Origin of the sequence: Bradyrhizobium sp. 142, from assembly GCF_023074015.1 — a bacterium.
Classification (GTDB): Bacteria; Pseudomonadota; Alphaproteobacteria; order Rhizobiales; family Xanthobacteraceae; genus Bradyrhizobium.
The window spans coordinates 57672-107914 of the sequence record NZ_JADPKQ010000399.1 but is presented as its reverse complement, the minus strand read 5'-3'; the positions used below and the strand labels follow the sequence as shown (position 1 = coordinate 107914).

Annotated in this window: 47 protein-coding genes and 2 pseudogenes (1 of these 49 only partly in view); 12 read left to right on the top strand and 37 right to left on the bottom strand. The window is 63.3% G+C overall.

The features are described 5' to 3' along the window. Together IVA82_RS37260 and IVA82_RS37255 are read right to left on the bottom strand one after the other, a co-directional pair. Positions 1 to 204, bottom strand: a pseudogene (locus IVA82_RS37260) (hypothetical protein); the annotation flags it as partial. A 96-nt stretch (positions 205 to 300) separates the two neighbouring features. Next, the gene (locus tag IVA82_RS37255; RefSeq protein WP_247388358.1) at positions 301 to 2622 is read right to left on the bottom strand and encodes a molybdopterin guanine dinucleotide-containing S/N-oxide reductase; all 2322 of its coding nucleotides are present in this window, start codon (positions 2620 to 2622) and stop codon (positions 301 to 303) included. Positions 2623 to 2928: 306 nt separating this feature from the next. Here IVA82_RS37255 and IVA82_RS37250 point away from each other — a divergent pair, with 306 nt between their 5' ends. From IVA82_RS37250 to IVA82_RS37235, 4 genes are all read left to right on the top strand, one after another. Then, positions 2929 to 3339 (top strand): hypothetical protein, encoded by a 411-nt coding sequence (locus tag IVA82_RS37250; protein ID WP_247388357.1) that lies wholly within the window; start codon positions 2929 to 2931, stop codon positions 3337 to 3339. Between the two features lie 198 nt (positions 3340 to 3537). Next, positions 3538 to 4512 carry an ABC transporter substrate-binding protein gene (locus tag IVA82_RS37245; protein ID WP_247388356.1) on the top strand — a complete coding sequence of 325 codons (975 nt, stop codon included), beginning with the start codon at positions 3538 to 3540 and terminating at the stop codon, positions 4510 to 4512. 7 nt (positions 4513 to 4519) lie between these two features. Then, positions 4520 to 5341 (top strand): ATP-binding cassette domain-containing protein, encoded by an 822-nt coding sequence (locus IVA82_RS37240; RefSeq protein ID WP_247388355.1) that lies wholly within the window; start codon positions 4520 to 4522, stop codon positions 5339 to 5341. Then, positions 5338 to 6093 carry an ABC transporter permease gene (locus IVA82_RS37235; RefSeq protein WP_247388354.1) on the top strand — a complete coding sequence of 252 codons (756 nt, stop codon included), beginning with the start codon at positions 5338 to 5340 and terminating at the stop codon, positions 6091 to 6093. The genes IVA82_RS37240 and IVA82_RS37235 overlap by 4 nt, the downstream gene beginning before the upstream one ends. Here the strand turns inward: IVA82_RS37235 and IVA82_RS37230 are convergent. The 13 genes from IVA82_RS37230 to IVA82_RS37175 form a co-directional block, all read right to left on the bottom strand. Beyond that, on the bottom strand, positions 6030 to 7484 hold the full coding sequence (locus IVA82_RS37230) for an amidase (RefSeq protein ID WP_247388353.1): 1455 nt from the start codon (positions 7482 to 7484) through the stop codon (positions 6030 to 6032). The genes IVA82_RS37235 and IVA82_RS37230 overlap by 64 nt on opposite strands. Positions 7485 to 7488: 4 nt before the next feature. Then, positions 7489 to 8010, bottom strand: a complete 522-nt coding sequence (locus IVA82_RS37225) for a hypothetical protein (RefSeq protein WP_247388352.1) — start codon at positions 8008 to 8010, stop codon at positions 7489 to 7491. Between the two features lie 12 nt (positions 8011 to 8022). Further along, a complete protein-coding gene (locus IVA82_RS37220; protein ID WP_247388351.1) occupies positions 8023 to 9231 on the bottom strand; it encodes an NAD(P)/FAD-dependent oxidoreductase in 1209 nt (402 codons plus the stop codon). Next, positions 9231 to 10346: a ring-opening amidohydrolase gene (locus IVA82_RS37215; RefSeq protein ID WP_247388350.1), complete on the bottom strand. Its 1116-nt coding sequence runs from the start codon at positions 10344 to 10346 to the stop codon at positions 9231 to 9233. The genes IVA82_RS37220 and IVA82_RS37215 overlap by 1 nt, the downstream gene beginning before the upstream one ends. Continuing rightward, entirely contained in the window at positions 10343 to 12688 is a 2346-nt protein-coding gene (locus IVA82_RS37210; protein ID WP_247388349.1) for a xanthine dehydrogenase family protein molybdopterin-binding subunit, read from the bottom strand. Before IVA82_RS37210 ends, IVA82_RS37215 begins: the two co-directional genes overlap by 4 nt. Beyond that, the gene (locus tag IVA82_RS37205) at positions 12685 to 13173 is read right to left on the bottom strand and encodes a (2Fe-2S)-binding protein (RefSeq protein ID WP_247388348.1); all 489 of its coding nucleotides are present in this window, start codon (positions 13171 to 13173) and stop codon (positions 12685 to 12687) included. The genes IVA82_RS37210 and IVA82_RS37205 overlap by 4 nt, the downstream gene beginning before the upstream one ends. Further along, positions 13163 to 14041 (bottom strand): xanthine dehydrogenase family protein subunit M, encoded by an 879-nt coding sequence (locus IVA82_RS37200; RefSeq protein WP_247388347.1) that lies wholly within the window; start codon positions 14039 to 14041, stop codon positions 13163 to 13165. Before IVA82_RS37200 ends, IVA82_RS37205 begins: the two co-directional genes overlap by 11 nt. Positions 14042 to 14114: 73 nt before the next feature. Continuing rightward, complete coding sequence (locus IVA82_RS48670) at positions 14115 to 14246, bottom strand: hypothetical protein (RefSeq protein WP_256469780.1); 132 nt, start codon at positions 14244 to 14246, stop codon at positions 14115 to 14117. Beyond that, on the bottom strand, positions 14243 to 14452 hold the full coding sequence (locus IVA82_RS37195) for a hypothetical protein (RefSeq protein WP_247388346.1): 210 nt from the start codon (positions 14450 to 14452) through the stop codon (positions 14243 to 14245). The genes IVA82_RS48670 and IVA82_RS37195 overlap by 4 nt, the downstream gene beginning before the upstream one ends. Positions 14453 to 14478: 26 nt before the next feature. Further along, the gene (locus tag IVA82_RS37190) at positions 14479 to 15327 is read right to left on the bottom strand and encodes a cyclase family protein (RefSeq protein ID WP_247388345.1); all 849 of its coding nucleotides are present in this window, start codon (positions 15325 to 15327) and stop codon (positions 14479 to 14481) included. 41 nt (positions 15328 to 15368) lie between these two features. Beyond that, positions 15369 to 15953 carry an SRPBCC family protein gene (locus IVA82_RS37185; RefSeq protein ID WP_247388344.1) on the bottom strand — a complete coding sequence of 195 codons (585 nt, stop codon included), beginning with the start codon at positions 15951 to 15953 and terminating at the stop codon, positions 15369 to 15371. A gap of 22 nt (positions 15954 to 15975) precedes the next feature. Then, positions 15976 to 16380: a cupin domain-containing protein gene (locus tag IVA82_RS37180; protein WP_247388343.1), complete on the bottom strand. Its 405-nt coding sequence runs from the start codon at positions 16378 to 16380 to the stop codon at positions 15976 to 15978. A gap of 6 nt (positions 16381 to 16386) precedes the next feature. Then, a complete protein-coding gene (locus tag IVA82_RS37175) occupies positions 16387 to 16761 on the bottom strand; it encodes a hypothetical protein (protein ID WP_247388342.1) in 375 nt (124 codons plus the stop codon). A 135-nt stretch (positions 16762 to 16896) separates the two neighbouring features. Here IVA82_RS37175 and IVA82_RS37170 point away from each other — a divergent pair, with 135 nt between their 5' ends. Continuing rightward, positions 16897 to 17520 carry a cupin domain-containing protein gene (locus IVA82_RS37170; protein WP_247388341.1) on the top strand — a complete coding sequence of 208 codons (624 nt, stop codon included), beginning with the start codon at positions 16897 to 16899 and terminating at the stop codon, positions 17518 to 17520. Positions 17521 to 17524: 4 nt separating this feature from the next. Here IVA82_RS37170 and IVA82_RS37165 read toward each other — a convergent pair whose 3' ends face one another. The 4 genes from IVA82_RS37165 to IVA82_RS37150 all read right to left on the bottom strand — a co-directional run bounded on the left by IVA82_RS37165 (position 17525) and on the right by IVA82_RS37150 (position 22011). Then, entirely contained in the window at positions 17525 to 19804 is a 2280-nt protein-coding gene (locus IVA82_RS37165) for a xanthine dehydrogenase family protein molybdopterin-binding subunit (protein ID WP_247388340.1), read from the bottom strand. Next, the gene (locus IVA82_RS37160) at positions 19801 to 20289 is read right to left on the bottom strand and encodes a (2Fe-2S)-binding protein (RefSeq protein WP_247388339.1); all 489 of its coding nucleotides are present in this window, start codon (positions 20287 to 20289) and stop codon (positions 19801 to 19803) included. The genes IVA82_RS37165 and IVA82_RS37160 overlap by 4 nt, the downstream gene beginning before the upstream one ends. A 12-nt stretch (positions 20290 to 20301) precedes the next feature. Then, positions 20302 to 21156, bottom strand: a complete 855-nt coding sequence (locus IVA82_RS37155) for a xanthine dehydrogenase family protein subunit M (RefSeq protein ID WP_247388338.1) — start codon at positions 21154 to 21156, stop codon at positions 20302 to 20304. Positions 21157 to 21333: 177 nt separating this feature from the next. Beyond that, a complete protein-coding gene (locus tag IVA82_RS37150; RefSeq protein WP_247388337.1) occupies positions 21334 to 22011 on the bottom strand; it encodes an isochorismatase family cysteine hydrolase in 678 nt (225 codons plus the stop codon). Between the two features lie 365 nt (positions 22012 to 22376). Here IVA82_RS37150 and IVA82_RS37145 point away from each other — a divergent pair, with 365 nt between their 5' ends. Genes IVA82_RS37145 through IVA82_RS37130 form a run of 4 tightly spaced genes read left to right on the top strand, consistent with a single transcriptional unit; the run spans position 22377 to position 27030 of the window. After that, the gene (locus IVA82_RS37145; RefSeq protein ID WP_247388336.1) at positions 22377 to 23459 is read left to right on the top strand and encodes a BMP family ABC transporter substrate-binding protein; all 1083 of its coding nucleotides are present in this window, start codon (positions 22377 to 22379) and stop codon (positions 23457 to 23459) included. Between the two features lie 17 nt (positions 23460 to 23476). Then, positions 23477 to 24979: an ABC transporter ATP-binding protein gene (locus IVA82_RS37140; protein ID WP_247493794.1), complete on the top strand. Its 1503-nt coding sequence runs from the start codon at positions 23477 to 23479 to the stop codon at positions 24977 to 24979. 22 nt (positions 24980 to 25001) lie between these two features. Further along, a complete protein-coding gene (locus IVA82_RS37135; RefSeq protein ID WP_247388334.1) occupies positions 25002 to 26078 on the top strand; it encodes an ABC transporter permease in 1077 nt (358 codons plus the stop codon). A 10-nt stretch (positions 26079 to 26088) separates the two neighbouring features. Continuing rightward, on the top strand, positions 26089 to 27030 hold the full coding sequence (locus IVA82_RS37130; RefSeq protein WP_247388333.1) for an ABC transporter permease: 942 nt from the start codon (positions 26089 to 26091) through the stop codon (positions 27028 to 27030). Positions 27031 to 27077: 47 nt separating this feature from the next. On the opposite strand, the gene cutA is transcribed toward IVA82_RS37130, so the two are convergent. From cutA to IVA82_RS37050, 16 genes and pseudogenes are all read right to left on the bottom strand, one after another. Next, positions 27078 to 29471: an aerobic carbon-monoxide dehydrogenase large subunit gene (gene cutA, locus IVA82_RS37125; RefSeq protein WP_247388332.1), complete on the bottom strand. Its 2394-nt coding sequence runs from the start codon at positions 29469 to 29471 to the stop codon at positions 27078 to 27080. Positions 29472 to 29530: 59 nt separating this feature from the next. Further along, positions 29531 to 30055 (bottom strand): (2Fe-2S)-binding protein, encoded by a 525-nt coding sequence (locus IVA82_RS37120; RefSeq protein WP_247388362.1) that lies wholly within the window; start codon positions 30053 to 30055, stop codon positions 29531 to 29533. A 5-nt stretch (positions 30056 to 30060) separates the two neighbouring features. Next, complete coding sequence (locus IVA82_RS37115; protein ID WP_247388331.1) at positions 30061 to 30933, bottom strand: xanthine dehydrogenase family protein subunit M; 873 nt, start codon at positions 30931 to 30933, stop codon at positions 30061 to 30063. 9 nt (positions 30934 to 30942) lie between these two features. Then, the gene (locus tag IVA82_RS37110) at positions 30943 to 31704 is read right to left on the bottom strand and encodes an alpha/beta fold hydrolase (protein WP_247388330.1); all 762 of its coding nucleotides are present in this window, start codon (positions 31702 to 31704) and stop codon (positions 30943 to 30945) included. 5 nt (positions 31705 to 31709) lie between these two features. Beyond that, entirely contained in the window at positions 31710 to 32681 is a 972-nt protein-coding gene (locus IVA82_RS37105; protein ID WP_247388329.1) for a 2-oxoglutarate and iron-dependent oxygenase domain-containing protein, read from the bottom strand. A gap of 147 nt (positions 32682 to 32828) precedes the next feature. Then, entirely contained in the window at positions 32829 to 34067 is a 1239-nt protein-coding gene (locus IVA82_RS37100; RefSeq protein WP_247388328.1) for an amidohydrolase family protein, read from the bottom strand. A 132-nt stretch (positions 34068 to 34199) separates the two neighbouring features. Beyond that, positions 34200 to 35240, bottom strand: a complete 1041-nt coding sequence (locus tag IVA82_RS37095; protein ID WP_247388327.1) for an aromatic ring-hydroxylating dioxygenase subunit alpha — start codon at positions 35238 to 35240, stop codon at positions 34200 to 34202. Positions 35241 to 35257: 17 nt separating this feature from the next. After that, positions 35258 to 36619, bottom strand: a complete 1362-nt coding sequence (locus IVA82_RS37090; protein WP_247388326.1) for an amidohydrolase family protein — start codon at positions 36617 to 36619, stop codon at positions 35258 to 35260. Continuing rightward, positions 36616 to 37344 carry an ABC transporter permease gene (locus IVA82_RS37085; protein WP_247388361.1) on the bottom strand — a complete coding sequence of 243 codons (729 nt, stop codon included), beginning with the start codon at positions 37342 to 37344 and terminating at the stop codon, positions 36616 to 36618. Before IVA82_RS37085 ends, IVA82_RS37090 begins: the two co-directional genes overlap by 4 nt. Positions 37345 to 37412: 68 nt before the next feature. Continuing rightward, entirely contained in the window at positions 37413 to 38267 is an 855-nt protein-coding gene (locus IVA82_RS37080) for an ABC transporter ATP-binding protein (RefSeq protein ID WP_247388325.1), read from the bottom strand. A 10-nt stretch (positions 38268 to 38277) separates the two neighbouring features. Next, positions 38278 to 39273, bottom strand: coding sequence for an ABC transporter substrate-binding protein (locus IVA82_RS37075; RefSeq protein WP_247388324.1), 996 nt, complete (start codon positions 39271 to 39273; stop codon positions 38278 to 38280). 432 nt (positions 39274 to 39705) lie between these two features. Continuing rightward, the gene (locus IVA82_RS37070; RefSeq protein WP_247388363.1) at positions 39706 to 39867 is read right to left on the bottom strand and encodes a hypothetical protein; all 162 of its coding nucleotides are present in this window, start codon (positions 39865 to 39867) and stop codon (positions 39706 to 39708) included. Positions 39868 to 39986: 119 nt separating this feature from the next. Then, positions 39987 to 40289, bottom strand: a pseudogene (locus IVA82_RS37065) (NAD(P)H-dependent oxidoreductase); the annotation flags it as partial. Between the two features lie 3 nt (positions 40290 to 40292). Beyond that, positions 40293 to 41648: an FAD-binding oxidoreductase gene (locus IVA82_RS37060; RefSeq protein WP_247388323.1), complete on the bottom strand. Its 1356-nt coding sequence runs from the start codon at positions 41646 to 41648 to the stop codon at positions 40293 to 40295. Continuing rightward, positions 41645 to 42367: a cysteine hydrolase gene (locus tag IVA82_RS37055; RefSeq protein ID WP_247493793.1), complete on the bottom strand. Its 723-nt coding sequence runs from the start codon at positions 42365 to 42367 to the stop codon at positions 41645 to 41647. Before IVA82_RS37055 ends, IVA82_RS37060 begins: the two co-directional genes overlap by 4 nt. Before the next feature lie 102 nt (positions 42368 to 42469). Further along, entirely contained in the window at positions 42470 to 42799 is a 330-nt protein-coding gene (locus tag IVA82_RS37050; RefSeq protein ID WP_247388321.1) for a cupin domain-containing protein, read from the bottom strand. Between IVA82_RS37050 and IVA82_RS37045 the strand changes: the two genes are divergently transcribed. The 3 genes from IVA82_RS37045 to IVA82_RS37035 all read left to right on the top strand — a co-directional run bounded on the left by IVA82_RS37045 (position 42701) and on the right by IVA82_RS37035 (position 46673). Further along, positions 42701 to 43936, top strand: coding sequence for a LysR family transcriptional regulator (locus IVA82_RS37045; RefSeq protein ID WP_247388320.1), 1236 nt, complete (start codon positions 42701 to 42703; stop codon positions 43934 to 43936). The two genes, IVA82_RS37050 and IVA82_RS37045, sit on opposite strands and share 99 nt — an antisense overlap. Before the next feature lie 175 nt (positions 43937 to 44111). Then, positions 44112 to 44942, top strand: a complete 831-nt coding sequence (locus IVA82_RS37040) for a creatininase family protein (protein WP_247388319.1) — start codon at positions 44112 to 44114, stop codon at positions 44940 to 44942. 108 nt (positions 44943 to 45050) lie between these two features. Continuing rightward, on the top strand, positions 45051 to 46673 hold the full coding sequence (locus tag IVA82_RS37035) for a CocE/NonD family hydrolase (RefSeq protein ID WP_247388318.1): 1623 nt from the start codon (positions 45051 to 45053) through the stop codon (positions 46671 to 46673). A gap of 615 nt (positions 46674 to 47288) precedes the next feature. Here the strand turns inward: IVA82_RS37035 and phaC are convergent. Beyond that, positions 47289 to 48962: a class I poly(R)-hydroxyalkanoic acid synthase gene (gene phaC / locus IVA82_RS37030; RefSeq protein ID WP_247388360.1), complete on the bottom strand. Its 1674-nt coding sequence runs from the start codon at positions 48960 to 48962 to the stop codon at positions 47289 to 47291. A gap of 151 nt (positions 48963 to 49113) precedes the next feature. Beyond that, positions 49114 to 50243, bottom strand: the 3' portion of a protein-coding gene (locus IVA82_RS37025) for a sigma-54 dependent transcriptional regulator (RefSeq protein ID WP_247388317.1). 244 nt of this gene lie beyond the right edge of the window; only the last 1130 of its 1374 coding nucleotides appear in the window; the start codon falls outside the window, past its right edge — the gene reads right to left on this strand; its stop codon occupies positions 49114 to 49116.

Below are 50243 nucleotides of genomic sequence, written 5' to 3'. Positions count from 1 at the left end.
GCCCTCCTGCGCGGCCTTCCCTCGAGCCCGCAAAAGCACGCCAGATAGCGCCGCCATGTCCCCGCCATCGATCCGGTAACGACGCATCTTCTCGGCGCCAGGCATCATTATCCCCAGCTGCCACTTCGCTTTGCTCAGTTCGAAAGCCAAGTAAATCGTGGCATACTCGCTTCCGGCGGGTGCGTCAGTGTGATCAGTACGCATCGTTGATCCTCCAGGGTGAGTTGGTGGTCACAAACTCAATTTACCCCTGACCACCTGCCACCCCATAGGATCTACGGCTACGTCCTGGACTGCCCCCTACACCGCATCAAACGCGCGTATCGGCGGCAGATTGCCAGTGAACTTCTCCACCTCCACCGTCGTCAGCTGCCCCGTGCATCCCTGTGCGAAGGATGAGGTGCCGACGTCGCGGGTGAGGACGTTCGGATTGCCGTGAACGCAAAGCGGCGCTTCGTCCTCGGGGTCCATCGGATCGTACCAGGCGCCGGTCGGCAGCTGGACGACGCCGGGCACGATGCCGTCGGTGACGTGGACGGCGGCGAGGCAGGCGCCGCGGTCGTTGAACAGGCGGATGATGTCGCCGTCGGCGATGCCGCGCGCGTTCGCATCGCGCGGGTTCATGCGTGCGACCTCGCGGCCGCGATGTTTTGCGGCGAGCGAATGTCCGCCGAAATCGAGCTGGCTATGCAGGCGCGTCACCGGCTGGTTGGCGACGAGGAAGCAGGGCGCCTCTGGCTTGGGCATATCGGTCTTGTCGAGCCAGACCGGATGGCCCGGACAGTCCGCATCGCCATGGCCTGCGATCTTCGCTGAGAAGATTTCGATGCGTCCGCTCGGCGTCGGCAGGGCATGCGCGACCGGATCCTCGCGGAAGCGGCGCAGCCTGCCGCCGTCATCGGGCTGTTGCGGCACGACCAGGCTGCCGCGCTGCCAGAACTCCTCGAAGCTCGGGGCCTCCAGGCCGCGCGCCTTGAGCGAGGCGCGGGTCGGCTCGTACAGATGCTCCAGCCACTGCCGTGACGTGCGCCCTTCGGTGAAAGGCTCGCGGGCGCCGAGACGGTCGGCGAGATCGGCGAAGATATCGTAGTCGTCGCGCGCCAGACCAAACGGCTCGGCGATGCGGTGCATGGCGACCATCAGGGGATCGTTGGTGGAATAGCCGATGTCCTCGCGCTCGAGCGTCATGGTCGCGGGCAAGACGATGTCGGCGTGGCGAGCCGTGGCGGTCCAGGCGAGCTCATGCACGACCAGGGTATCGACTTTCGCAAACGCCTTGCGCAGGCGGTTGATGTCCTGATGGTGATGGAAGGGATTGCCGCCGGCCCAGTAGACCAGCCGGATGTCTGGATAGGTGCGTGTCTCGCCATTGTAGCGATAGGTGGTTCCCGGATTGAGCAGCATGTCGGCGATGCGCGCCACCGGAATGAAATCAGCAACACCATTGCGGCCCTGCCCGAGCGTCGGCCCCGGCACGTCGTTGACGCGGCGGCCGTAGTAGCCGATGGCGCCGAGCGAATAGGCGTAGCCGCCGCCGGGCAGACCGATCTGGCCGAGCGCTGCCGCCAGCACCATGCCCATCCACACCGGCTGCTCGCCGTGTTCGGCGCGCTGCAGCGAATGGGAGACGGTGATGAGTGCGCGCTTTCCGGCAAGCCGGCGCGCGAGCTTGCGGATCGCACCCGCGTCGACGCCGCAGATCGCGGCGGCCCATTCGGCGTGCTTGGGTTGGCCATCGCTCTCGCCGGTGAGATAGCGCAGGAACACCGGCCAGCCCTCGGTGTAGCGATCGAGGAAGGCCTGATCATGCAGGTTTTCTGCCACCAGCGTGTGGACGATGCCGAGCATCAGCGCGGTGTCGGTGCCGGGCACGCAAGTCAGCCATTCGGCGCCGGCTTCCACGGGAAGATCGTCACGCAGCGGGCTGACCAGGACGAACTCGCAGCCGCGGCGGCGCGCCACATCCATGGCGCCGCGCTCGACATGCTTGCTGATCGAGCCGCCGGCCACCATGGAGTTCTTCAGCGCCATGCCGCCGAACGCCAGCACGATGCCGGTCTCGGATGCGATCTGCTCCCAGGTGACGTTGCGCTTGGTGATGTCCTCATAGCCCGCCAGGATCTGCGGCAGCAGCACCGAGGACGCGCCAGAGGAATAGGAATTGACCGAACGGACATAGCCGCCCATCGCAATATTTAGGAAGCGATGGACCTGGCTCTGGGCGTGATGGAGGCGGCCTGCGCTCGACCAGCCATAGGAACCGCCGAACACGGCACCGGGGCCGCGCGTGTCGCGGATGCGCGACAGCTCGTCTCCCAAGAGGTCGAGCGCCTTCTCCCAGCTGACGGAGACGAATTCATCGCGGCCGCGGCGATCGTCGGGACCGGGACCGTGCTCGAGCCAGCCGCGGCGGATCGCCGGCTGGCCGATGCGCGCCTGGTGGCGCAACGCGCCGGGAAAATTGTCGATGATGCCGTTCCGATCTGGACCCCCGGCATACGCCCTGACCTCCAGCCCGGCCTCACTGTTCCGCGCCGAAAACACGCCCCAATGCGAGGTGTGCGGCTTAAAACCGTCCGACAGGTCGAGGCCGGGGTCGGGGAAGCCAATCGTGTCGTCCATCGTCTCGTCCTCATTCCAACCCAAGGGGGAAGGCAGGAATGCCGTTCCCGTCGCAGTTCCGATGGCACTATACCGATCCAACCTGCCCATGTCCTCGGGATCAGGGTTGACGAAACCGACCGGGCGTGCCGAGCGAACGATTTCCATCAAGTCAGGGGCGCGGGTGAGCGAGGTATGCGCGCGAGCCGTCATCATATGAAGGGCTTGGAGATGGAGGCTTGTCCTAATCGTCCCGCCCGGCGACGAGGTAGGAACCAGCGGAACGCTTGCGACTTAGCGAGTTGGAGAGTTCGGAGCACGATCAAGATGGGCAATAGCGGCGTTGGCATGCTTCTCGGTGACACCTCGGCTACGATGGTGTGGATGTTGTTTCTTGGCGCCTTTGTGCTGGGAGGGGCGATCCTGTACGGCGTGATCAGGTCGGGCCATCTACGCCGAAGCGAGCGAGCTCAACTCGATCGGAATACGCAAGCGGCGCAGGATCTCGACGATCCGCAGCGGCGGACAGCTGCCGATCCGCAAGTTGCGCGGGGGAGCAGGGCTCCCGCGAACAGTGCCGTCGCCTGGTCGGCCGGCGCGGCGCTCGTGATTGCAGTTATTCTTGTGATTGCTGTCTACAACGGGCGCGACGTAGGTCAGCAAACCACGACGTCCTCCCCGAACAATGCTTCAAACGTGACTACGGGTTCGGCTGCGCCAGGCAGCCCCGGCAAATAAGCGGGTCCGGGCGTGTCAGCCAGTGCTCCTGGTAGAACGAACCCCTTCTTGCTTCCTGCACGCTTGTCGCTGCATCCGTGATGGGAAGACGCGAGGTCGTGCCGTCACCGGTCTCGCGCTTGATATCGTGCACAGTGCAGCCGGCGGAACGCGGCACGTTTCTTGCTCTTTCTAGCGGAACTTCGGGGGATTTTCCGCATGAAATTGGTCAGCAAAATCACAGCGATCGTCGTCCTGCTTGCAGGCCTTACGGCGCTATCCGCGCCGTCCCGGGCCCAGGACAAGGTGTCCGTCGGCGTATTTCCCGTCAGTTCGTCGCTCCCCTATTTCGTGGCGCTGGAGCGGGGCTTCTTCAAGGAGCAGAACATCGAGCCCGAGATGACCAAGCTGATGGGCGGACCGCCCAACGTCGCCGCCATGATGACCAACCAGATCGAAGTGTCCGCGGTGCTGGTGATGCTCGAAGGGCTCAATGCCGACGTCAAGAAACCGGGCGTCGCAATGTACATCAGCCTCAACAGTCAGACCAAGATCTGGAAGATGGAGCAGTTCGTCGTCCGCAACGGCTTTCCGGCGAACTCCATCGCCGAGCTGAAGGGCGCCAAGCTGATGTCGGCGCCGGGCCCGGCCAATCTCAATACTGCGAAAGCCATATTGGCCAGGAATGGCCTCAAGGAAGGTGACTATACCATCGATCAGCTCGATATGGGCCAGCACGTCAACGCGATGACGGCGGGTACCTTCGACGGCGGCTACACGCTGGAGCCCAATGCCTCGATGATGATCAAGGCCGGCATCGCGCGGTCGATCGAGGCCGGCGTGATCTCGAAATACATTCTCGGCAGTGAAACCGCGGATGCCTATGCCGCCGGCTGTGCGATGACCACCGATTTCATCCAGAAGCGGCCCGACGTGGCCAAGCGCTTTGCCGCAGCCTGGGCCAAGGCGATCGCGTTCATCAACGCCAATCCGGATGATGCCCGAAAACACCTCGCCAAGAATACGTTCACGCCCGACAACGTGGTCGACATGGTGTCGATGCTTGGTTACGTCATGGCCAGCGACCTCAGCGCGAAGCAGCTCGCGGATTTTCAGGCGTTTGCGGATTTCGGCACGTCGATCGGCGTGGTGCCCGAAAAGGTCGATGTCAGCAAAGTCCTGCAGAAGTTTTGAGGGGCGCGTGACAATCCTGGCCTCAAGCGTAGCGAGCGGGCCGGCCGGTGGCTTTGACGAGTCCCGCCGGACGGCGCCGCATGTCACCATCCGCGGCCTGAGCAAGCATTATCCCGACGCCGTCATCTACGACCGCTTCGACTTCGATATTCCCCGCGGCAAGCTGATTTCGGTGTTCGGACCCAACGGCTGTGGCAAGAGCACGCTGATCAACATGATCGCGGGCCTCGTCCCCGCCGATGCCGGCGAAGTGCTGTTCGACGGACGGCCGCTCAGCCGCGTCAAGTTCGGCTACGTGTTCCAGAACTATCGCGAGGCGCTGTTTCCCTGGCTACCGGCGTTCGACAACATTGCCTATCCGTTGAAGGTGATGGGCGTGCCAAGGGCGCAACGCCGGCAGCGGGTCGAACGCCTGGTCGCGCATCTCGGCGTCAAGATCGACCTCGCGCTGTACCCCTACCATCTGTCTGGCGGCCAGCAGCAGCTGGTGTCCATCATGCGCGCGCTCATCGTCGAGCCCGAGATCCTGTTCCTCGACGAGCCGTTCTCCGCGCTCGACTACGAGATGACCCTGTTCATGCGCGACCAGCTGCAGCGCGTGTTCATGGAAACGAAGACCACGACGCTGCTGGTCTCGCACGACCTCGAGGAAGCGGTCTATCTCTCGGACTACGTGCTGCTGCTGTCGCGCCACCCGGCGCGGGTGGTCGAATTCGTCCCCTACGACGCGCCGCGGCCGCGCACCGACAAGACCCTGTCGGAGCCGGGCTTCATCGCCACCAAGGCACATTGCCTGAAACTGTTTCAGCGTGAGGTGCACCGGGTATGAAGACATCAAATGCATTGCTGCCGCTGGTCGGTGTCGCCATCCTGCTGGCGGTCTGGAGCCTCACCACGGCCTTGAAGCTGGTCGACCCCGTGCTGCTGCCGTCGCCGCTCGCGACCTTCCGGACGCTCTGGGAGAGCATGCTCAGCGGCAAGCTCGGGATCGATTTCCTCAAGACGGTGATGCGGACCATCTCCTCGACCGCGATCGCCGCCGTGATCGCGATCCCGCTCGGGATTCTGCTCGGCTCTTCCGAGAAACTCTATCGCTCGGTGGAGTTCTTGATCGACTTCTTCCGCTCGACGCCGGCCTCCGCGATGTTCCCGCTGTTCCTGGTGCTGTTCGGGGTCGGCGACCGCACCAAGATTTCCGTCGCGGCCTTCGGCGCCGCGCTGGTGATCCTGTTCAACGTCGCCTATGGCGTGATGAACGCGCGCAAGACGCGGCTGCTGGCGGCCAAGGTGATGGGCGCGTCACGGATTCGAGTGCTCTTCGACGTGATGCTGTTGGAATCGCTGCCTCAAACGTTCGTCGGCCTGCGCAACGGCGTGTCGCTGGCGCTGGTCATCATCGTCGTTGCCGAGATGTTCATCGGGTCAACCGACGGCCTCGGCCAGCGCGTGTTCGAGGCGCAGCAGCTGTTCGATATGCCCGGCATGTACGCGGCGATTTTCGCCGCCGGCGCGCTTGGCTATTCGCTGAACCTGCTATTCTTGCTGATCGAGCGCCGCTTCGTGCACTGGGCAGGGCGATAAGTTCGATCATCCCAACGCGGCGGGCAGCGATGAACGAACAGGCGGCCTTCGTATTCGCGCGCGAATGCCAGCAATGGCCAATCGCGATCTTTTCCGGCGATCATCTGCAGCCCGACTGGAAGCGAAGCGTCCTCGACCACACAGGGCAGTGAAATCGCCGGCAATCCAAGCGCATTCGCAACCGGCGTGAACACGGCGTGGCCGCGCGGGCCGACAGGCTGGCCATCGATCGTGGTGGGATGTGATTGCGCCGCCGGCCACGGCATCGCCGCCGCGCTGGGCGTGATCAGGAAATCGTAACGCTCGAACAGGGTTTCGAAGACGCGCCTTATCGAAGCGATCGTATCCAGCGCGTTGAGATAATCCCTGGCGCTGTATTTCTGTCCGGCCACAGCCATGTCCGCGATCGCGGGCGCGACCCTGTTCTCCCAATCCCGATGCTGCGAGAGCAGCCAGGCAACGCCGGTCTGGCTGATGACCGGCCACACCTGTCCAAGCGGCTCGGCCAGATCGAACGGCGAGATCAATTCGACATCGAGGCCGAACGACCGCATCCCGGCCACGGTCCGATCGACCGTATCGCGAATGATGGGATCGACCGCCGCACCGCCAAAGCTCGGCGCGTAGGCGATGCGCGGGCTGCCTGCGACGGATTCGCCGAGCAGCCGCTGCCAGGCCGGACCGGCGACGACTTCCATGCCGCTGACGATATCGTCGACACAGCGTGCGATCGGTCCGATCACCTCAAAATCGTGCAGGATCGCGGGAAAGCCCCTGCCCCGCCGGACCATATCGCGCGACGGTTTGAACCCGAACAGCCCGGTATGGGCGGCGGGGCGCCGGATTGAACCGCCGCCATCGGTGCCGAACGCCAATGCGCCCATGCCGGACGCAACGGCCGCGACCGCGCCGCCGCTCGATCCGCCCGGCGTCAGCGCCGGATCCCAGGGGTTGCCGGTGGTGCCGAACACCGCATTGTGGGTAAAACCGTGGACCGTGAACTCCGGTACATTGGTCTTGCCTAGAATGACCGCGCCGGCTTCACGCAGCCGCCGCACCGGCAGCTCATCTTCGTCGGGCACGAAGTTCTCGTAGAGGCGGCTACCCCAGGTGGCGCGCAGCCCGGCGACCAGAATGTTGTCCTTGATCGTGACGGGGACGCCATCGAGCCTGCCCAGGGGACGTTTGTCCTTCCATCGCCGCGCGCTCGCGTCGGCTGCGCTGACGGCGCCGGCTTCGTCCAGGGTGACGATGGCGTTGAGCTTCGGATTGATATCGCGAACGCGCGCCAGCGTCGCGTCGATGACGCGGCGCGGCGAGAGGCCGTTCACATAGGCTGCAGAAAGCTGCCCCACGTTGAGCGACCAGAGCGGGCGATCTTGGTGTTCCATCGCGTCAGCCCAGCTTGGGATACCTCGCCTTGTCGAAGAAGCTCGAACCCGCGACGTACTTGCGCTCGTGCGACATGTCGGGCAGCTCACCACCCTCACCGCCGCACTCAAACGTCAATTCGAGCTGAACGCCGCTGGGATCGTAGACGAACAACTGCCAGAGTGAAGTGCCCGGCACGATGAATTCGCGCCAATCGAGCCCAGCCGCCTTGAAGCGCGACACAAAGGAGCGATAGCCGGAGCACGACAGCGAGACGTGATCGATTGCCGCGGTGCCCGCCGGCGCCTTGCCTTCCGGTCCCAACGCAGGACCCCCGGCATAGACGTGCAGGATGGCGAGGCCCCCAGGCTGGGTACAGCCGAGCCATGCGCCGGGATAGCCGAAATCGGGCCGGGGGAATTCACGCAGGCCGATGATGTCGACATAGAATTTGCGCGTTGCCGCCAAATTCTCGGTCTTGACAGCGATGTGATAGAGCCCGTGAACCGTGGCAAGCGGCAGCTGCGTTTCGGTAGCGGCGGTCATGGTTTCATCTCCTCAGATCCTGCTTCCATCCAATGGCAATCCAACATCGCGATAGAGCGCCTTCAGGCTATTCTGGAACGCCGCCCCGTTCTTGTGCCGTGTCCCCTCGACCGGATCGGTGCCTTCAAGCATGGTGTCGGTCGCCTCGAGCGAAAACGCCATCGCGAAGCGCATGCGTTCCTGGCGCAGCGCCTCGATGTCGGCGAGCCAGCCCGCAACGTCGGCCTTGCCGTCCTGATGGCGGCGCGTGATCAGCGCTGCCGCATTCGCGGCATCTTCGAGCGCCTGCGTGGCGCCCTGCCCCAGGGTCGGCACCATGCCGTGGGCGGCGTCGCCGAGATAGAGCACGTTGCAGCCGTCGGCGCGGTAGAGCAGCGTGTGTTCCTGCATCCGCGCCCAATGCGTATCCGCGACGTTCTCACAGACGGTATCGATCAGCCACCGCGCCTGGGGGCTGGGCTCGGCGTTGCGCGGTGCATAGGCCGTGCGCAAGGCTTCCTGCGTTTTCAGATTGTCCGCGATCGGAGCCTCGGGATGAATCGGAAACGTGCCGGCGACATAGATATGGCCGGGCGGTACCTTGAACGACAGCAAGCGGTTCGGACCGTTGAACCATTGCGCGTAGTCGTCGATCAGCCCACCCGCCGTATCGGCGACCAGCAGGCGGAAGATCGCGACACCGGTCTGGCGCACCTCCGGTTCGCCCGAGATCGCGCGCCGCACCGCCGAATAGCGCCCATCGGCGGCAATCAGGAGATCGATATCATCAAGCCGCCGCGTCTTCCCGTTTTGAATCCATGCAATCGAGGTCTTGCGGGGATCGGCGGCGTCGCGGCCGATCTCGGCGATCTCGCAGCCGTAGGAAACGCGATCCCCCGCGGCCGCGCGCAGCACGCGGTAGAGCTCCGACCAGCGGATTCGCCAGCCGGGCCCGTCGGCAACATCAGCCAGCGGCAGATCGAATAGCACGGTGCCGTCGGTGAGCGAGATCCGCCAATTGTGCCAGAGATAGCTCGAGGCGGTAATGAGATCGGCAAGCTCCGGATCGATCGCCTTCACCGCCTTGACCGCGTTCGGCCCGACATTGAGCCCGGTGCCGGCCTCGGAATGGTCGTCACGCGCGACCCGCTCCAGGCAGATCACCTCGACGCCATCCAATCGCGACAGTCGCCGCGCCATCAAGCATCCGGCGACACCTGCACCGACGATGACGATCCGCATCAGGCACTCCCCTCTCGCGAAACGATCACTGCAACCAGCCCGCCGCCGTCCGGACCTTGATGCTCGGCGCCACCGGACACAAAGATCCGGCCGTCGCCGATCACGCCGGCGACCATGCCCGCGACCGCGCCACGAACATGGCGCTGGGCGTTGATATCGGTGTCATCGAGCATGGTGTGCCGGTTCCCGCGAATTTTTCCGCGTCGATCCGGCTCGCATTTGACCAGCACGGTCGCGATTCTCATGGCGTCAGCCGCCGAAACCTGCGGCCGGGCATCGATGTCGAGATCGGCCAGCACGTCGACGACGGCGCCGATATCGAGCGCGTCGGCCATCGGGCGATGCGCGATGCGGAGCGGACCGGCCCAGCGCGCGCTGTTGCCGAGCACGACCACCTCATTGCTCTCGACCTCGACGCCCGAAGAGATGCTGGCGCGCGGCGACTGGATCGAAAAATCCGACAGCAACGAAGCGTCCTCGAACGCGGAAGGCGCGAGCTCGCCAAGCGCCACCGCCACCCCGAACGCTCCTGCCGCACGCGCAAACGCCATCGACTTGTTTGAATCGCTTGTCAGCGGCGTCTTCCCGGCGGCGATCGCCGCCGCGGCGCGCGCCACCGTGACGCAGGGACATTTGACCTGCACGAAATGCACGTCGCCCAGATGTTCGATTCCCGCAGCGGCGATCGCGGTGCGAACCGCGTCGGCAACACTTTCGATATGAGCACGCCGGCCGACATCTTCCGCAGCAACCGGCGCGCTGAATGCCGTGCCGATCGCGAGCGAGGCTCCCACGCCCCGGCCTGGCCCGCTCTCGCCCGCGCAGAAGACGCTGTAATGCGGACTCATGACACCTTCCGTACCGCCCGACAGCACGCAGGGAATTTCGCGGATCAATTGCTCGGCCGGTTTGTCTAGATGCTTTGCCAGCAGCGCCATCAGGGTCTGTGTGAAGTAGCCGCGGGTGAAATCATTGACGCCGCCATTGCCCTCGGTCTTGCCGATGATGGCGACGATTTCTGCCGCGCGAACCGTCCCGCTCGCGATCAGCCGATCGAGCTCGGAGAGATCCCCCGGATGCGCCATCGACAATCGGAATATCTGCGCCGTCTTCACGTGTTCCTCGCCTTGCGCGTCAGTTCAAACAGCCGGCTCGGGCTCAGCGGAATCTCCAGCAACTCGATCTCCTGCCGCTTCAAATCCAGGGCATCCTCGATCGCCTGCGCGAACAGCGGCCCGACCGGAATTGCTCCAGCTTCGCCGGCTCCCTTCATCCCCAATGGATTGAGCGGCGACGGCGTCACGGTATGATCGAGCTCCATGCGCGGCACCTCCAGCGCCGTCGGCAGCAGATAATCCGCCAGCGACGCATTGAGCAGCTGGCCCTGCTCGTCGAACGACAGCTTTTCGTAGAACGCGTTGCCTATGCCCTGCGCGACCCCACCATGGATCTGACCGGCGAGGATCATCGGATTGATGACGGTGCCGCAATCGTGAACCACGACATATTTGAGAACCTCGATATCGAATGTTTGCGGGTCGACTTCGATGATGGCGGCATGGACGCCGTTCGAGGTCGCGCCCATTGACGGTCCGAAATATTGCGTCGATTCCAGCCCCGGCTCGGTCCCCGGCGCCACCGCGCCGCGCATCGGATTGGCGCGCCGGGCCAGATCCCCGAGCCGGATGAATTTGCCGGGGATGCCGGTGATCGCGACCTTGCCGTCGGCAAGCACCAGATCCTTCTCCGAACATTCGAAGGCGTCGCTGGCGAGCTTGAGCGCCTTCTTCCGCACCGCGCGCGATGCCTCGCTCACCGCCGTGCCGGCGACGACGGCGCCACGGCTCGCAAACGTGCCCGCGCCCCAATAGAACTGGTCGGTATCGCCGGTGACGATATCGACATCGGTCACGTCGACACCGAGCTCGTCGGCGACGATCTGCGCAAAGCTGGTGAAATGGCCCTGGCCCTGGGTACCGATGCCGGTCGCGACATTGACCTTGCCGTTGGACTGGATCTGGACCTTGGCGCCCTCGTAGGGCCCGATGCCGGTACCTTCGACATAGCAGGCGACGGCGATGCCGACGCAGCGCCCCTCGGACCGCAGTCTCGGCTGCTCGTTGCGAATGAAGCCATCGTAGCCGATCAGTTCCAGCGCCTTGTCGAGCACCGGCTCGTAGTTGCCGCTGTCATATTCAAGCGGCTGAAAGTCCTGATAGATGATCTCGTTCTTGTAAGGAAACGCATCCGGCGGAATCAGATTGCGGCGGCGGATTTCCGCGGGATCGATCTTCAACTCGTGCGCGGCCAGATCGAGAAACCGCTCCATCACGAACACGCCGTGCTGCCGTCCGGCGCCGCGATAGGGTGTCACGATCGGCAGATTGGTGAACACGGCGGTGAAGGTGCTGTCATAGTCCGGCACCACGTAGGGGCCAAGCAAGGTGCACTGGCTGTTGATCGGGACCGTCAGCCCATAAGGGGCGTACGCGCCGGCGTCATGTAAGAACACATCCTTGATACCGAGAATGCGGCCGTCCGCGGCGAGCGCGATCTCCGCGTCATGAATCTGCCCGCGCTCGTGCGTGGTGCTGAAGAAGTGTTCCAGCCGATCCTCGATCCACTTCACCGGCCGGTTCAGCTGCATTGAGATCCACGGCAGCATGACCTCTTCCGGGTAGAACATCATGATCTTCGGCCCAAAGCCGCCGCCGATGAAGGGGGCGATCACGCGGACCTGGCGCTCGCTGAGGCCGAGGATGGCGGCAAGGCCGTTGCGCACGAACACCGGCGCCTGGGTGGTGTCCCAGATCGTCATTTGGGCGCCGCGTGCATCCCATTGCGCCACGACACCGCGGGTCTCGATCGGCGAGGAGATGCCGTGCTCATAGAGAAACCTGCGTTTGAGGATCAGATGCGCGTTCGCCGCCGCGCGGCGGTAATCGCCCTTGGTCTGGCGCACATGCGCCGAAATGTTGGAGCCGAGATCATCGTGGACATGCGTCGCCGTGTTCAGCGCGCCTTCGCAATCGACCACCGCCGGCAGGATTTCGAGATCGACGACGAGGTCGTCGAGCGCGTCCTCGGCAATGTAACGGCTATCGGCCACGACAACCGCAAGCGGCTCGCCGACATGGCGAACCTTGTCCTTGGCCAGCGGCACCTGCGTCCGCTCGTTGAAGATGCTTTCCGGAATCGGTGGTGGCGGCACCAGCAACGGGCCGGCCCGCCAGTACGCGCCGAGATCATTGGCGGTGTAGACCGCCGTGACGCCGGGCCGTTGCAGCGCTCGGGAGACGTCGATCCCCTTGATGCGAGCATGCGCGACCTGGCTGCGCAGGAACGCCGCGTGCTGCATACCGGGCAGTTCGACATCGTCGATGAACAGCGCTTGTCCCGTGAGGAGCTTTCGGTCCTCATTGCGTTTGACCGGCGCACCGAAGAAGCGGGTGGTCATGGCGCAGCGCGCAGCGTCTGGGCGGCCGCCAGCATCGCATCGACGACGTTCTGGTAGCCGGTGCAGCGGCACAGATTGCCCGACAGCGCCTCGCGCACCTCATGTTCCGAAGGCTGCGGGTTATGTTTCAGGTAAGCCGTCATCGTCATCAAAATGCCCGGCGTGCAATAGCCGCACTGCAAACCGTGATGGTCGTGCATGGCCTGCTGGATCGGATGCAGTTCACCGTCGCTGCCGGCCAGTCCCTCCACGGTCGAGAGTTCATGGCCATTGGCCTGGACCGCCAGCATCAGGCACGAGCGGATCGGCGCGCCATCGAACAGGATGGTGCAGGCGCCGCACACGCCATGCTCGCAGCCGACATGGGTGCCGGCGAGTCCCAGATCGTGACGCAGAAAATCGCTAAGCAGGATTCGCGATTCGACCGCACGGCGACAGGTCGTACCGTTGACGGAAAGCTCGATGTCGTGTCGCTCAGGCTGCATAGCCTGCCCGTGAAAACGCCGCGCTGATCGCGCGCTGGGCAAGGACACCGGCGATATGGCGCTGATAGTCGGGGCTGGCGTGCATATTGCCCGGCGGATCGATCATGCCCTGAACTTCCGCCGCGACAGTCTCGATCGCTTCACCGGCGCAGGCCTGCCCGACCAGTGACGCAGCGGCGGCACTGGCATCGACGGCCTTTTCGCCGACACCGCACAGCACGAGCCGCAGTTGCGAACAACGTCCCCGTGCGTCGGTGGTTACGACGGCGGCAACACCTGCGAGCGCAAAGTCGCCGCGTCGCCGCGCCACCTCGATGAAGCAGGCCCCCGTCCGCGCCGCCGGCGCCGGAAAGGCGATCTCCACCAGCATTTCATCGCTCTGGATGTCGGTCGTCAGCAGGCCCTGGAAGAACTCGGATGCAGCGACTTCGCGCTCGCCCTTGGCCGACCTGATCCGCATGCGTGCCTGCATCGCCACGGCGATCGCAGGCAGTTCGGAGGCAGGATCGGCGTGGGCCAGATTGCCGCCGATCGTTCCGCGATTGCGAATCTGCGGATGGGCGATGTGAGGAAGCGCGTCGGCGAACAGAGGACAGTCCGTCAGAAACCTGCGGTCGCGTTCGAGCGAATGATAGCGCGTCAGTGCGCCAATCCGGATCTCCGCGCTTTCCGAACGTTCGACACCCGCGAACGCGCCGAGACCATTGATGTCGATCAATACCGAAGGCCGCGCCAATCGAAAATTCATCGCCGGGATCAGGCTCTGCCCGCCGGCGAGAAAGCGCGCTTCGTCGCCATGTTCGGCTTTCAGGGCAAGCGCGTGGTCAACAGACGAAGCTGCGATATATTTGAATGGAGCAGGCTTCATCGATCTCGCTCGGAAACCGCGCCGATATCGTCCTGGCGCGTGCAACGCCGGAAAGTATCGGTTGTCAAACCGTTCAAGTCAAAACCTGACGATCGGAAACGACGCCGGAGTTGCATCGAAACCCGGCGATTGCTTGCTCATTCTGCTCTCGACCTGCATAAACATCGTGCAGCGCCGATACAGGATCGGCCAGCGGCGGTGTCATCCGCGCCGCTCCTCGGAGGTGAGCGCGGCCAGGAATGTCTCGAGCGCCTGCTTTCCAGCCTCCTCGGCGGCCCTCTGCGACAAGTAGCCGTCGCCATTCAACCTGACGCCCATCGGCACGCTTCGGCGTCGAATCTCCCATCGCCACGACGAGCGAGAATCGTTACTGATCGTCACGACATGATAATCTCGCCAGAACAGGATCATGACGTCATCAGCCAAAGCCGCTCGCATCAGCGCCGCTGAAAGATAGCTTTGGCGACATCGCCGACCGCCTCGACATTTTCGTCCATGCCGTCGAAGCAGACGATGCGGCACGGACAGGCTTCAAGGCCCTCGTAGCGCCACGGAAACGCGCCGATGACCGCCCGCTTGTTCAGCATCTTCTCGATATCACCGCCGACATTCTCGGCGTGGATCAATCCCTCCTGGAACGCATAGGAGTGGAACGGGAACATGTCCTCAGTCACTTCCCGGCCCGATTTCTTGTGCACGTAGCTGTACCCGCCGAAGAACTCGTCGCAGCCCATGCCTATCTTGGCTTCGAAGCGCTTGGTCAGATCCGGGCGCATCAGACGGATCGAGGTGTTCATGGCGTGATCGCCGGAGCCGCAATCAACTCCGAACCACTTGATCTTCTTCCTCAGCATCCATTCCAACAGCTCGATCTTTCCACCCGGATGCATGCAGAAATAGCGCACCAGGTCCTGCTGCTCTTGCCCCTCCCAATAACGGTGCCAGCCGGTATGCAGGATCAGGATGTCGCCGTCCCTGACCTCGACCGGCGCCGCCTCGATCATTTCTGGCGTGATCACCGCCCAGTCGTCCATGTGGGCGGAGACGTCGACCACCGCACCGGGGCCGACCAGGAAGTCCAGCGGATAGGACGCCATGTCGCCCATGCCGTCGGTGCCGTGCATCGCGCCGTCGATGTGGGTGCCGACATGAAGCGCCATGTCGATGCGCTGCGCGACGATCATCTTGGTCTGCAGGTTTTGCGCATAGTACATCTTGTTGCCGGCGTATCCGACCCAGCCGGGCGTGTGCACATTCATCAGGTGGGTCATGTCGACGATCTTCATCTTGAATTCCTTCCGTCAGATTCGAATGGCGGCACGACCACTCACGCGGTCCGGCGAAACAAGGATTTGAAGAGCCCGCGCAGCGCCGGCAGCAGCAGCGCAATAGCGCTGATTGGCCCGGCGGCCGGCGGCGTGGATAGACCCGCCGCCAGATTCGGCTCGCTTGCCTGCGCCGTCCCGCGCGCGCCGATCGCGGCCTCGGCATTGGTGACGAAGCCGGCGACCATCGCATTGGCGATCTCGGTGATGAGCCCGGTGCGGCCAAACTGCGCGATCGTGCCGGACAGCTGCACGTCGGAATCGACGACGATCGCGGTGCCGACGCCGCTTTCCTGCAGCGCGCAGGCCATCGTCATCCTGCCGCGGCTTGCGCCCTTGCGGTCGACGCCCTTGCCTTCGAGCGCGACCGATTTTGCCGCCTCGTCATAGCGAACATCGGCCTCACCCTCGAAACTCGCCTGGAACGGACCGACTTTGGCCGAGACCTTGCCGGCATGCCGGCCGTCGTCTTTGGCACCGATATATTCGGCGCCCGGCATGCACGCGGCGACGCGCGGAACGTCTCGAAAAAAGCTCCAGACCTCGTCGATCGGCCGCGCAATGACGAATTCCTGGTGCAGCTTCATGGCTTTGTTCGTGGCTCCGCCATCATTTGGCCTGCGGCGGCTTGGCATCCGCCGGCAGCGCGCCGGCCGCTCTCAGAAGCGGAACGTCGGCCGGGGCTGGCCCGCCGACGCTGACGGTATTGGTGCCGCGATCGGCCTTGACCGCATGCTTGATGCCGACGGGGACATGAACGACGCATCCCGCGTGGAACGGCAGCGCGATGTCGTTGGTGTAGTCGTAGACGGTCCCCTCGCCTTCGAGGATGAAGATCGTATCCTCCGACAGCGTGTGAATGTGGGGAACGTTGCCCTCGCCAGCCTCGAGGAGGACGTAGTTGAGGTTCGCCTCCCAGGCGCCGACGCCGGGCCAGATCACGAAGCGGGCGTCCTTCGATATCAGCGGCAGCCGGAGGGTGGGATGGTCACGGTGGAAAAGACGAATCGCCATGGCGCGTCAGCCTTCGCCCGAGGTCATGTTGGCGTAAAGGCTCAGATCCGGTGGACAGGGTCCGCCAAGCACCTTGATGCCGACCGGGCCGGCTTCGATCCGATAGGGGTCGCCGGCATCGATGTGGACCATGTGCCCCTCGGTGAGATCGATGCGCGACCCCGCCGCCGCATCGACAATGGCCCCGGCGCCCTCGATCACATAGTAGACGCAGTTCGACGCGTGGCGCAGGCCGATGGTACGGGCATTTTTCTTCAGCGTAACAAGCTGGAAACTGCGAAACGCGGCACCATTGTGCGGTGACAACACAACCTTCGCGTTGCCCTCGCCCTCAACGATCGGTATTTCTGGACATCCAGCCGCGCTGTCGATGACGCGCACACGGGAAGGCGGGGGATTGGCCATCACTGCCTTATTTTGAATACAGATCAATTATTTTGAATATATCCAAAATTAAGGGTTGCGCAACGCCGTCATGCGCACGACAAGATCGAACTGACGCCGGGAGCGTGAGGCATGAGTGAATCCGAGACCGAATTGAACGTCGACAGTGCTGCCGCCGCGTCGGGTGAACTCGCCGAAACCACTGCCAATACCCTGGCCGCGATCGGAGTCCGGATCCGCGAGCTGCGGCAAATGCGCGGTCTGACGCTGCAGGAACTCGCCGACGTCTCCGGTGTCTCCACCTCGATGCTGAGCCTGGTCGAACGCGGTCGCGCTTCGCCGTCGATCGGCTCGCTGATCGTGATCGCGAGCGCGCTCGGGGTTGCGATGTCGGACCTGCTCGTCAATGGCACCGAAGGCGAGGAGAAAATCGTGGTGCGCGCCTCGGAGGCGCGCACGGTCGAGACCGCGCAGCACGTCGTGCGCCGACTGATGCGCGAAGACCGTTCCCGCGGCGTCTCGGTCGCCGTCAACGAATACGCCCCGCACACCGGCAGCACCGAACATCCGATCACCCACGACGGCTTCGAATATGGCTTTGTGCTGCAGGGCGAACTGACCGTCGAGGTCGATGGCACCAAGCACGTGCTGCGCCAGGGCGATCTCATCGCCTACAGCTCCCGCCGCAAGCACAAGATCTGGAACCACGGCAAGACCAAGGTCCGCACGCTGTGGTTCAACCTCGACCGCGAATGAGACATCATGATTGCGGCCCTCGCAGGATCCGGTGCAATCGGGCGGGCGTGATCGGAAGCTGCGTCACGGCCCCGGGCCTTTGAAGCGCAGCGTCGATCGCAGCGGCCAGCGCGGCCCCAACGGCATTGATGCCGGCCTCACCGGCTCCCTTGACGCCCAAGGGATTCAGTGGTGAGGGCGCATCCTCGCGCAGCAAAACCTCGATCGCCGGCACGTCATGGCAGGTCGGCATCAGATAATCGGCAAAACTCGCCGCCAGCGGTTGGCCGTTCTCATCATAAACGAACTCCTCGAGCAGCGCGCCGCCGATGCCCTGCGCCGCCGCCCCGACGATCTGCCCCTCGATCAGCATCGGATTGATGGCGCGCCCGACGTCATAGCCGACCAGATAGCGCTCGATTATGATGGCGCAGGTCGACGGGTCGACCTTCACCTGCGCCGCATGGACGCCGTAAGGATAGGTCATATGGCCCGCAACGAAACGTCCCTCGCCGGTGAGGCCGCCGGCATTCTCGAGATGCAAGGCGACGTCGGCAAGCCGCAGCGAAGCGCCGCCGCCGGCCGTCTCGATCATGCCGCCCGACAGTCGCAGAGCATCGGGTGTTGTCTGCAGCAGTTTGGCCGCGGTCTCGAGCGCGCGGTCGCGCAGGGCTTCGGACGCGATCTTGATGGCTGAACCTGCCATCACCGTCACCCGAGAGGCGAAGGCGCCGAATCCGATCTCGATCCGGTCGGTCTGGCCATGGATCACGCTGATCCGTTCGATCGGAATTCCAATCGTCTCCGCGCAAATCTGCGCCAGCACGGTTTCGACGCCCTGACCGACGGAGGCGACGCCGGTCACGATCTCGACCGTACCCCGGCCATCGACCTTGATCCGGACCAGGTCCTGCGGACCGAGGCCGCTCTTTTCGACGAAACAGGCAATGCCCAACCCGACATGCTCGCCGCGATCGCGGCGCGCGGCGAGTTCGGCCTGCAGCCGATCGTAGCTAAGACGATCAAGCACGCGCTCAAGCAGATCGCGGTACTTTCCGGAATCGTAGACGACGGCGGTGCCAAGGGTCTCGATGCCGCGATCGAACGGCATCGCCTCGGCGGCGATGAAGTTGACGCGACGCACCTCGACCGGCGATAGATCGAGTTCGGTCGCGATCCTGTCGACCAGCCGCTCGCGGGCAAAGGTGGATTCGTAACGGCCGGGCGCGCGGTAGGTGCCGGCCGGCGTCTTGTTGGTGAGCCGGATATGTCCTTCGACGCTGTACGCGGGAATGACGTAGGGGCCCGGCAACATTGCCGCCGACAGATCGGTCACCGTGGTGCCGTGGGTGCGCACATAGGCGCCCTGATCAGTGAAGACTTCCGCCTTGAGGCCGAGGATGAATCCTGTTCGATCGACGCCAGCGTGCAACCGATAGACCTGATCACGCGAATGGTTGGCCGCGAGCAGATGCTCCTTGCGGTCCTCGATCCATTTCACCGGCCGCCGCAGCCGCAGTGCCGCGGCGCAGAGCAGCACGTCCTCCGGATAGAGTTCGCCGCGGATGCCGAAGCCGCCGCCGACATGCCCCTCGCTGAGTTCGAGCCGTCCCGGCGCCAGACCCAGCATCCGGCTGATGGCGTCGCGGTTATAGTGCGGGACCTTGGCGGCCCCATAGAGCGTCAGCACATCCCTCTCTGCATCGTGGACGGCGAGCCCGCCACGGGTCTCCAGGGGAACGCCGGTATGACGGCCGACCTTGACCTCCAGCGCGACGATTTTGTGGGCGGCGGCGAAGGCCGCATCGAGGTCGCCATAGGCGCGGCGGATCACGGCCGGCTCGGACAACAAGCCGGGATGGATGTCTGGCATGAACGGCACCGGCTCGGCGGTGGCGTCGAGCTGCGGCGCAACTTCCTCGATATCGCAGAAGACGAGATCGGCCGCGTCTTCCGCAACATACGGATCGACGGCGAAGACCACCGCCACGGGATCGCCGACATAGCGCACATAATGGCGCGCCAGGACCCATTGCCGGTAGGGCGCAAGCCGCTCTAGGCCCATCTGGCGAAAGTCGATCGGCGGCAGTTCGGCGAGGTCGGCGGCAGTCCAGATCGTGACAACGCCTTCGAGTGCCGCCGCCTCTGCGGTCTCGAGACCGAGAATCCGTCCGAACGCGATCGGCGAACGCACCACGCGCATATGGAGCTGACCAGGCGCATTGCAGTCGGCGGCGAACGAGCCCTTGCCGAGCAGCAGCGGACGATCCTCGATGCGTCGGACCGAGCGGCCGATATAGCTCATGCGCGCGGTCTCGCCCGCAATTCGCGCGCGGCGATCCGCACCGCCTTGACGATGTTATGATAGCCGGTGCAACGGCAGAGGTTCGACGACACCGCGTCCCTGATCTCGTCGTCCGACATGTCCGGGTTCTGCTCCAGCACGCCGGCGGAGAGCATCAGAAAGCCGGGGGTGCAGAAGCCGCATTGCAGCCCGTGATTTTCCCAGAACGCCTGCTGCAGCGGATGCAGGGTGTCGCCGTTCGCGAGCCCCTCCACGGTGCGGATGGCCTTGCCCTCGGCCTGCACGCCGAACATCAGGCAGGAGCGGACCGGCTTGTCGTCGACCAGCACGGTGCAGGCCCCGCAGACGCCGTGCTCGCAGCCGATATGGGTCCCGGTCAGGCCGCAATCATCGCGCAGCACGTCGGCCAGCGTCCGGCGCGGCTCGATCGACACCGCATGGGATCTGCCGTTGACGGTGAGATCGATATTGAACTTGCTAGCCATGTTCGATCCCGATCATGCGGCGGCCTCGGCCAGCGCGCGCTTGACGGCAGTGGCCATGAGATCACGCCGGTATTCCGGCGTGGCGTGGATGTCGTCTATCGGACTGACCGAGGCCCACGCCTCGTGGGCGATCGTGTCGATCATCTGCGGCGATGCCGCACTTCCGACCAACCGCGCCTCCAGTTTGCGCAACCGGATCGCGCGGTCGGACACGCCGCCGACTCCCAGCCGCGCTTCGCGAACGATTCCGGCTTCGATTCGTAACGCCGCCAGCGCCATGCCAAGCGCGAAATCGCCGGCGCGTCGCGAGAATTCGTAGAAGCCGGTTCGCCAGCCCTGCCCCATCGCCGGCAGGCGGATCTCGGCGAGCAGCTCGTCGGCCTCAAGGCCGGTCGAGAACGTCCCGTTGAAGAAATCGCCGACCGCAATGGTTCTCTCTCCGCGCGCGCTCTTGGCGACGATGGCGGCGTCCAGCGTGGTGGCGACGAGGCACCATTCCGACGCCGGGTCGGCGTGGGCGAGGCTTCCGGCAAAGGTGCCGCGTTGCCGGATCGGATAATGCGCGATGTTGCCTGCGACTTTGGTCAACATCGCAGCGAGCGGGCCACCCGCGACGGGCCGATGAAAGGCAGCGTGACGCGTCAGCGCGCCGATAGTGAGGCCGCTGTCGTCCGATCGAATGTAGTCGAGTTCGCAGATGTCGTTGATGTCGATCAGCATCGCCGGCCGCGCCAGGCGGAAATTCATCGCCGGCACCAGACTCTGGCCCCCGGCCAAAATCTTGCAGTCGTCCTTGTGTTTCGCCAGCAGAACGAGCGCTTCGGAGAGGCTCGCCGGCCTGACATAGTCGAACGGTGCAGGCTTCACTTTTTTAACCTTGCTCAATATTATTTAACCTGATTAACATGACCGCATTACGGTGTCCACCAAACACAACAACGGTGAGCTTGCATGGGCCGGGCCAATGCTTCGGTGCGCGGGTGCCAACCGGCAGCGGCCGGCAGTGTTTCTTTCAGATCCGGGCGCGCCCTAAGGCGGCGAGTGTCAGCCTCGGCGGCCCCACTGCTCCAGCAGATCGGTGGCATCGGCCACCACGCCAAGATGCAGCGAGACCATCTTCAGTGCAGCCTCTTCCATATCCTCATTGGTGCCGCGGACGAGGTCGCGCAGCACGACCACGCGATAGCTCAGATTGCTGGCGTCGAACGCTGCATTGAGAATGCAGCAATCAGTCATGCCGCCGTTCAACACCACGGTGCGGACGTTCATCTGGCGCAGCAGGAAATCGAGATCGGTGGCGAAGAACGGCGACAACCGCTTCTTGCCCGCGACGACCAGATCGTTCGGTTCGACGTGGGTCACGAATTCGGTCCAGCGCGAACCTTCGATGGCGTGGTCGTCGGAGTTCGCAATCGCGCCGACATAGAGCGGGAATGTCCGCCGCCACGCCGAGGGAATGCCGGCAACGTCGTCAACGCCGCCCTTGCGCAGCACCGATTTGACATGGATGACCGGCACGCCGATGGCGCGCGCCGCGGCATGAAACCGGTCGATCGGCGCGACGATCTCGCGCGCGCGGGGCGCCGGGCAAGGACAATCCGGCGTATCGGCGAGGTGTCCCTGATGCATGTCGACCGACACGATCGCCGAACGATCGGCGCTGGTGAAATCCTGAAAGCCGTGCGGCAGGTCGCGCCTTGCGCCGTACACATAAGCCTTCATCACACGTCCTCCCGGCCGTTCCGCATCACTGCACGCGAAGCAATATCCAGGCCGTACGCCGCGGAGAATCCACCGATTTTCGCCTGCGTTCGGCCAGCAGCCGGCCGGTCTCGCACCACTCGGATGCGAAGCCCGCAGTGGCGCGAAAGCCCGGATTGGAAGGAGGCGGACCTTGAACGATGCGCCTGCATTCCTGCGGCGACCGACAACGATCGCGTGACGACGACGAGACGAGGAGGGGCTGCCCAGCGAATGGGTCGAAGGTGACTAAACAATCGGCGTGCTATTTTTTCCAACAATGCGAACATTTTTCTGACGTCCGCCTCAAGCGGCCGAGAAGCTCGCACAGCTAGAGGATTTGCGTGATGCGCTGGACTACTTCCATTCCTGTTCTTGCTGCGGCCCTCACCGGCGGCGCGGCAATCGCCTATGGCGCCGGGTTCACACTGCCCGCCCCGCCAAAAATCGCGTTCCTGTATTTCATGGACAAGACCGACGGCGGCTGGACCCAGGCCTTCGAAGAGGCTCGCGTAAAGGTCGAAAAGTCGCTCGATCTGCAAATACCCTTCGTCGAGGGCGTGCCGGAAGTGGCAGGCCAGATTACGCCGGCAGCCGAACGTTTCATCCAGCGCGGCTACAATGTGATCATCGGCACCGCGTTCGGCTATTCAGACACGTTCAAGGAGCTGTCGCTGAAATACCCGAAGGTCGCCTTCCTGAATGCGTCCGGCACCACCAACGGCTCGAACCTCGAATCCTTCTATGGCCGCACCTATGAGAGCCAATATCTCTGCGGCATGGTGGCGGGCGGGATGTCCAAGACCGGCAAGCTCGGCTTCGTCGCCGCGCACCCGATCGGCCCGGTGAACTGGACCATCAATGCCTACGAAATGGGCGCCCAGAAGATGAATCCCAAGGCGACCGTCACGGTGATCTTCACCGGAGCGTGGAACGATCCGGTCAAGGAGCGCGCCGCGGCCAGCGCCATGGCTGACCAGGGTATCGACGTCATCGGTCAGCACGTCGACACGCCGACGCCGCAGATCGTCGCCCAGGAGCGCGGCATCTATGGCACCGGACATCACCGCGACTTCCGTGAATTCGCGCCGAAAGCGACGCTGTGTTCGTCGGTCTGGACCTGGGACAGCTTCCTGTCGCCGGAACTGAAGAAGGTGGCGGCCGGCAATTGGGAGCCAAATCCATATGGCGCCTTCCCCGGCATCAAGGACGGCGGCACCGACATCGCCTGCTGTAACGCGGCGGTACCGAAAGACGTGGTGGACAAGGTGATGGCCGAGCGCGCCGCCATTATCGCTGGCAAGAAGATCTTCGCCGGCCCGATCAAGGACATCGCGGGCGCCGAGCGAGTCGCAGCGAACGCCTCGCTGGACGATGGTGGCCTTTGGAAGATGGACTGGTACGTTCCAGGCGTCATTACCCAGAAATAGGCTAGTCATATCAACTGATGGCATCCGCGCTGCAACTCGTCGGGATAAGAAAATCCTTCGACGGGGCCCCGGCTCTCGATGGCGCGTCCTTCGAGAGCCAGGCCGGCGAGGTGCATGCGCTGCTGGGCGAAAACGGCGCGGGAAAATCCTCGCTGATGAACGTCGCGGCAGGGCTCTACGCGCCGGACGCGGGATCGATCTCGATCGCGGGTGCTCCGATCGCGTTGAGCGGCCCCGCGGCCGCACGCCAACACGGCATCGGCATGGTGCACCAGCACTTCAAGCTGGTGAAACCATTCACTGTGGCCGAGAACGTGCTCCTGGCCAACCCGCAGCCGCACTTCGCCTCGGGCATCCGCAACATCCGCGCCGCGATCGAGAAGCAGGTCGGCGAACTCAAATTTTCCATCGACCCTGACCGGCGCATCGACACCATGACGGTGGCCGAGCAGCAGCAGGTCGAGATCGTCAAGGTGCTCGTGGGCGGCGCCAAAATTCTGATCCTCGACGAGCCGACGGCGGTTCTGACCGACGCGGAAGCGGTCGGCCTGCTCGAGATCGTGCAGCGGCTGGCGCGCTCCGGTACCGCGGTGGTACTGGTGACGCATAAGCTGCAGGACGTGAAGCGTTTCGCCGACGCCGTGACCATCATGCGTGGCGGCAGGACGGTCGCAACGCTCGACCCGCGCAAATCGAGCGCAGAAGAACTGACCGAACTGACGGTCGGCCAGACGCTGCCGCTGCCGGAGCGGACGCCGCACCAGGGCGGACCGACAAAGCTCAATGTTGGCGCTCTCTCCTACACGCGCGGCGACGGCCGCACTATGCTCAACAATACCAGCTTCCACGTTCGCGCCGGCGAGATCTACGGCATCGCCGGCGTCAGCGGCAACGGCCAGTCCGAACTCGCCGAAGCGCTGATCGGCGCGATCGAGCCGTCGTCGGGCGAGATCTGGCTCGACGGCACCGGCGACATCAGCCGCGCCAGCCAGACCAAGCGCCGCGAGGTGGCGATCGCTTCGATCCCCGCCGATCGTTACGCCTACGCGCTGGCGGGCAGCCTACCTATCAGCGACAACCTCGCGGTTGCACAAATCCGCTCAGGCCGCTACGGCGGCGTCCTCAAGCTCGACCGCGCGGCGATGCGCCGTGACGCCAGCGCCGCGGTCAGGGACTACGACGTTCAGGGCGTCCGCAGCATCAACCAGAAAGCTTCGCTCCTCTCCGGCGGCAATGCGCAGAAGCTCGTGATCGCGCGGGAATTCAGTCGCGAGCCCCAAGTCGTGGTCGCGCACAGCCCGAGCCGGGGGCTCGACGTCCGCGCCTGCGCGGCGGTGCATCAACGCCTGATCGCTGCACGCGAGCGAGGTGCGGCCATCGTGCTGATCAGCGAGGATCTCGACGAGGTCTTGAGCCTGTCGGACCGCATCGGCGTCATGAGCAGGGGCGCCATTGTCGGCGAATTCGAATGCCCGGCGGATCGCCAGGCAATCGGCCGTGCTATGGTCGACCATGGATGATTTTTCCCGCCGGGCGGATGCCTTGATCTCTGCTGCTCCCTCTGTCCCCCGCGGCCTCGGCCGCCTCACTCTTGACGTGCGTCAGGATCTGTCGACGTGGAAGCAGGCAGCCTTCGTCGGCTCATCGCTCATGTTCGGGCTTGCGATTTCCATCGCCATCCTGGCCGCGGCCGGCATCCCGCCGTCGACATTGGCGAGCGAACTTGCAGGCGTGCTCACCGCTGAAAATCTGCGCGGCGTGCTGGTGCAAGCCGCGCCGCTGATCCTCGTCGGGCTCGGGGCCGGCCTCGCGTTCCGCATCGGGTTCTGGAATCTCGGCATCGAAGGCCAGATGATCTTTGGCGGAATTTTCGCCGCCGCGATCTCGATCTACGACGTCGGACCGGCGGCGACGCGGCTGCTGCTGATGGGATCGGCCGCGGCGCTAGGCGGCGCGCTGTGGGTGCTGATGGTGGTATTTTTGAAGAACCGTTTCCGCGTCAATGAGATCATCGCGACGCTGCTGCTGAACTATGTCGCGATGTATTTCCTGTTTCACCTGCTGTACGGCGCCTGGCAGGACGCCAAGACGGCGTTCCCGCAATCCTCGCCGTTCCGTTCATTCGAGCGGCTGAGGGATATCGGCTATGGTATTAATAGCGGCCTCTTGATCGCCATAGCCGGCGTGTTGGGAGCCGGCTGGCTGATACACCTCAGCCGCATCGGCTTCTACACCCGCTTCATCAGCGCCAATCCGCGCATGGCCAAGATCGTCGGTGTTCCCGTGCAGACAGCGACGATATGGATCATCGCGGCCTCCGGCGCCTGCTCCGGCCTCGCCGGGTTCGTCAACGTCGCGAGCCAGGAAGGCCGCCTTACCCAGTCGTTCTCCAACGGATATGTGTTTTCCGGCGTGCTGATCGCATTCCTCTCGCGCAACGATCCGATCATGATCGCGATCGTCGGTTTCCTGATCGCGGTGCTGTTCATCGCCGGACAGACGCTGCAGGTATTTTACCAGATCCCGTTCGCGATGGTGCAGATGATCGAGGCGATCATCGTGATATCGGTGGCCTCGTCCGAATTCTTGATCCGTCACCGCATCCGCTGGCTTCGCTGAAGGCACCCCCGTGAACCTAGGCGACTTCCTGATCAATTGGATTGCGAACGCTCCGGCGACCGCGGTCCCCTATGCGCTTGCCGCCCTCGGCCTGATCGTGGCCGAACGTTCCGGCGTGCTCAACCTCACCGCCGAGGGCCTGATGCTGATTGGCGCGCTGTCCGGCGCCGGCGTTTCGCTGCTGTTCGTCGGCCATCCGGCGATCGCGCTGCTCGCCGCGATGCTGGCCGCGAGCGTGGTCTCGCTGCTGTTTGCCGTGCTGGTGGTGGTGCTGCGCATCAACCAGGTGATCGCGGGCTTGTCGGTGGTGTTCTTCTGCCAAGGCCTGACCGGCCTGATCGGCACGCTGGCAAAATGGCAGAACAAGCAATTGAGCGGGCTGGCGCCGCTGAAGATCTCGCCGCTGTCGGAAATCCCGGTGATCGGGCGGATATTCTTCACGCAGGACCCCGTCGTCTATCTCACCATCCTGATTTTCATCGGGGTCAATTTCCTGCTGTTCAAAACCATGCTCGGCTTGCGCATCCGCGCGGTCGGCGAAAATCCGGCTGCGGCGGATGCAGCCGGCGTCAGCGTCGCCTTGCATCGTATCCTCGCCATCGTCGCCGGCTCCTCGCTGATCGGGCTTGCCGGCGGCTACATCTCGGTCGTCAGCGTCAAACTGTGGGTCACCGGCATGACCGGCGGCCGCGGCTGGATCGCGGTGGCGCTGGTGGTGTTCGCGCGCTGGGCGCCATGGCCGGCGCTCGCGGGGGCGCTGCTGTTCGGCTGCATCGAGGCGCTGATCCCGCACATCGCCGCGGCCGGCATTCACGTGCCGCAATATCTGATGCTGATGACGCCATATCTCGCCACCATCGCCGTGATGATCTGGGTGGGCGCCAAGGACCGCCGCGGTAGCCAGGAACCCGGCGCGCTCGGCCAGCCGCATGTGCGCGAGGAGCGGCGGTAGCCGATCGATTTGCCATTGCTCCCCGCGCAATGGCAAACCTCGTCCACTCAATGCCCCGCCCGCTCCAGCACATTCGCGATCATGGTCGGCGACAGCGGCACCTGGTGAAACCTGAGCGCTCCGAACGGGCGTAGCGCGTCCTCAACGCCGGAGGCGATCACGGCACCCACCGCGATGCAGCCGGCTTCGCCAACGCCTTTGACGCCGAGAGGGTTGAGCGGTGACGGCGTTTCCAGGTGCAGGATCGAGACATCGGGGATTTCGGTGGCGTACGGCACCAGAAAATCCATCAGGCTGGCGTTAGCGAGATTGCCGTCCGGCTGGTAATCGAGGTGTTCGTAGAGCGCGCCGCCGATGCCTTGCGCAATGCCGCCCATCACCTGCCCTTCGACCAGCATCGGATTGATCATGTTGCCGCAATCATGGATGCAGACGTATTTTTTGATCTTGACGGTGCACAGGCCGGGATCGACCTCGACGATCGCGCCGTGCACACCATACGCCCATGTAGATTGCGCCGGACTGTAATAGTCGGTCGCCTCCAGTCCCGGCGCCTCGCCTTCCGCGAGCGGCGGACCGTCGTGCTTGCTGGCCGGCGCGAACTGCGTCGCAGCCTGAGCGGCCTTGTTGAAGGCATAACGTAACGGATTGCTGGCGGTGGCGATAGCGGCCAGCGGCACGAAGCGGTTAAATCCCTTGACCCAAGCGGCGGAGTCGCGCAGCTCGATGCTGTCGATATCCACATCCAGCATGTTGCCAGCCGCCTGCAGCACTTTCTTGCGCACGGTAGCGGCGGTCTTGTGAATCGCGTTGCCGCTGACAACCGCCGCGCGGCTGGCGAACGTCGCCACCCCCCAGTCGAACGCCTTGGTGTCGCCCTCGACCACGATGACGTCCTGCGGAGCAACGCCGAGCTGATCGGCGACGATCTGCGCAAACACCGTGTCGTGCCCCTGGCCCTGCGTGCTGAGGCCGGTGTTGACGTAGACCTTGCCGGTGATCGGGTGGATCTTCACATGGCCGCCCTCATAAGGACCAAGCCCGGTGCCTTCGACATAGCAAGCAAGGCCCAAGCCGAGATACCGGCCTTCGGACAACGCTTTTGCCTGCGCGACGGCGAAATCTTCGGCGCCGAGTTCGCTCGCGGCCATGGCCAGCGCCTTGCCGTACTGGCCGCTGTCCAGCGTCACCTTTAGTCCGTCGGCGAACAGCAGGCCCTCGCGTGCGTAGGGAAACTGGTTGTCGGCGATCAGATTGCGGCGGCGAATCTCAAACCGGTCGAGGCCCAGTTCCTGCGCCAATTGGTCCATCGCGCGCTCAAGCGCGAAACAGGCCTGCGGCCGGCCGCAGCCGCGATAGGGCGTCACCTGCACCGTCGGTGTATAGACCGCCTTGAACTCGACGAAAATGTTGGGGATTCGATACGGACCGGCGATCGAGGTGGAGGCGACCTGCGCCACGGCTATGCCGTAGGGAATGAAGGCGCCGGTGTCGTGCAGGAAGAAATCACGCAGGCCGATGACTTCGCCCGACTTCAGCGCCGCCAATTCGATGGTGTGGATCTGGGTTCGCTCCTGAGAGGAGCCGATGAAATTTTCGCGGCGATCCTCGATGTATTTGACCGGGCGGCCGAGTTGCATCGCCGCCATCGGCACCAAAAGTTCGTCGGGATAGAACAGCAGCACCTTCTGGCCGAAGCCGCCGCCGACATCGGGCGCGATGACGCGGACCTTGTCTTCATCAATCCCGAACACCGAGGCAAGCCCGCCGCGCACCGAGATCGGCGCCTGCGTGCCGTCCCACACCGTTAACTCTCCGGTGACCGCCTCCCATCGCGCGGCGACCGCCCGGCATTCCATCGGCGCGGCGGTCGAGCGATCGACCTGCACGGTGATTTTGGTGACGTGTTCCGCAGCGGCGAAGGCGCCGTCCGGATCGCCGCTAGTCTGGACGAAATGGGCGGCGAGATTATTCGGAATAAAGGCGTGCACGCGCGGCGCGCCGTCGCCCAGCGCCTTCACGATGTCCATCTCGACCTGCAGTGGCGCGTAGCCGACCTCGATCAGGGCGGCGGCGTCTTCCGCGATGTAGCGATCGACCGCCACCACCATCGCGATGGTCTGTCCGACATAGTGCACGTCGCCCCGCGCCAGCGGGCGCTGGGTCTGCGGGTTGGTCATCGACGGATGCGGGATCAAGAGCGGCATCTCGACATCGAGCGCGCCGATATCGTCGCAAGTGTAGATCGCGACGACACCGGAAATGGCTTTCGCCGCCGCAGTTTCGATCGAGTTGATCCGCGCCCGCGCATGCGGGCTGCGCAGAAAGGCGACATGCAGCGCGCCCGGCAACGGAATGTCGTCGACGAAGGCGCCCTCGCCGCGCAGCAATTTTGGATCGACGTTGCGCTCGATACGCGCGCCGAACATCCGTGTCGACATGCGTTCGCCTCTCTATTCTGACAAGATCTTCTCGGAAAACCGGTGCGCGCTTTTCCGGATCATACTGATGTTCTACCGAGTAATTCGGCCGCGCGGCGTACCGCAGCGATAATGTTGAGATAGCTGGTACAACGGCAGAGATTGCCGGACAGCAATTCGCGGATGCCGTCGTCGGTGAGATCGAGCGGCTCTTTTTCCTCGAAGCGCCCGAGGATGTTCATCACCATGCCGGGCGTGCAGTAGCCGCATTGCAGGCCGTGGCATTCCTTGAAGGCCTGCTGCACCGGATGCAGCGTACCATCGGCGGCGGCGACGGATTCGATGGTGCGGATGCTGTAACCGTTGGCCTGCGCCGCCAGTGTGAGGCAGGAGCGGCCGGGCTTGCCGTCGATCAGCACGGTGCAGCAGCCGCACACGCCATGCTCGCAGCCGACGTGGGTGCCGGTCAGGCCCAGCTCGTGGCGCAGAAAGTCGGACAGCAGCATCCGCACACTGACGGTGCGACGAACCGCCTCGCCGTTGACGGTCAGTTTCACCTCGACCTGCGCATCGGCAGAGCGGTCAGGGATCGTGGGCTTCATCATTCGTGTCATGCCACAATCTCCGCGCGCTGCGCGGCCTTGGCGACCATCCGGCGGATCAGCGTTCCGAGCGCCCGGCGCCGATAGCTTTGCGAGACATTGATGTCATCGGGCTGGGTCACGGCGGCGACCGAGACCGCCACCGCGGCATCAAGATCGGAAGCGCCGAGCGTCGTTCCATCCAGGATCGCTTCGGCCTCTTTCAGCCGGATCGGCCGATCGGCAATGCCACAGGCCGCGAGCCGGATGCCCGTCGCACGACCGCTGCCATTCATCGAGAGCACGCAGCCGATTCCGACGACCGCGTAATCGCCGTGCCGCCGTGTCACCTCGTCGAACGCCCAGCCGGCCCTGGCCGGCAGCAGCGGAAAGCGCGCCTCGACCACGATCTCATCGTGAGAGCGGGCCGTGGTCAGGAACGACTGGAAGAATTTTTCGGCTGCGATCTCGCGCGAGCCGGATGGTCCCTGCGCAATCACGGAGCCACCGAGCAGCGCCAGCAGCAGCGGCATTTCGGCCGAAGGATCGGCGTGGCAGAGGCTGCCGACCACGGTGCCGCGGTTGCGGATCGGGATATGGGCGACGTGCTGCATGACTTCCGCGATCAGGGGATTGGCACGCTTGACGTCTTCGTCGAGCTCGAACTCGCGGTGACGGACCATGGCCTTGACGATAATGGCGTCGCTGCCAACGACGATACCGCGCAGGCCCTGGATATGCTGGATGTCCACCAGCAGCGACGGATTGGCGGCACGAAAATTCATCGCCGGCAGCAGGGTCTGCCCGCCGGCTAGCACCATTGCGTCAGGATCGCCGGCGAGCAGGCTGATCGCAGCTTCCAGGGTCGTTGGCGCCTCATAGCCAAAGATGGAGGGCTTCATCGCGTCACCTCACCTCGCATGTTCGGCGACCGCCGTCATCAACAGGGCAACCAGCGCATCAGGGTCGGAAAGCTGCGGCGCATGATCGCTGTCGAGCCCGTAGACGGCGCGGCAGGGCGACATGGCCTGCATCTTCCGTTGCAGCGGCAGATGCACCGAGCGGTCCTCGCGCGCCTCGATATAGACGCGCGGCACCGTGCCGAAGCCGTCAGGCGAAAGCTTCAGCTGCGAGCGGCGGCCTCCCTCGGGCTGCGGCGTCAATCGGCGCGCGGCGGCCTCCGCCTGCGCGCGGTCGGCCTTGTGGTAAAACACCTCGACGGCGGCGGACGGATCGATGCTCGACAACAAGCCCGTGGCATCGTAGCTGACGCGCTTGTGCGCGCCGACCATCCATGGCTCCAGGTGCAATTCATAGAACTGCAGCACCGACATCCCGTCCGGCAGTAGAAACGCCGCAAGAAAGATCGCAAGCGCGATCCGCTCGGGACGCAATTCGCAGGCCTGGGCCGTCGCGGTGCCGCCCATGCTGTGGCCGACCATCACGATGGGACCTTGGGTGGCGTCGATGATGCCGGCGACGTGGGTGGCGTAGCGCTCGAGATTGGCCTCGGCAGGCGCCATCGGATGATGACCGTTGCCCGGCAAGTCGACGGCGATCGCGTCGTGGCCCAGCGCGTTGAGCCGCGGCACGATCGTCTCCCAGGCCCAGGCGCCCTGCCAGGCGCCGTGGATCAGGATAAAGGTGAAGCGTGGCGAGGCGGCATCGGCCATGGCGGCTATTTGTAGGTCCGCTTGTACATCGCCCGCATGTGCTCCTCGACCGTAATGGGCAGATATTTGGGTGCCTCGCCTGACGCGAAGCAGGTCGGAATGCATTCGACCTTATGGGCATAATTGCCCGTGTAGAAGAACGGGACCGAGTAGCGCTCGCGGCCGGAGGCATTGACCACGCGATGCAGGGTCGAGCGGTATCTGTCGTTGCTCCAGCGCGCGATCATGTCGCCGAGGTTGACGACAAAGGTGCCGGGGACGGGATCGGCATGAATCCAGCCGCCGGAGGCCTGATCCCAGACCTGCAGGCCGCCGACGTCGCCCTGGCGCAGCAAGGTGAGCCCGCCGAAATCGGTATGGGCGCCGGCGCCCTTCTGGTCGGGATTGCCGCCGGCCGGTTGCGGCGGGTAGTGCAGCAGGCGCACGGTCGCCATCGCGTCGGTGCAATAGCCGGCAAAATAGTTGTCGGGCAGATCGAGCGACAACGCGATGCCGCCCATCATCCGCGCCGACAGATCCAGCATGACGTCAAGATAGGCCTGCATCACCGGCTTGAAGTTCGGCCGCGCTGCCGGCCACTGATTGGCTCCGTGATTGAACATGCCGGCGACCACCCTGGCATCATCGGCCGTGTGTTCGGGGCCGATATAATATCCCTCCTTCAGGTCGGCGGGCGCGCCGGGCTCGAGCGTCTGGCCCTGCAGCGGCTCGTAACCGCGATTGGCCTTGGAGCGAGATTTGTCCACCTCGGCCTTCTGAGCCGGCGGCAGATCGAAGAAGGAAGCGGCTTCCGCAAAGACGTCGGCGACGAGGGCCTCATCGACGCCGTGATTCGAGATGTAGAAGAAGCCGTTGTGCAGGCATGCCGCGCGCAGCTTGCTTGCAACCTGTTTGCGATCGGATAGATTTGGCGAAGACAGCCCGCCGATATCGATGACCGGCAGGTTGGCCTCTGATATCCGTGCCGCTTCGAGCATTGTCATTCTCCGTATCGCCGGCTTGTCTCTCCCCGTTAGAGCTGACTGGGGGAGCAGGCCACCTGAGCTAGGTTACGCGGACGGCGCGGGCATGGACGCTCGAATATTCGGCAGAACGTGGGGTCTTCTGGCCAAAAATCAGCCACGTCAGGGCCGGGCGAGCTCGCGCATCTTGTCGGCATCGACCAGCCGTCCATGGCTGATGACGGCGGCGGGCGGGGCGTGAAAGCGGAGCGCCTCGCTGACGCTGGGCTGGTCGAGCACGACAAGATTGGCCGCGCAACCCGCTTTCAGGCCGTAATCCTTGAGATTCATCGCCGCGGCCGCGCGAGTAGTGATCATCTCGTAGAGTGTGGCGATCTCCTTCTCCCTGGTCATCCACAGCAAATGCGAGGCGAGGAACGCGACCTCCGGCATGTTGTTGCGGCCGAACGGATAGTACGCATCCGAGATATCGTCCTGGCCGAGACAGACATTGACGCCGCCGGCCAAGAGCTCCCGCACCCGCGCATGCAGCGGGCCGGTGTGGGGATTGCTGACGACGCTGATGCGCGCCTGCTGCAACAGCTGCATCAATTCGCCGAAATAGTCTTCGGGATACAGCGCCATCGCTCGGCAATGATGCGCCAGCGCCCGCCCCTGATATCCATGGGCGAGGGCCTCGCGCGCCATCGCTTCCAGCGTCTTCATGTTGGCATCGCCGACGTCATCCAGCAACATCGAGACGTCGGCGTCGAATTCGGCGGCAAGATCAAAGCAGAACTTGATGTGGGATTCTGCGTCCGCCGCATTGGCCTCGATCCAGGGAATGCCACCGACGACATCGGCCCCCATCGCCATCGCTTCCCGCATCAGCGCCTCGGTGCCGGGCTCGCGAATGAGGCCGTCCTGCGCGAACGCCACCACCTGGAGATCGACGATGCCGCGGAATTCCTCGCGGACGGCGATCAGTGCCTTGACGCCCTCGAGCCGCGCCTTGGAGTCGACATCGGCGAAGCCGCGGATGTGGAGGTTGCCGTGCAGGACCGCCAGCGCCATCGCACGCCGGGCGTTCGGAATGATCCAGGACGCATCGTAATTGGCTTTCACCGAGGCGGCCAGATCGATCGCGTTGGCCGCCTCGCTCATGCCTTTGGCGTGATAGGCCTCGATGGCCGCTTCCGACATCATCGGCAAGGTCCAGACCTTGCAGAGGTGCAAATGCGCATTGACGTAGGACGGCGTAACGAGATTTCTGCGTGCATCCACAATGGCGCGGGCGTCGATCTCGATCAACGGCCCGACGTCGGTGATGATTCCGCCCGAAATGGCAATATCCGAGAGCGCGTCGCCGCCGCCCGGCAAACGGGCGTTCTTGACCAGCAGGTCGGCCACCTCAGACATCATTGCTGATGTTCTCCTCGCCCGGTATCGGGCTCCGCCACGGTACCGATGCGTGCAAAGCGCATGCCGCCGCGCCTATGATGCGGATCGCTACGGAAGCTCGGAGCGAACAACTATATTCGGAAGTTCGGGAGCTTATCCAAGGCACGCCTGGGCCACGGGCTCTTGCAGCTGCTCTTCTTCGCCGTGCTGCCGCAGCAGATCGAGCAGGCGCTTGCGCATGATCATTCCCGGACGATCGGACGGCATATGCATCTCGATCTTGCGGCCCATATCGACGATGGCATCGGGGTTCGTGGATTCGAGCATGTTGCGATCTTCGGCGATGATCGCGGCATCCCAGTCGATCAGTTCCTGCGTCGAGCAGTCAGCCTCGGTATCGTTACGGAACAGCAGCTGAACGACCTGAATCTGTCCATCCGAGATCGGCGTCGCGCAGTTGAAGATAATGTGGCGGATGCCGGACGGATATTCCATGTCGAGGCGCCGGCAGAACGGCATGAACCATTTGTTGCGCTGATGCCGCCGGGTCGTCGGCTCGGTCGTGCCGGTGATCCTGTAAGCGCCTGGCGGATTGCGGATGGTGATGATCGTCTCGGCGTCGAAACCGTCATCGGTCTCGACAATTTCGTACTTCTCCGGTTTCGGCTGATTTACGTCGCCAAAGGTGCCTTTGTGAACGAAGGCAAAGTGAGCATTGTCGAAGGAATTCTCCATCAGCCGAAGCGCGGCCGTGTTCCATTTGTCGTAGAACTGGTTGATGCGCCGGTAGCCGGTCGCGCCGTCCTCGGGAATTGCGGGGATGTCGCTCAAGGGCTCATCGAGCGCGACCCAGACATAGCCGTAGCGGGCCTTGGCACGGAATGAACGCGCCTTGGCCTCCGGGACCGGCTGCTCGAATGGAAATTGCGGGATCATCACGAGCTTGCCGTCGCGATCATATTCCCAGCCGTGATAGCCGCAGACGATGTTGCCGTTGTTGCACCAGCCCTTGGACAGCTTTGCCGTACGGTGACAGCAACGATCTTCCAGTGCGGCGGGCTCGCCCTTGGCATCGAGGAACAGCACGATCGGCTCGCCGAGCAATGTGAAAGGCTTGGGCCCGTCCTTGAGGTGATCGACCGGCATCAGCGCATACCAGAACCGGCGCAGCACGGGTTGCTTGGTGTTCAACATGATGGTCCTCCGCGGGTCTAGACCGCCAGGCGCGTGACGAAACGCGCGGCATCCGTTTTGAGCTTTTGCAGATCGAGGCCGGGAATGGCACCGTTTTCGACGACGATTCGGCCGCCGATCAGGAGATAGCGAAGTTTCGCCGAGCCGCCGCAGATCACCGGCGCAATCAGGGGATCGTGCATGCCGAAATGCCTGACGTCGTCGAGACTGAAGATCGCGATGTCCGCCTGTTGTCCCGGCGCCAGCGTTCCGACATGGGGCATGCCGAGCACACGGGCGCCGCCCGCGGTCGCCCAGTGCACGACGTCCTCGGCGGTCACCGCCCCCGCCCCTTTGACGGCGCGATGGGTGTGCCAGGCGCTGTGCATTTCGCAGAGCATGTCGGCCGCTTCATTGGAAGCCGCCCCGTCAACCCCGAGCGAGACCGCGCCGCCGAGCCGCGCCATCGCATCGGCAGGCGCGACGCCGGAGCCGAGCCGGCAGTTGGATTGCGGGCAATGCGCCATGCCCGTGCCGGTGCTCGCGAGAATCCGCACCTCCTCCTCGTCGAGATGGACCAGATGCGCGAACCAGACGTCCTCGCCGAGCCAGTCGTGCTCGGCGAGCCAATGCACCGGACGCTTGCCGTGGACCGAGAGGCAGAAATCCACGTAGTCGGAGGTTTCAGACAAATGGCTGTGCAGCCGTATCCCCATCCGCCGCGCCGCGGCGATCACTTCGCGCAGCTCACCGGGATCGAGCGACCAGGTCGGTGTGGTCGGCGCCAGCGCGACCCGCGACAGGCTACTCGGCGAAGCATCGTGGAAACGCTGCGCGCAGGCCTCAACCGACTGCAGCATGCGATCGAGCGTTTCGACCGGCATCGCTGCGAGTTTGTCGGTATCGACATGGCGTGCCGTGGTGCCGCCGCCGCGGCAAAACACCAGGCGGAGGCCGAGACTGCGCGCGACCTCAAAGATGACCTGCGCCGGGTCGAACCCGAAGGTGTCGCTAAAGAGATAGTGATGATCTGCAACCGTCGTCGTGCCAGACAGCAGCAGCTCCGCGAGACCGATCCGGGCCGCGACGGCAAGTGCCTCCTCGTCGAATTTCGACCAGAACCGGTAAGGCACCGCGCGCAGCCAGCCCGCTAGCGGCAGGTCGATGCCGGACCGTACGCCCTTCAATACGCTCTGGAACAGATGATGGTGGGTCGAAATCAGGCCGGGATAGACCACGCCGCCCTTGGCATCCAGCCGTTGCTCGCCCGGCTCTGGCGCGAGTGTGCCGATTTCGACGATCACGCCATCACGGATGCGGATCTGGCCGGCGCTGCGCATGGCCGCGCCCTGCAGGCCGGTAAAGATGCCCACGGCATTGTCGATCAGAATGGCGCTCATGCCTCGGCTCTGGTCTCGCTGTCGTGCCAATTGGACAGGGCCAATTGCGACAGCGCAACCATGGCCGCGAACAATGCGACCCCGGTCAGCGTGATCAGCAACAGCGCTGCAAACATGCGGGGAATATCAAGAGTAAATCCCGCATCGAGAATCTCATAGGCAAGCCCCGAGGAGCGACCACCTGTGCCCGCCACAAACTCCGCAACCACCGCGCCGATCAGAGCCAGGCCGCTCGATATCCGCAATCCGCCGAAGAAATAAGGCAGCGCACCGGGAATGCGCAGCTTCACCAGCGTCTTGAAGCGGCTGGCGCGATTCATCCGGAAGAAATTCGCAAGCCCCGGGTCTACGCTGCGCAGGCCAAGCGTCGTGTTGGAGATGATCGGAAACAGCGCCACCATGGTTGCGCAGATGGTCAGCGACAGCTGAGTGTTCTTCACCAGGATGATAATGAGAGGTGCAATCGCAACGACGGGGGTCACCTGCAGGAGAACCGCGTACGGAAACAGGCTGACTTCGATCGCGCGGCTCTGCACGAACATGAAGGCGATCAGCGTGCCCAGAATCACGGCTGCCACGAACGCCTGCAAGGTCACGCGCAACGTCACCAGGAGCGCGCGCAGGAGCGAGGGGCCGTTGTGCAGGAGGCTTGCGCAGATGTCGGACGGTTTCGGAAACAGATAGACGGGAACGGACGCCAGCCGAAGACCGATCTCCCACAGCATGAACAAGACGATGCCGACCGCAATCGGCGCCGCGATCCGCACGAAGACTTCGGATTCGAAAAGAGGCTTCACGATCCGCCTCCAACGGCTGACTGAAGCGACGCCTCGGCGAGCCAGGCCGACAATTCGCGGCAATAGGCGGCGAATTTCGGGCTGTCGCGGAATCCCTGGTCGCGCGGCTGCGGATGATCGATCGTCATTGTGCGGAAGATGCGGCCGGGGTTCGCGGCCATGACAATGATTCGGGTCGAGAGGAACACGGCTTCGTAGATCGAATGCGTGACGAAGACCGTGGACAGCTTTCGCTCCCAAGACAGGTTGACGAGATCATCGTCCAGCTTGTTGCGGGTGAATTCGTCAAGAGCGCCGAACGGCTCGTCCATCAAGAGAAGGTTGGGGCTCGTGACCAGGGCACGCGCGATGGAGACGCGCATCTTCATTCCGCCGGACAGTTGCCGCGGAAAATGCCGATTGAACGCGGAGAGGCCAACGCGCGCGATGGCATCCGCGACTTTCGGATCTGCCATGGCCCGCGGCATGTTGGCGAGTTCGAGCGGCAAGCGGACATTGGCCTCGACCCGAGCCCATGGCATCAAGGTCGGCTCCTGGAATACGAAAGCGAGGCGCCTGCCTTCCTGCCCTACTTGCGTGAAATCACTGCGCCACCACAACAGCCGGCCGTCGGACGGCTCGATGAGATTGGCGATCAGCTTGAGCAGGGTGCTCTTGCCGCAACCGGACGGGCCGATCAGGGTCAGGAATTCGCCGTCGGCGATGGAAAGATCGATCGGCGCCAGTCCGCGCGCGCCGTTGGCGAAGACCTTCTCGGCGGACAAGACTTCAACGGCCGGCGGCCGGTCCCGAGCCGGCGTCATTTGCCTTGCTATCTGGTCGAGCGGCTCAACGGGCAGCAGCGCCGTCATGTCGGCTCCTCTAGTTCACGCCGATCTTCAGGTCCTTGACGAAACGGTCGTCAAAGGTCTTGTGCCAGTCGACCTTCGGGTCGAGCAGCCCGCCCGTGACCAGGAAATCGTAGATCTTCTCGTAGCGGTCGGCAGTGATGATCCCCACCCCTCGCGTTGTCGCATCCCCACGGTCGATTGCCTTCATTTTCTTCATTTTCTCGATCGCAAACGCGAGCTGCCCATCTGTCATCTTGGCATTGTCGGCCTTGATCAACGCATTTGCCGGCGCTGGATTCTTCATGTAGTCGCGCCAGCCTTCGAGCGACGCCTTGACGAAGCGCGCCACGACGTCGGGCTTGTCAGCGATCATCTTCTCGGTCGTGACGATGGTCGAACCGTAGGGCGGATAGCCGTCGTCAGCGAGCAGGAAGAATTTGGCCTTCTCGTTCTGCTGCTCGGCTTGATACGGCTCGGACGACGGATAGGCCTGCTGCGCTACGGTCTTGTCGGCGAAGAAGGGCTGCAGGTTGAAAGTGTAGGGACGGATCTGGTCGTCCGTATAGCCGTATTTGGCACGCAGCCAGGGCCAGAACGTCGTGCGCGACGATCCGGCGATCAGGATCGGCCTACCCTTGAGCGCGGCGAGATCAGCCACATCGTCATGGGTCATGATCCCCTGCAGGTCAAACTGAAACGACGAAGCTACCGTCACCAGCGGCAGGTTCTGCTCACGCCCTTTGAGGACCTGGATGTCGTAGCCCATCATGAAATCGGCATCGCCGGCCAGCAGGAGCTGCGACCCGTTCACCTGCGGGCCGCCAATCTTGATCGTGACATCAAGGCCAGCCTTCTCGTACAGCCCGGTTGCCTTGGCCTGGTAGAACCCGCCGTGCTCGGCCTGCGCGAACCAGTTCGTCAGGAAGGTCACCTTGTCGACGGCCTGCGCCGGCGCGAGCGACGCGGCCAAAGCGGCGCCTGCCACGAAACCTGCTGCAATTATGCGGGACAGACTTCTCATCGCCATGCCGGGACTCCTCGTATCTCGCCGGCGTCGGCCGGCGAACTCTGTGCTGGGAGACGTTCGAGGCTAGAGGATGCACAGGCAGCGCGTCGCCTTGAAGCATTTTTATTCGAGCGATCCGTTGCCTTTCGAGCAATGCCACTTTCGTGTGCAGGCAGGTTCGGCTTCGAGACGTTGAGCCAGCTTCTCGGCTCAACCGCGCGCAAATCACGGTCCAAATAGCAGAGCCGAACATAAGTTTGGCAGGAAGCGATCGAGGATTTCGCGGATTTCGGCGGTGCCGGTTTCGTGGGCAATGGGTTGCCGAAAATAGGCACAAAGTTTCGTCTCGCAAGCAGCGTCAAGCGCGCAGCTGATCTTCTCTGTCGTCGGAGGCAGACGAGCGCGGAGCAACATCGCTCGTCCGCGCGACCTGTGGCCGCTCGCAAGGCGTGGCTAGAACCGGCTCATTTCCCGCCGCAGCCTTGCAAGAAAGCGGCTGCGCTTCTTCGTGGTCGCGACGTTCATGTGATAGAGCGCGTAATAGCGCACGCGCGCCTTGCCGACCGTGAACCACGGCAGATAGCGCTTGATGATCTTGCGCGGCGGATCGGCCATGCCGATCGCCTGCAGCGTGGCCGGCCATAGCTCGCAATGCCCGTAATGCGTTCGATGTGCTGCAGCATCGGCCTGGCCTGGCCAGGATCGGACAGGTCGAGCGCGATGCCCGGGCCGAACATGCGATCGAACCAGCCTTTGAGCATCGCCGGTGGCCCGAACGACCAGGTCGGAGACTGTACGATCAGGGCGTTCGCCGCCATCAGGCGCGCCGCATAGGCCTCGTTGTTGCGCCGGTTCCGCACGGGATCATGGTAGTCGCGGCGCCTCTGCGCGCTGAGGACGGGATCGAACCCCTCGGCATAGAGATCGAGCAGATCGACCGTATGCCCCGCCTCTGCAAGTCCGCCGAGCGCCTTCCCACGAATGGCTGAGTGGAAGCTGTCGGCAAGCGGATGGCAATACACGTAGAGCACGTGCATCGCTTACCGCCTGGCGCTGACAAAGCTTCGCATCTTGCCGGGATTGAGCAGGCCATGCGGATCGACCTCATGCTTGAAGCCGAGCTGATCCGCATCAGCGCGCTTGTAGCGGCTGCCGTCCTCGACGGTGAAGACGTGCGGATTGGCAATGAAGACCCCGCGCTCCTCATGCAGCCGTATGATCTCGTTGAGGCGATCCGCATCGGTGTAGCGTATCACTGGCAGGCTGCTACAGGTGACGCGGCCGCCAAAGCGAATGAACTCGAGGTGCTGCAGGACCTCATCCGGAAACAGCTCGCACATCTCGGCGACCTTTTCCAGAACGCGCTCATGCGGATAGAGGCATTGCAGGTAGGTCGCGGACCGGTCGCTCTTCAAGACCTGCAGCGTGGTGTGATTCCAGCAATATTCGTACAGCGGGACCCGGCCTGGACTGTCGTCGGTCGGTGTCTCCAGCGTGATCGTGCCGCGGCGGCCGAGAAGCGACCTGAAGCTTTCGACAGACGGCTCCGCGATCATCGCCATCAACACGCTTTTCCCATCTGGGCAATGCGGCTTCAGCGCACCGAAATAAGAAGGCAACGGCCAGGTGATCGGCGCGAGAACCTTTTTCACGATCCCGTCGCCCAGGGCGGCCTCGTAACCGAACGTCGCGGCCTCGATGAAATCGTCGAAGGCCACCACGACGTCGATCCATTTCCACGCTGGCGCGAGCGGCATTTCCAGCGCAGCGATGATGCCGGTGGTGCCGTAGGCGCGATTGACCTTCTGCGCCGCGTCGCCGCGCAGCTCGATCACGCGGGGCTCCTCTTCGAGGGTCACGACTCGCGCCGCCAGAATGTTGCCCGGCTCCCGCAAGCCGCCATAGGTGACGGACCCGATCCCTCCCGACCCGCCCGCGACAAAGCCCCCGATCGTCGCCATGCGCTTGGTCGATGGATGCAGCCGCAGCTCCCACCCCTCGGCCTGCGCAGCGGCATCGATCGCGCTCATCTTCGCGCCAGCGCTGACCCGGACGATTCCAGGCTTGATCCACTCAATGCTCTCGAGCCCGGAGATATCAAGGAGCACACCGCCTTCGAGCGGCACAGCCTGCCCGTAGTTGCCGGTGCCGCCTCCGCGCACGGTGATCGGAACCCGATGGCGCGCGCAAACTGATGCGACCCGAATCACGTCGTCCTCGTCGCGAGGCAACACGATCAAATCGGCCGACTTGCCGTCGAGCTGCGCATTCAGGATCGGGCTATACCAGAAGAAATCGCGTGATCTCCGGCGCACGACCTTTTGCTCGGTGACGATGGGAATGTCGCCCAGATCGGCCATAAGCCGATCCAGCGTGCCGACTGCGAGTTCGTTCACGATCGGCCACCCCGGGTTGCGTGGTGAACGAGCTCCATCGCGATCGCATCGGACCTGACGACGAAACCGAAGCACTGGTTAACATTGTAGATGGTTGCGGCCATGCAGTAGTCGGGCGACGTCGTGGCCGCACAGTCCTCCAGGAGCAGGCAGTCATAGCCCCGAAAATTCGCCTCCTGCAGAGTGCAGAGTACGCACTGATCGGCATTGACCCCCGCGAACATCAGCGTGTTCACGCCGAGATTGCGAAGAATACTGTCGAACTCGGTATCCTGAAAACCCGACATCCGATACTTCGCAACATGGATGTCGCTCGCCTCTACCGGTAGCTCGTCGACAATGGCCGCCGACCAGCTGCCCCGTTCCAGCACCTTCGCGCCTGAGTCCGGCAGCGCATCACCCAGTCCAACACCGACGCCGCTCGGATTGTACACGTGCAGCAGCGACGGACTGAGGTTGAGCCGATCGGGCCGATTGCCCCAGTTAAGCCAAATGATCGGCACCGAGGAGCCGCGGAGTACGGGAAGCAGCCGCCGCAAGGGCGAGATTGGACGGCGTGCCGGCGCAACATCGACGCCGATGTGTGCCAGCCACCCCTTGGGATGGCAGAAGTCGTTCTGCATATCCACGATCACAATCGCAGTGCGCGCGAGGTCGAACGTGATCAGCTTGCCCTGGGCCTGGACCGTTACCGGTCGCGGCAGGACGACCTGGCGCACCAGATTGGCTCGTCCCTCGGACACCATCCAGCTATTCGACCTGCTTGATCCAAGCGGCAACAAGCGTTCGTCGGCAGGATCGGTCGATATCGCGTCCATCGATTAGAGCCCCTGCAGAACGCGGATGTCTTCGGCGTCGAGCTCGACCGGCTCGCCGCTGCGGATCAGTTCGGAAAAGCCCTCGTTGGGTGTCATTACGGTGAGCGTATAGAGCTTGCCTGGCCCCGTGTTCTCGATGACGTGCTCGGAGCCCGGATGCAACAAGAGCGAGTCACCCTTCTTGATCGGCAGGGTCTTTCCGTCGCAGCGCGCAACACCCACGCCGTGCAGCACATGAAAGAACTCATATGCCGAGGCGTGCTCATTGGGGGGCGTCGCCCCACCAGCTTGGAATATCTCAATGACGAAGATGCTTCCGATCCGGTCCGACACCTGATCGAACAGGACTGCGAAATAATTAGTGTCCTTCGGCGAAATGCGGAAGGCCTTCGCACGCGTGAGCTCGGCAACGCTGAACGACATATGATGAATTCCTTACACGGTGCGCCTGTCGCCATCATGGATGTCGCATGCCTCGACATCACGTCAAAGCGCTTTGATTCGACAGACCCGTTGCCTTTTCGGCAACGACCCACCATCCTGCGAAATTCGTCAGGGGCCTCGGATATGCTTCACAGCCGGCTATTGAACTACATCGACGAAGTCGCCCGCACCGGCTCGATCCGCAAGGCGGCGGACCGCCTCAATGTCGCGGCATCGGCCATCAGCCGCCAGATTCTGGCACTCGAAACACAATTAGGAACGCCGATCTTTCAGCGTCTCCCCAAGAAGCTGATCCTCACGGCCGCCGGAGAAGTCCTGATCGGACATGTCCGCCAGACGCTCAAGGAGCTGAGCCGGACGCAGGTAAAGATCGAGGAATTGAAAGGCCTGCGACGGGGCGAAATCACGGTGGCGATGATGAGCGGTCTCGCCTCGAACCTCGTCCCGAGCACGGTGAAGGAGTTTCGAGCCGCCAATCCGCGGGTCAAGCTGAACCTGACGCTTTTCAATACAGGAACGGAGATTCAGCTCGCTGTTGCCAGTGGCGAAGCGGACCTCGGCATCGGATTCGACTTCGGCAAGGACAGCAATCTGAAAGTGCTCGCTCGTGGGGTCGGTCGGCTTGGCGCGGTGATGGCACCGAACCATCCATTGGCAAAGCGAACCGGCATTCGCCTCGGCGATTGCATCGATTACCCCCTCGTCATCGCCGATACCACCAGCGCGATTCGCCCTTATCTTGACGCGGCCTTCGCCCGTGCCGCGATCGACCTGCAGCCGGCCATCGAGACAAACTCAATTGAGATCATGCGGCATGCCGTGATGCTGAATGACGGCATTAGCTTCCTGACCCCATTCGACGTCGAGTTCGAGCGACGTGCCGGGCGGCTTGCCTATGTTACGGTTCGCGAGCTCTCTCATGATGCGCAGGCGCTGATGCTGGTAGGCCATATTCGCGGCACCAGCGCCATCGCGAGCGTGCTGGCGGAGATGCTCAAAGCAATGATCCGGGAAGTTGCCGGCTGACATGCACTGGCTGCGCCGTCATCGCCGTCGCCGGCGCGTTCAGGACAGCGTTGCCCAAAGAGCAACGCAACAGACGAAATTAAGCGCTTTTCATGCTCGCTCAGATAGCCAACAATCATTGGCGGCCGCCTGAGGGACGAGACCCGTCGGGGTGCTGAAACGGAAGGCGACTGAAATGAAGCTAAGATCGCATTGGTGGTGGGACCTCTCCGCCGAGGATTTCCGCCGCCTTGATATGCGCAGGATTGTCGCTGTCCTGCCGGTCGGCGCTGTCGAACAACACGGGCCCCATTTGCCTGTTCGTGTTGATACCGCCATCGTCGACGGCATCCTGCAGCACGCGGTTGCGCGCATGGCCGACGACTTTCCGGCCCTGATCCTGCCAACGATGTCCATCGGCAAATCGAACGAACATTCCGCGTTCCCCGGCACGCTGACGCTTTCCGCGGAAACTCTGGGCCGTGTCTGGTACGAGGTCTGCGAAAGCATTCATAGAGCTGGGGTCCGCAAGGTCGTCTTCGTCAACTCGCATGGAGGGCAGCCGCAGGTCATGGAGATCGTCTGCCGCGAGTTGCGTGTCAGGCTGGGCATGCTGGCCGTCTCCTCGCAATGGTCGCGCTTCACGGATATGTCAGACCTGTTCACAGCCGCCGAACGCAAGCACGGCATCCACGGGGGCGAAATCGAAACGAGCGCGATGCTCTATCTGCATCCGGACCTCGTCGACATGGCGCTCGCGGAGGATTTCAGGTCGCTGTCTCAGACTTTGGAGACAGAATTCGAAATGCTCATGCCGGAGAGCAACTCAGTTGGCTTCGGCTGGCAAATGCAGGACATCAATCCAAAGGGAGCCTGCGGCAATGCGGTCCTCGCCGATGGTGAGCGAGGCCACACGGCTATCGACCGCGCGGCCGGTCGCTTGATCAAGCTGATCTCGGAGGTCGACGAATATCCGCTCTCACGAATAAGACCGACGGCGGACGTCACACCGTCGATCACCGGTTGAGGACGCCGTCACGCACCGCGGCTTGAGCGCATGAATTCACTTCGATGAGTTGAGACGATGTCAGCAAGGCCCCCTCGATTACCCGTCCTGCCGCCCAAAATTGAAACAATGACGTTGAAGGACGGCACACGGCTCGATGCAGACGTGTACCGTCCGGCGGCGCCTGGATCGTACCCGGTTCTGCTGCAGCGCCAGGCCTACAGCAGGCGCATCGCATGCAGCATCTGCTACGCGCATCCATCGTGGTACGCCTCACATGGCTATATCGTCGTGGTCCAGGACGTCAGGGGACGCGGCACGTCAGAGGGGACATTTAGGCCCGGTGAAACCGAAATCGAGGACGGCGCCGCGACGGTCGAATGGGCGGCACGTCTCGATGGCGCAAATGGCACTGTCGCGATGTACGGCTTTTCCTATCAAGCCTACAACCAGTTGCTTGCGGCGGCAGGAGACTGCCCCTCGCTGAAGGCCCTCGCGCCGGCGATGGGCCCGTGGAATCCGGCGCACTGGGCTTACGAGAACGGCGCCCTGCAGATGAAGCACATGATCGGCTGGGGCATTCAGATCACGGCAGAGGCAGCACGACGCGCAGGCGATGACGATGCCTTCAGCGCCCTTCAAGCCGCCTCAGGTAACATGCCGTTCAACGGCCCGATCGCGGCGATGCCACAGCTGCTGCAGAAGTACCGGCACTATTCGCATGTCATGGATTGGCTCGAGACGCCGGCCGATGCACCGTATTGGGACCGCATTTCACCCGAGACGAGCGTGGACACCATTCGCGCGCGCCATTTGCCGATGCTGTTTGTCGGAGGCTGGTTCGACCCGTTCCTGACGGCGACGATCAAGGCTTTCCGAGCACTCGCAACCAACAGTGAGGACACCAAGCTCGTCGTCGGCCCGTGGAGCCATTTTCCCTGGGCGCGCACGGTCGGCGCGGTCGACTTCGGGCCAGAGGCGCAGCGCAACGTCGACATCGATCACATCCGGTTCTTTGATCGTGTTCTCAAGAGGCTACCGAGCGAGGAGCAACGCGGAGGGATCGAGCTGTTCGACATGGGGCTGAGAACATGGCGGCGGTATCAAGATCTGCCGGACAGCACGCACGACCTGTTTCTGGGCGGCACGGGTCGGACGTCGATGGACACGCGAGATGGCGCTCTCAGCCCTCGACAGAATGCGGAGGACAATGTCGAGCACATCGTGCATGACCCGTGGCGGCCCGCGCCGACCATCGGCGGCTATTACGGTGTGCCGGCTGGTCCGGTCGATCGCCGCGTCACCGACGAACGCGGCGACGTCGTGACCTTCACAACGGAAGCCCTTGAGCGCGAGATCGAGGTGGCCGGTGAACCCGAAGTCGAACTCGACCTGAGCTGCGATCGCCCCAGCTTCGACCTCTCCTGCATCCTTTCGCTCGTGACCCTTCTTGATGAGAGGATACTTCAGATTTCGAGCGGCTATGCACACTATCGCAGTGCGACGCCGGGACGATACCGGCTCAAACTGGCGGCCACCTGTGCAACGCTCAAGAAGGGTGAACGGCTGCGGCTCTCCATTGCGGGAGCAGACTATCCGGCCTATCCCGTAAATCCCGGAACCGGTGAGGATCCGGTCAGTTCCCCGAAGACACATGCCGTCGTGACGACAATTGCGCTCTGGCATGGCCCATCGCGGCCATCGCTGCTCCGGCTGCCTGTTGGGCCGGGCTCCGAGATCGTCTCGATGTGACTCGGATTAGCCCGCCTTGCCCTGCTGCGACATCCCGATCTGCCCTATCGACCAGATGCGAGAAGCGGCGCGGATATCGCGGCGAACCATAAGCGCCGTCGCTCACTGCAACAGCCCCCAGACTCATGGTGTCATGACCGAGGTCCAACGATCTTCTGCAAATATCGATTTCGTGATGGTGGGCGCTCCATGGGTCGAACCTTGGACCCGCTGATTAAGAGACACGGTACCGCCATTGATTTCTCAAGAGAATTTTTCCAATTGGCCAACATCCGACCGCCGCAGATCAACGGCTTACAGGGAAAACTCCAACTGCGAGTGCGCTTGGTTTGGCGCGTCACACTACTATCGTTCGCGTCGTCTCGCGAGTTGCCAGTTCCGCATTTTGCATTTTCGAGGTGCTTCTGCGCCGAAGGATGCCCATGCGGTACCCACGGGGAAGTGTAGGCCCGGCCGATTGCTCAAATTGAACAAGGATCAATCCGGAGTTCGCCGCGTTGAAAATTCGACGCTTCTGCTGGCTCATGAATCGGTCCAGTCCATCATGGGCAAGTTTGAGCTAGCTTCAGCCATACTGCGGCAATTAAATCAGACGCTTGCTCGCAATTGATGTTCTCAGTTCGCCTTCGCCTTCACGTATCGACCCGGTGCGGATTCGCCTGGAGGATAGAGGTTGCTGCCGAGCTGCATCCGCGCCGGTAGCTGCTCTTCCGCCAACGGCTTGAGCCAGGCGAACCAGTCGTTCCACCAACTGCCCGGCTTTTCGTCCGCGCTCGCCAGCCATGCCGCCGAGTCGTCGCATCGTTGGTCTGACACCCAAAAACTCCGTTTGTTCTTCGATGCCGGATTGATCACGCCCGCAATATGCCCGCTCGCTCCGAGAACAAAACGAACATCACCCCTGAAGAGGCCCGTCGTTCGATAGGCGGATCGCCAGGGCACGATGTGATCCTCGATGGTCGCCAGAACGTAAGCTGGCAGATCGACCCGCCCCAAATCCACGGACGTGCCGCACATCGTCAGCCGGTTCGGTACCCGAAGATTGTTCTCCAGGTACATATTCCGGATGTACCAGCAATACATCGGTCCCGGCAGGTTGGTCACATCGGCGTTCCAGAACAGAAGGTCGAAACGCTCGGGCGACTTTCCCTTCAGATAATTGTTGATAACGTTCGGCCATATCAGCTCTTTCGAACGCAGGGTCTGGAAGACGAATCCCAACTCGGCGCCGCGATAGATGCCGCCATTGCCGATCGTCTGCTCACGCTGGCGCACGCTCTCTTCATCCACGAACACGCCGAGGTCGCCCGGCTCGCGGAAATCGAGCATCGTCGTCAGCAATGTCACGCTGGCGACCGAGTCGTCGTCGCGCGTCCGCAGGATCGCAAGCGCCGACGAAAGAATCGTTCCGCCGACGCACCAGCCGACCACGTTCACCTTGTCGGCGCCGGAAATCGATCTGCTGATCTCGATGGCGCGCATGGCGCCATGTTCGACGTAGTCATCCCATTCGAAATGCCCGCACGAGTCATCCGGGTTCCGCCAGGAAACGACGAACACCGTCATGCCGTGCTCGACCGCAAACCGGACAAAGGAATTGGCCGGCTGCAGGTCGAGAATGTAGAACTTGTTGATGCAAGGCGGCACGATCAGTAATGGCCGAACGGCCACCTGCTCTGTCGTCGGTTCATATTGAATCAGTTGGAACAGATCGTTTTCGAATACGACAGCGCCGCGGGACGCCGCGACGTTCTTTCCGACCTCGAAAGCGCTCTCGTCCGTGATCGTCAGGCTGCCCTTGCCAAGATCCGACATCAAATTGCTCAGCCCGGCCGTGAGGCTTTGACCATCGGTGTCGGTCGCAAGCTTTATGACATCAGGATTGGTGACGATGAAATTGGTCGGACTCATCGCTTCCACGAGCTGGCGCGTGAAGAAACGCAGCCGGTGCTTTTCCTTCTCGTCCATGTCCAGCGCTTCGACGAAGTCGGTGCAATAGCGCGAATTCAGGAGATAGCATTGCTTCAGCAGGCTATGCAGCGAGTTCTCCCGCCATTCCGTGGCGTTGAACCTGCGATCGCCGCGTGCAGGTTCGACGCCGCCTTCGACCGGCGCACCCGCAGCCGATTTGATGACCTGGTCGGTGAGCTGGTACAGGTGCCTCAGATAGTCGGCCTGCAACCCGGCGATTTTCGCCGGCGAACTCGCGGCCGCGGCAGGCGCGGCACCGTCGCGATCGGCGCTTGGGATCCATCCCAGCGAACGCCAAAGGCTCGCGCCAGCCTTCATGAACCCTTCGACGAATTCGTCAGGCACGTTGAACGGTCGGTTCATCACTATCCCTCACTCCAGAAAATGAACTACTGGCTCCGTTTCCTGTAACGGACGGCTTCGTGCTGGCTGTCCTTCCTTATCTGGGCGCATCGGGCCGGTTTGGCCGTCAGCCCCGCGCCAACGACGGCGCTTCCCTGATCCCGTCAACGTTCACGGAAAGGCGCTTGATCTTGTCGTACAGCGTCTGCTTCGGGATACCTAGGATCGCGGCGGTCGCCTGAACGTCGCCCTGCTTGCGCCGCAATGCGTCCTCGATGATCGATCGCTCGATGTTTTCCAATTGCCGCGGCAAGGCCAGATCCGAGGCGCTGAACCCCGATTTGTTGATGGCCTTGCCATCGAGCACCCCGAGCACGAAGCGATCGGCGACGTTACGAAGCTCCCGTACGTTTCCCGGCCATGAATAGGCTAGCAGGGCAGATAGCGTCTGTTCGTCCAGCATGGGCGCGTCACGCGCGAACCGCCCGGCGGCATCCAGCGTGAAGTGTTCGAACAACAGTGGAATGTCTTCGCGCCGCTCGCGAAGCGGCGGCAATTCGATGAAGGCGACGCCGAGGCGATAGTAAAGATCGGCGCGAAACAGCTTCTTTTCGCTCAACTCCAACAAATTCGTCTTGCTCGCTGCCACAACCCGGCAGTCCACCGCGATTGGCTTGTTCGTCCCGACTCGCTCGATCGACCGATCCTGCAGCGACCTCAGCAACTTCACCTGTACGCTCGGCGGCATGCTCTCGATTTCGTCGAGGAACAACGTTCCGCCATTGGCATATTCGATCTTTCCGATGCGCTGACGGGACGCGCCGGTGAATGCTCCCACCTCGTGGCCGAACAACTCGCTCTCGACCAGAGATTCAGGAAGACCGCCGCAATTCACCGGGACATAATTGCCGCCGCTTCGCGCGCTGTGATTATGCAGGCAACGCGCGACGACATCCTTGCCGGTTCCGGTCTCGCCATAGATCGTGACGTCGACATTGGCCGCGGCCAACGTCGAAACTAGCCGGCGCACTTGCTGTATTTGCGGCGAGCGGCCGAGCAGGTTCGCCTCAATACCGTGACGGTCCGCAAGCGCCGACCGCAGCGAGCGCACCTCGAGCGTCAGCCGCCGCTTTTCGGCCGCTCTACGCACCACCGAGACGAGCTGCTCCGAGGTGCATGGTTTCTCGATAAAATCGTAGGCGCCGTTTCGCATCGCCTGCACGGCCATGGAAATATCGCCATGCCCGGTGATCAGGA

Excerpts from the sequence above, each read along its gene's own strand:
- IVA82_RS48670 (WP_256469780.1), bottom strand. The coding sequence starts at position 14,246 with ATGACACCGCCGCTGGCCGATCCTGTATCGGCGCTGCACGATGTTTAT.
- IVA82_RS37225 (WP_247388352.1), bottom strand. The coding sequence starts at position 8,010 with ATGACCGCCGCTACCGAAACGCAGCTGCCGCTTGCCACGGTTCACGGG.
- IVA82_RS37100 (WP_247388328.1), bottom strand. The coding sequence starts at position 34,067 with ATGATGTCTGAGGTGGCCGACCTGCTGGTCAAGAACGCCCGTTTGCCG.
- IVA82_RS37145 (WP_247388336.1), top strand. The coding sequence starts at position 22,377 with ATGCGCTGGACTACTTCCATTCCTGTTCTTGCTGCGGCCCTCACCGGC.
- IVA82_RS37040 (WP_247388319.1), top strand. The coding sequence starts at position 44,112 with ATGAAGCTAAGATCGCATTGGTGGTGGGACCTCTCCGCCGAGGATTTC.
- IVA82_RS37205 (WP_247388348.1), bottom strand. The coding sequence starts at position 13,173 with ATGCAGCCTGAGCGACACGACATCGAGCTTTCCGTCAACGGTACGACC.
- IVA82_RS37165 (WP_247388340.1), bottom strand. The coding sequence starts at position 19,804 with ATGAGCTATATCGGCCGCTCGGTCCGACGCATCGAGGATCGTCCGCTG.
- IVA82_RS37210 (WP_247388349.1), bottom strand. The coding sequence starts at position 12,688 with ATGACCACCCGCTTCTTCGGTGCGCCGGTCAAACGCAATGAGGACCGA.
- IVA82_RS37090 (WP_247388326.1), bottom strand. The coding sequence starts at position 36,619 with ATGAGCGCCATTCTGATCGACAATGCCGTGGGCATCTTTACCGGCCTG.
- IVA82_RS37085 (WP_247388361.1), bottom strand. The coding sequence starts at position 37,344 with ATGCTGTGGGAGATCGGTCTTCGGCTGGCGTCCGTTCCCGTCTATCTG.
- IVA82_RS37105 (WP_247388329.1), bottom strand. The coding sequence starts at position 32,681 with ATGCTCGAAGCGGCACGGATATCAGAGGCCAACCTGCCGGTCATCGAT.
- IVA82_RS37190 (WP_247388345.1), bottom strand. The coding sequence starts at position 15,327 with ATGAAGATCGTCGACATGACCCACCTGATGAATGTGCACACGCCCGGC.
- IVA82_RS37070 (WP_247388363.1), bottom strand. The coding sequence starts at position 39,867 with ATGGCCGATCCGCCGCGCAAGATCATCAAGCGCTATCTGCCGTGGTTC.
- cutA (WP_247388332.1), bottom strand. The coding sequence starts at position 29,471 with ATGTCGACACGGATGTTCGGCGCGCGTATCGAGCGCAACGTCGATCCA.
- IVA82_RS37230 (WP_247388353.1), bottom strand. The coding sequence starts at position 7,484 with ATGGAACACCAAGATCGCCCGCTCTGGTCGCTCAACGTGGGGCAGCTT.
- IVA82_RS37170 (WP_247388341.1), top strand. The coding sequence starts at position 16,897 with ATGAGTGAATCCGAGACCGAATTGAACGTCGACAGTGCTGCCGCCGCG.
- IVA82_RS37035 (WP_247388318.1), top strand. The coding sequence starts at position 45,051 with ATGACGTTGAAGGACGGCACACGGCTCGATGCAGACGTGTACCGTCCG.
- IVA82_RS37080 (WP_247388325.1), bottom strand. The coding sequence starts at position 38,267 with ATGACGGCGCTGCTGCCCGTTGAGCCGCTCGACCAGATAGCAAGGCAA.
- IVA82_RS37245 (WP_247388356.1), top strand. The coding sequence starts at position 3,538 with ATGAAATTGGTCAGCAAAATCACAGCGATCGTCGTCCTGCTTGCAGGC.
- IVA82_RS37180 (WP_247388343.1), bottom strand. The coding sequence starts at position 16,380 with ATGGCGATTCGTCTTTTCCACCGTGACCATCCCACCCTCCGGCTGCCG.
- IVA82_RS37250 (WP_247388357.1), top strand. The coding sequence starts at position 2,929 with ATGGGCAATAGCGGCGTTGGCATGCTTCTCGGTGACACCTCGGCTACG.
- IVA82_RS37220 (WP_247388351.1), bottom strand. The coding sequence starts at position 9,231 with ATGCGGATCGTCATCGTCGGTGCAGGTGTCGCCGGATGCTTGATGGCG.
- IVA82_RS37140 (WP_247493794.1), top strand. The coding sequence starts at position 23,477 with ATGGCATCCGCGCTGCAACTCGTCGGGATAAGAAAATCCTTCGACGGG.
- IVA82_RS37120 (WP_247388362.1), bottom strand. The coding sequence starts at position 30,055 with ATGATGAAGCCCACGATCCCTGACCGCTCTGCCGATGCGCAGGTCGAG.
- IVA82_RS37095 (WP_247388327.1), bottom strand. The coding sequence starts at position 35,240 with ATGTTGAACACCAAGCAACCCGTGCTGCGCCGGTTCTGGTATGCGCTG.
- IVA82_RS37185 (WP_247388344.1), bottom strand. The coding sequence starts at position 15,953 with ATGAAGCTGCACCAGGAATTCGTCATTGCGCGGCCGATCGACGAGGTC.
- IVA82_RS37160 (WP_247388339.1), bottom strand. The coding sequence starts at position 20,289 with ATGGCTAGCAAGTTCAATATCGATCTCACCGTCAACGGCAGATCCCAT.
- IVA82_RS37110 (WP_247388330.1), bottom strand. The coding sequence starts at position 31,704 with ATGGCCGATGCCGCCTCGCCACGCTTCACCTTTATCCTGATCCACGGC.
- IVA82_RS37045 (WP_247388320.1), top strand. The coding sequence starts at position 42,701 with ATGAAAGAACTCATATGCCGAGGCGTGCTCATTGGGGGGCGTCGCCCC.
- phaC (WP_247388360.1), bottom strand. The coding sequence starts at position 48,962 with ATGAAGGCTGGCGCGAGCCTTTGGCGTTCGCTGGGATGGATCCCAAGC.
- IVA82_RS37115 (WP_247388331.1), bottom strand. The coding sequence starts at position 30,933 with ATGAAGCCCTCCATCTTTGGCTATGAGGCGCCAACGACCCTGGAAGCT.
- IVA82_RS37255 (WP_247388358.1), bottom strand. The coding sequence starts at position 2,622 with ATGGACGACACGATTGGCTTCCCCGACCCCGGCCTCGACCTGTCGGAC.
- IVA82_RS37235 (WP_247388354.1), top strand. The coding sequence starts at position 5,338 with ATGAAGACATCAAATGCATTGCTGCCGCTGGTCGGTGTCGCCATCCTG.
- IVA82_RS37200 (WP_247388347.1), bottom strand. The coding sequence starts at position 14,041 with ATGAAGCCTGCTCCATTCAAATATATCGCAGCTTCGTCTGTTGACCAC.
- IVA82_RS37075 (WP_247388324.1), bottom strand. The coding sequence starts at position 39,273 with ATGGCGATGAGAAGTCTGTCCCGCATAATTGCAGCAGGTTTCGTGGCA.
- IVA82_RS37150 (WP_247388337.1), bottom strand. The coding sequence starts at position 22,011 with ATGAAGGCTTATGTGTACGGCGCAAGGCGCGACCTGCCGCACGGCTTT.
- IVA82_RS37195 (WP_247388346.1), bottom strand. The coding sequence starts at position 14,452 with ATGATCCTGTTCTGGCGAGATTATCATGTCGTGACGATCAGTAACGAT.